Here is a 57,671-nt window from a genome sequence, read left to right as displayed (position 1 = left end):
TGTCGAGCTGAAAACTGCTCAACTCGATGATGTAGTATTCGTGCGGGTCTTCGGCCACCTGCAAGGCCAGACTCTTGCCGATGTTGCCGGCCAGTCCGGCATCGTAGCCTGCGGCCTTGAAGATATGGTAGATGAGCGATGTCGTCGTCGTCTTTCCGTTGCTCCCCGTGATGCACACCATCTTGGAGTGGGTGTAACGGGCGGCAAATTCTATTTCGCTGATGATATGGGTTCCTTGTTTGATGAGTTTTTCCACCATTGGGGCCTCCTTTGGGATGCCCGGACTCTTGATGACTTCATCGGCGTTGAGAATCTTTTCTTCCGTGTGGTGCCCTTCTTCCCACTCAATGTGGTGATCGTCCAACAGCTTCTTGTATTTGTCCTTTATCAGCGACATGTCGCTTACAAACACGTCAAACCCTTCTTTCTTGGCCAGGACTGCTGCGCCCGCACCGCTCTCTCCGGCACCTAATACTACGATTCTACTCATATCTTTCCTGTTTCTTTAAGTCTGTTAAACACTTGTTTTCTGATACGTTCCCGTCTTTCCTTCATCGGATTTTCAGCGTGATGATGGTGATGGCCGCAAGAATGATGGTCGTAATCCAAAAGCGGATGGTTATCTTCGACTCGTGAAATTGCCGGTGCGGCCACCCTCTCAGCAGATATTTGCTGGTGGCATCGAGCTGCGAGTCCAATTTGCGGAAGTTGTCGTGTATGGGCGTTGCGCGGAACACCCGCACGCGTTCTCCTTTCCGCTTGCGGTATTTGAAGTAGGTGGACTGGATGATGACGCTCAGGCTCTCTACGAAGAAAATACCGCAAAGGATGGGCAGCATCAGTTCCTTGTGAATGATGATGGCGCACACCCCGATGATACCGCCAATGGTGAGCGACCCGGTGTCGCCCATGAATATCTGGGCGGGGTAGGCATTGTACCACAAAAAGCCTATCATGGCTCCCACAAAGGCACAGATGAACACCACCAGTTCCTGCGAACCGGGTATATACATAATATTCAGATAGGCCGAATATTCGATGTGACTCGACACGTAGGCGAAGATGCCGAGGGCCACGCCGATGATGGCCGAGTTGCCGGCGCACATGCCGTCCATGCCGTCGTTGAGGTTGGCACCGTTGGAGACGGCCGTTACCACAACGATAGTCATGATAACGAAGAGCATCCAACCTGCTGCCGTCTTGTATTTTCCGCAAAACGACATGAGCTCCGAGTAGTCCAGATTGTGGTTTTTGACAAACGGAATCGTTGTCTTCAGCGACTTCGTCGACTCCGATTTATGGGTCACTACCACTTCTTGCCCCTGCCGTTGTATCTCTACATTCTCGTTGATGGTGGCGTCGGGACTGCTCCAGAGTGTCAGACCCACGATGAGACCGATGCTCACTTGTCCCACGATTTTGTATTTTCCTTTCAGTCCCTCCTTGTTTTTCCTGAATATCTTGATGTAGTCATCGAGAAATCCGAGAAATCCGAGCCACACGGTGGTGACAATCATCAGGATGAGATAGATGTTTCTCATGCGCCCCAGCAGTATCACCGGCACGAGGATGGACACGATGATGATGATGCCACCCATCGTGGGCACGCCTTTCTTCTGTGTGCCGAAGGGGTCGATGGAAGCATCACGTTGGGTCTCCGAAATGTTCCGGCGTTTCATGAATTTGATGAAACGCTCGCCGAACCATGCCGAAATGATGAGCGAAAGAATCAGTGTGAGCAACGACCTGAACGAGATATACTGCCAGAGGTGTGACCCGGGTATGTCGAACTGATCTAAAAATCTGAACAGATAATATAACATATTCTATGATTGAATGATGAATGTTGATTGTAAGTGGCCTTTAGTCCGTCGGCGTGCAGACTATGCCTGCCCGTCGGCTGACTTGTCAGTTGGCGAAGATTTCGCGCACCACCTCTTTGTCGTCGAAGTGGTGCTTCACGCCTTTTATCTCCTGATAGTCTTCGTGGCCCTTGCCGGCGATGAGCACCACATCACCCTTTTGTGCCATCATGCAGGCCGTGCGTATGGCTTCCTTGCGGTCTACGATGCTCACCACCTTTTTCATCTGTTGGGCGTTGAGGCCGGCCAGCATGTCGTTGATGATGTCTTGCGGTTCTTCAAACCGCGGGTTGTCACTTGTGATAATCACCTTGTCGCTCTGCTTCACGGCTTCCACGGCCATCAGCGGACGCTTGCCCTTGTCCCGGTTGCCGCCGGCCCCGCACACGGTGATCACCCGTCCCTTGCCGTTGAGCACCTCGTGGATGGCACTGAGCACGTTTTCCAGTGCGTCAGGGGTGTGGGCATAGTCGATGATAGCTGTCACGCCTTCAGCCGAGCGGATGGGCTCAAGCCTTCCGCTCACGCTCTTCAGCGTACTCATCACCACCAGCACGTCTTCCGGTTTCTTGCCCAACATGATTGCTGCACCATACACGGCCAGCAGATTGCTCACGTTAAACTTGCCGATGAACTGCACTCCCACTTCGTGGCCGTCCACTTCCAGATACATGCCCTCGAAGTGGCATTCGATGATGCGTGCCCGGAAGTCGGCCATCGTGCGGGTGGAGTAGGTCTTGATGGTAGCCTTGCAGTTCTGCACCATCACCATCCCGTTTTTGTCGTCTGCATTGGTGATGGCGAAAGCGTCCTTCGACAGACCGTCAAAGAAGGCCTTTTTGGCATTGCGGTAGTTTTCGAAAGTCTTGTGATAGTCCAGATGATCACGGGTGAGATTGGTGAACAGTCCGCCCGTGAATTTCAGCCCACCGATGCGCTTCTGCGCAATGGCATGCGATGAGCATTCCATAAAGACATATTCACAGCCCGCCTTGACCATGCGGTCCAGCAGTTCGTTGAGCTCTATGGGGTCGGGAGTGGTGTGGTCGGCAGGTATGGCTTCGTCTTCGATGTAGTTGCACACAGTTGATAGCAACCCCACCTTGTGTCCCATTTTGCGGAACATATTATATAATAAGGTGGCGACAGTGGTCTTTCCGTTGGTTCCTGTCACCCCCACCAGTTTCAGCTTGCTCGACGGGTCGCCGTGAAAGAGCGTGGCCACGGGGCCTACGGCATCTTCCGTCGATGCCACCTGCACGTAGGTCACCCCCTCAACCGTATTCTCGGGCATGTCCTCGCAGAGCACCGCTTTGGCCCCCAGTTCGATGGCCTTGGAAATAAAGCGGTGGCCGTCTACCTGTGTCCCCTTCATGGCCACGAACAGTTGGCCCGGTCCTATTTTGCGCGAGTCGATGTTTATGCCGGTGATTTCCACTTCGGCATCGCCGACAATGGCCGTCGGCTTGATATTCTTCAGCAGTTTGCTCAGTTCCATATATTTCCTTTCTTTATTGTTCTTTTCTTGGCCGTCATCCCATTGTGAGGGTACACACTTCGCCTTTTTTGATCTGATGTCCCGGTTCCAGACTCTGTTTTACCACTTTTCCGCGGCCGGTGATTTTCACCCTCACGCCCCGGCTCTCGATGAGAAACACCGCGTCGCGCGCCCCCATGCCCGTCACGTCGGGCATCATGGAGTGGCCGTATGTCTTCTGCCGTATGAGTTCCATCTTGTGAGCGCCTTTCCGCTCGGCCCGTCCCCAAATGGGGTTGCCGTTGGCATAACTCCCGTTCCAGTCGGCAATGGTGTTGAAACCGAGTTGCGAGAGCACGTAGTCGGCTGCAAGGATGTTGCCATTCTTCACGTCGGGGAGGAATACCGAACTCGCGTCGCGTGCATCCTTGACATCCAACTTCAGATTTTGTGCCATGATGCCCTCGGCTATGTGGTGGAACACCACGCCACTCATGCCGCCGCCCGATGCCGGAAGCCCCGATTTCTGTATGCAGACGATGCAGCTGTAGCGCGGGTCGTCGGCAGGGAAGAAGCCCGCGAAGCTCAGCAGATAGTTGGTGACCCCTATTTTATAACCGCCCACACCCTGCGAAATCTGTGCCGTTCCCGTCTTTCCGGCCACCTTAAAGGAGGTCGAACCGGCCTTCTTGCCCAGTCCCTGGCTCACGACATGTTCCAGGATGGTCTGCATGGTCTTGATGGTCGACTCTTTGGCAATCTGTTCCCGCATCACTTCCGGTGGAAACTCCATGATGGTCTCCCCGTTTTTGACCACCCTCTGCACGAAGCGAGGGCGCATCATCTTGCCGTTGTTGGCGATGGTGTTATAGAAAGTCAGTGTCGAGATGGGCGGTATCTGCGTCTCGTAGCCTATGCTCATCCACGGCAGGGCCGTGTGGCTCCAGTTGTCGTATTGGCCATGTGAGTTCTTGTGCGGCATTCTGATCCGTGCCGGCGTGGCCCCCACGAGCGGTATGCGCAGATTGTCGGCCAATCCGGTGCGGTAGATGCCGCGCACGTATTTCTCCGGATTGTTGCGGTAGTGGTCGTCGATGATGCGGCTCACGCCGATGTTGGAGCTCACCTCCAGCGAACGTGGCAGCGAGATGCGTCCGTAGCCGCCGCGCCTCCAGTTATGGTCTTTCATGTCGCGGCCATACATCGGCCACACACCGCCGGCCGTCTCCACCATGTAGGTGGTGTCCACCACACCGTCGTCGAGGGCCACCAGTATGCTGGCTGTCTTGAATACGGAACCCGGTTCGAGCAGGTCGCTGACGGCATGGTTGTGGATTTCGCGGTATTCGCCGTCGAAACACTTCTCCATGTTCACGATGGCCTTGATGTCGCCCGTCTTCACCTCCATGACGATGGCCACACCCACGTTGCCGTTGATTTCCTTCAACTCGTCTATCACGGCCCGTTCGGCCAAGTCTTGCATACCCACGTCGATGGTCGTCACGATGTCGGCACCGTCGATGGGGGGCGTGTCGGTGATGTCAAGAAACTTGTTGCGCACCTTGCGCCGATGCACGATGCCGTTCTTTCCGCGCAGGATGGAGTCGTAGGAGAGTTCGAGACCGAAGCGGGCCGTGTCTTTGGCTCCGAACATGGCCCCGATGGTGCGGCCCGCGAGCGACCCGTACGACCGCTTGCGGGCATTGTTCTCCTCCCAGTGGAATCCGCTCTGGTAGGCCGTGAGGTTGAACACGGGCAACTGCTTCACCTCCGTGAACGTGTTGTAGTCGATGCGCCGGCTCCAGATGGCCCAGTGCCGGCTCTGCTTCTTGCGTCCCTCTTCCAGTTGCTGCTTGAAGTCTTTGGCTGTTTTTTCGGGGAATATCTGGCTCAGTCCGTGGCATATCGAGTCTTCCTTGGCGTCCCAGAGCGAGTCGTTTCCAGCCTCTCTGAGAGCCTTGAAGTCCATGTAAATTCTGAATTCCGGCAGTGAACTGGCCATGAGTTGGCCGTCGCAACTAAGGATGTTGCCCCGGTTGGGCTTCACGCTCACCGAGTCTTTCTTCACCCTGTCGGCCACTGCCATCCAGAAGCTGCGCTTGGCCGTCATGGTGTAGACCGTCTTTCCCAGGACAGCCAGGGCTATCAGCACCATCACGAGAGAGATGGCGATGTAGCGGGGCATCACTTTGTTGGTGTCAAATTTGCTCATGTCCTGTTATTCTTCCGGCACGTTAATAATGTAAGGTGGCTGGTCGGCGATGTGTATCACACTGTCTTTGTTGTTTTTCAACAGTTCCAGCACCCGGCTCTCCCGGCTTTTTTCCGTTATTTGACTGCTGCTCGAGAGTGCCTTGTATTTGGCATCCTGCAATTCGTCTTGCAGGTGGTCTATCTCTATCAGGTCTTTCTGTATGTTGTATCTGTTGGAGATGTAGGCGATGATAAAGGCCACGACGAGCAGCACCAGCCATATCTGTCTTCTGATGACCTGTGCCGAGAGAATGTCACCACCGAGGATTTTCCTCAGTGTGAACGTCTTCGATAGCGGTGCCTCGTCTTCGGTGGCCTGCTTGGCTATGACCTGTTTCAGCGTTTCGTCGGCCGCTTGTTCCGGCATCTCGTCTTCTTTCATTTCTTTTCTGCAATTCTTAGTTTGGCGCTCCTGCTTCTCGGGTTGCGCTGTTGTTCGTCGTCTTCGGGCACAATCACTTTGTTGTTGACCGGTCTGAATGGTGTCTCTATTCGTCCGAAGAAGTCTTGTGCCACTTTTCCTTCTGGGTTGCCGGCCTTCATCACGTTCTTCACGATGCGGTCTTCGAGCGAATGATAGGTTATCACCGACAGCCGTCCTCCCGGTTTGAGCAGTTCCGTGGCCGCCAGCAGCATTTCTTTGAGTGCCGTCATTTCGTTGTTCACCTCTATGCGCAAGGCCTGAAACAACTTGGCCATGTCTTTCTTCTCCCGTTCGCGGCGGAAGAGCGGTTCCACGGCCTGCACAAAGTCTTGGGTTGTCTCTATGCGTCCCTGTGCTCTGGCTTTGACAAGTGCTGCGGCTATGCGGCGTGAGTTTTTTAGTTCGCCGTAGAGGTAGAACACATCGGCCAATCTGTTTTCGTCATATTCGTTCACGATGTCGGCAGCTGTCCGTCCTCCCCGTTTGTTCATGCGCATGTCGAGCGGAGCGTCGAAGCGGAACGAAAATCCCCTTGTCTCGTCATCGAAATGGTGGCTTGAGACCCCCAGGTCGGCCAATAGTCCGTCAATGTGGTCTACTCCGTAGTAGCGCATCCAGTTTTTCAAATAACGGAAGTTGCTGCGGACGAAGGTGAAGGGCTGGGGTGATAGGTGTTGGGTGTTAGGTGTTAATGAAATGTCGTGTTGTTCTTCCTCGTCTCCTTCTTCTGGCGATAGATGATAGGTGTTGGGACCTGATGAAATGTCGTGTTGTTCTTCCTCGTCTCCTTCTTCTGGCGATAGATGATAGGTGTTGGGACCTGATGAAGTGCCGGGTCGTTCTTCCTTTTCTCCTTTAGGCTTTTCATTATCACCTAACACCCACCACCTATCACCTATCACATTCCCCTCCGCATCAGCATCTTGGTCGAAACTGTAGAGGTGTGCCCCGCCCGTCAGGCGTGACAGAATCTCACGGGAATGCCCGCCACCCCCGAAAGTGACATCCACGTAGATGCCTCCGGGGCGGATGTTCAGTCCGTCCACACTCTCTTTGAGGAGAACGGGCACATGATATGTTTCTGCGGTCTTAATCACGTTCTGCCTGTTGATAGTCGTTGTTCATGATTTCTTCCAGAGCACTGCTGAACTCCTCCGGCTCCATGAAAGGTTCCGAACGGTCGTTGCTCCAAATCTCGATGGTGTTGTCTACACCCACAAACTTGATGTTCTGGTCGATGTTCGCCATTTTCATGTAGCGTTTGGGGATGAGAAAGCGCCCGTTGCCGTCGAGGGAGAGGATTTCCACATCCGACACAAACATGCGGAATATCTGCTGTTCGCGCTTGTTCCAGCGCGACAGCTTGTTGCGCAACTCGTCCATCTGCACGTTCCACACCGATTCCGGATAGAGCACCAGACAGGTCTGAAACACGTCTTTTCTCATCACAAGCCGCTCCTCGCCCGATGCTTGCAGCACCTTGCGGAACACGGCCGGCAAAAAGGCGCGCCCTTTGGCATCGGTCTTGGCTTCGATGTTTCCCAGAAATCTCATACGTACATCTTATATAGAGAATTTGGGGTCAAAGTTACATAAAATTCCCCATAATCCTCCACTTTCCCCCACAAATTTTATAAAACTTCCGTAAAAAGGCATCCTTTTGCCTCATTCGTCTTGGTTGGGGGGCGTGGGCCGTTGTGCGAAGTTGTCGGTTTTGTCGCGTCAATGGTATGTTTTTTATGCCGGTAAATCTATCAAAAGTATGTTTTTTTTGAAGTTTTTACGGAAAAAGGTAACGTATTTAAAAACTTTGCGTTATTTTTGCATGGTGTTAGCTTTGGGACAACATGAATGGGGACTTAGAGAAAACGATTGACATTGACCGGATTCTGAAGGGGAAAATGGGTGACAAAGCCCGTTTTGTCCCGGGATTTCTTGTGTCATGGCTCAAGCATATTGTGCATGAAGATGAGGTGAATCGCTTTCTATGGGAGAGTCGCCACACAGTGGGTACGGAATGGCTCGAAGCGTGTGTCCGCTATCTTGACATGACGTTGGACATCGTGGGCGAGGAAAACCTGCCTGCTAAGGACGATGGCAAGCTCTATACCTTTGTCTCCAACCATCCGCTCGGTGGGGCCGACGGCGTGGCACTCGGGGCTCTCATCGGCCGTCACTACGACGGGAAGTTCCGCTATCTGGTCAACGACTTGTTGCTCAACCTCCCGGGATTGAAGCCCGTAAGCATCGGCATCAACAAGACCGGGGCCCATACGCGCAACTTTCCGGCGATGGTCGAGGCCGGTTTCCAAAGTGACAACCACATGCTGATGTTCCCCGCAGGGCTTTGCTCGCGCAAGATTGGTGGACAGATACACGATGTGGACTGGAAAAAGACCTTCATCACCAAGAGTGTGGAGTGTCACCGCGATGTCGTTCCCATCCATTTCGGCGGCCGCAACAGCGACTTCTTCTATCTGCTGGCCAATGTTTGCAAGGCACTCCACATCAAGTTCAACATCGCCATGCTCTTTCTGGTCGACGAGATGTACAAGAATGTCCATAAGACCTTTCGTGTGGCTATTGGCAAACCCATTCCGTGGCAGACGTTCGACAAGAGCAAAAGCGCGGTGGAATGGGCTAAATTTGTGGAAGACAGGGTTTATGACCTGTAGTCCGGCAGCAGTGTCCCGGGAAGGGAAGGCAGCAACAGAGAATCAACAATAAAAGAAATAGAGGATGAGGTGCAACCTGTAGGGGCAGACCCTTGCAGTGCTTCTGTCTCACCAGTATAGAAATGTAAATGGAACAAGAGATCATCCGGCCGGTCAGTAAGGAACTGCTGAAAAGCGAGTTGACACCCGACAAACAGCTTCGTTTGACCAACAAGAGCCACAACGAAATCTACATCATCACGGGCAACGACTCGCCGAATGTCATGATGGAGATCGGGCGACTGCGCGAGATAGCTTTCCGGACGGCCGGTGGCGGCACGGGAAAGCCCGTAGATATTGATGAATTTGATGCCGGCGAGGGATGCTACAAGCAGCTCATTGTATGGAATCCCGAGGCCGACGAGATCATCGGTGGCTATCGCTATCTCTCGGGCAAGGATTGGAAGATGGGGGGCAATGGCCAACCACTGCTCGCTACCAGTCACATGTTCCATTTCTCCGAGAAGTTCTTGACCGACTACATGCCCTACACCGTGGAGTTGGGACGCTCTTTCGTGTCGCTGGAGTATCAGAACGTGCGGGTCAACAGCAAGAGCATTTTCGCCCTCGACAACCTTTGGGACGGTCTGGGAGCCCTTACGGTCATCAATCCCGACTTGAAATACTTCTTCGGTAAGATGACCATGTATCCTTCTTACATCCGCCGCGGGCGTGACATGATACTCTATTTCCTCAAGAAACATTTCGATGACAAGGAGAATCTCGTCATTCCGATGAAACCGCTTGTCATAGAGACTCCGGAGACGGAACTGGAACGGCTTTTCACGGCGACAGACTTCAAGGAGGACTATCGCATCCTCAATCGTGAGATACGCAAGCTGGGATACAACATTCCGCCGCTCGTCAATGCCTACATGAACCTCAGTCCCACGATGAAACTCTTCGGGACGGCCATCAACTATGGTTTCGGCGAGGTGGAGGAGACGGGCATTCTGATAGCCGTCGACGAGATATTGGAGGAAAAGCGCGTGCGGCACATCAACAGTTTCATTGAGGAGCATCCCGAGGCACTGAAGCTGACAAGCGGTGCCAACAACATAATTTATAAAGAGAAGAAATGAATAGGACATTACGTTTTGCCGTTATGGCATTGGCCATGCTGCCGGTGGCAGCATTCGCCCAGTCCACCTACGAGCCCATCGGGGGCACAGGCAGTCAGGCGGAGCAGAAGGCCGGCATCAGTGTAGACGAACTGTTGGCGGCCGGCAAGGAGACTGCCGAGGAGAAGGCCTACCGAGAGAACTTTGTCGCCGACCTGCAGGCCACGGCCCGGAAAATCAACGCCAACTCCGACCAGTGGGCACGTGAGACCGCCAAGCGAGGCTATCCGAAAAAGAAGACGGCCCGCGAAAAGGCCAAACTGGTGGAGCACTATGTCTTCTTGCTCAACACCCAGCTCAGCGATTCGCGCCTGAACAGATTTGTTGACAAGCAGAAGGTGCAGGAGAAAATCACTTATTGGCAGAACTATCTCACCAAACTGCAAAACTCCAAATTGATATAAACTGATGGAAAGCCGCCCGGAGTGCGGCATCTCCATTCTGCACTTGATGCTTTATACGGTAAAACGGCCGCTTGGAATCTGGACCAAGCGGCCGTTTTCAGTATTTCTTTTTGCTGATTATTCGTCTTTAAGGCCATCGGCAATCTCCTGTGCTTCGGGATTGAGGTTGATGTTGCGGGTGGTCTTGGCCTGTATGGAGCCGGCCTTCATGATGTCGGCCATGTCCACACCCGTGGCCGATTTGAGCACGTCAAAGGCCTGCTTGATGGCCACAGGCACGTTGCCGCTCATCGCACTGATGCCCTGACCGTCGCCGCTGTAGATGTTGACATCCTTGATGGCACTGATAGGCTTGGCTACGTTTTCGACGATTTGCGGCAGCACCTCTATCATCATTTGCGCCACGGCCGCGTTGTTATACTTCTTGTAGGCTTCAGCCTTTTTGTCCATTGCCTGTGCTTCGGCTTCCCCTCGCTTCAAGATGGCGTAGGCCTCAGCCTCTCCTTTGGCCTTGATACCCTGTGCCTCTTGCTCCAACTGGTAGCGGGTGGCATCGGATGCCGCATTTTGTGCCTGTGCCTTCTGCTCGGCCTCGTAGCGCTGGGCCTCGGCTATGCGCTTGCGCTGTTCGAGATCGGCTTCAGCGTTCTTCTGCACCTGATATTTGTCGGCATCGGCTTTCTTCTCCACCTCGGCTGCCAACTCGTTTTGCTTGATGATGATTTGCTCCTGCGAGAGGATCTGCTGCCGTTTGGTCTTTTCAATTTCAGCCTCGACGGTCTTGATGTTGATGGTCTTCTGCTGCTCCTGCTGCTGGATGGCGTAGGCGGCATCGGCATCGGCTTGCGCCGTGTCGGCCTGCTTCTTGAGGTCGGCGCGTTTCAAGGCCAGGTCGTTGTTCTTCATGGCGATGGCCGTGTCGGCATCCACCCGGGCGTCGTTGGCATCCTTGTCGGCGTGAGCCACCTGTATCTTCACGTCGCGTTCAGCGTTGGCCCGGTTGATGGAAGCGTCTTTCTTGATTTTGGCCGTATTGTCGGCACCGAGGTCGTGGATGAGCCCTTCCTTGTCGGTCACGTTCTGAATGTTACACGAGATGATCTCGATGCCCAGTTTGGCCATGTCGTGCTGCGCCTTCTGCATCACCTGATCCGAGAAACCGTCGCGGTCGGTGTTGAGCGAACGGAGGTCGAGCGTACCGATGATTTCACGCATGTTGCCCTGCAACGAATCCTGCAACTGTTCGGCAATCATGACAGGGGTCATGTTGAGGAAGTTCTTGGCGGCCAACCGGGTGCCTTCGGCGTTCGGAGTGACGCGTATCTTGGCCACGGCATCCACATCAACATTGATGAAGTCGTTGGTGGGGACGCTCTCCTCGGTTTTGATGTCTACCGTGATTTGTCCTAAGTAAACGCGGTCGAGACGCTCCAGAAACGGGATGCGGAAACCGCCGGAACCGATGAGTACGCGCGGTTCGCGGCTGAGACCGGAGATGATGAACGCGTAGGAAGGTGGTGCCTTGACATAGGATGTGAACACGAAGAAAAGCAGCAGCACGGCGGCTGCGGCAATGATGGCATAAAGCGTAAACGGATTAGCAAACATAGTATCTGTTTTTTAAGTTTGTAATAAAAATGTGTTGCAAATATAATAATATTTCTTTAAAATAATGGTGCCGTTTCTATTTTTTTATCATTTTTGTCCATCGGTGGGGCGGGGGGTGGGTGTTAGGTGGCAGGTGTTAGGTGTTACCAATGAGAAATCGGTGAACACTGTCTCCATGCTATGCCGGAACGCAGTGAATAATATTAACAAAAGTGCTTCCGCAAAAACTCTCCGGCCAGAATGGAAAGCCGGCCTTAGACCACCGGAAAAGCCCGCCGATTTTCCCATTCGGCCACTCCAGACCTGCGAAAGAGCCACAGTTGAAAGTTGAAAGGGCCACAGTTGCGCTGCAACTGTGGCCCTTTTACAAGCCCGGTTGGGCCTTTTTAGGCCCCTTTTTAGACCTAAATTCATGTCAGTAAAATTCAAACAGCTGATTGTCAACGGTTTGGAAGTGTTGCCAAAATTCGCTTATTTGCGCCCAAGTGGTTGTCGGTTGCAAATATCGCAAGCAGAGAGGCTGAAAACGAATAATTAGTTTGACAAATTATTCTATCCCGGTGGTCTCCCTGTCAAGCATCGGCCGGGCTGTAAATAGGCAAAGGGAAGCAGGGATATCTTAATATTTGACCTTTTGTATCTTTAAATTTTTGAATGTTGCATACGCCCTCCGGGCGTGCGGGCAGGCATAAAACACTGCCCCTACTGTAGGATACGGAAAGCGATCTACCATATCACAGCCGGCACGAAGTGTGGGATGCCGACTTTTACTTTTCCACCTCTTTACCCTTTTACCTTTTATTCCACGATTTGTCCGTCGAAGAGGCGGATGGTGCGGTGGGCGATGGAGGCGTCATGCTCGCTGTGGGTCACCATGACGATGGTGGTGCCCTCTTGGTTGAGTTCGGTGAGCAGGTGCATCACTTCGGCACCGTTCTTGGAGTCGAGATTACCGGTGGGCTCGTCGGCCAAAATCATTTTGGGACCGAACACCACCGCACGGGCGATGGCCACGCGCTGCTGCTGACCGCCCGAGAGCTGGTGGGGGAAGTGCTTGGCGCGGTGGCTGATGGCCATGCGCCGCATGATGGCCTGCACCTTTTGCCGGCGTTCGGCCTTGGGGATGGTGAGATAGGTGAGGGGCAATTCGATGTTTTCCTCGACGTTGAGTTCGTCGATGAGGTTGAAACTTTGGAAGACAAAGCCGATTTCGCCCTTGCGCACGTCGGTGCGGTCTTTCTCTTGCAGCCCCGACACCTCACGACCGTCCAAGAAGTATTGTCCGCCCGTGGGATTGTCAAGCAGTCCGAGGATGTTGAGTAGTGTGGACTTGCCGCAACCTGAGGGGCCCATGATGGCCACAAATTCACCGTCGGCCACTTCAAATGATACGTTGTTGAGTGCTATCGTCTCGACTTCTTCCGTGCGAAACGACTTGCTGAGTTTTTCTACTTTAATCATTGTATTTTTGTTTTAAGAATTATCGGGAATTAAAGATGTTGATGGAGAATGGGCAACTGAAAGGACCAAGGAAGGCCGGGGAGGGGACTCTCCGACCTCTCAGGCTCCGGTCATTGATTCTCGTTGATATGTTTCACGGGGTTTTCGTTGCCGGCCACATAGCTCTGCACGGCCACGGCAGCAAAGGAGATGAGCAGCACGATGACACCCGCAGCGAGCAGCCAGGGCCACCAGACGATGCGGTAGGCGTATTGCGAGATCCACCCAGCCATGAAATACCACACGATGGGCACGGCCACGACGAAGGCCACGAGCACGTAGAGCAGGAAGGTGCGGACGAGGCGCAGGCGCATCTGGTTGCTCGTGGAGCCGAACACCTTGCGCACGGCTATCTCCTTGCGGCGCTGCTGAATGAAGTAGGTGGACATGGCCACGAGCCCTAGCAGAGAGATGATGATGGCAATGAAGGCAAACATGGAGACGATATGCGAGGTGCGCAGTTCGTGTTCGAAGGCTGCTTCTATCTGTTGGTTCACGTAAGGGCGGCCTTGGTCATAGAGGTCGCGGTGGAACACTTCCTTGAACACTCGCTGCACTTCGCGGAAGTTTTCGGCCGGACTGCCTCCGGAACAGCCTATGGTGACGCTCCACGGTTCCTCCACCTTGTCTTGTATGAGCAGCAGCATGGGGTGGCTGTTGTCTTCCAGAATGTTGCGGATGTGGAAGTCGTTCATCACACCGCCGAAAGCAGCATCTTTCGGAAACCCGTAAAATCCCGTCTTCTTGTAGTATTCGCTCATGTGTGTGTCGGTGGGCTTCATCCCGAGGTCGTGCAGAGCCTGCGTGTTGAGGTAGATTACGGGGCGGGCAGCTACGTGGTGGTCGTCCTTGAGCGTGATGCCGTAGAGCTTCATCCACTCGGGCGTGGCGATGAACATCTGAAAACTCTTCGACATTTTTTCATCGATGACAGTATTGTTGTTGCCGCCGTCGGCGGGTGTTCCCATGGCGGGGGCCACACCGGTGACGAAAGGCAGCTGCCGCAGGCGGTTGACGAATGTGGGGAAGTCTTTGTTGTCGAAAGCTCCACCCCCGTAAATGCACATCAGGTTGTCGGTATGGAAACCGAGCGGTGCCTTGACCAGGTGTTGCATCTGGGCCGACATGATGAGCGCGCAGGAGAGCATGACGATGGTGATGACATTCTGCAAGGTGATGAACACGCGCGAGAAGACCATCTTGGTTTGCTGTCGGAATGCGCCCCGTACCACCTCAATGGGCCGCACCCTCGACATGACTGCCGCCGGAAAAGCACCGGCCACGACACCCAGCAGCACGGCCGAACCGAACATCGCTGCCAAGACGGCAAGGTGGAGCATGGTGCCGAAATCGATACGGGCATTGAGCAGTTCGGCAAACCGGGGCGTGAGTGCCCATGCAAAGGCTATGGCTATCACTAAGGAGAGCAGACAGAGCACGACGCTCTCCAGCACCAAGCGCAGCCCCACTTCGCGCTTCTGTGCACCGAAAAGGCGGCGCGTGGCCAGTTCGCGGGCCCGGTAGCCCGACTGGGCCACGGTGAGGTTGATGTAGTTCATCACCGAGAAGAGCAGTATCACCAGCCCCACCACGAGCAGGATGGTCACCAGCCGGCTGTTGCCGTGGCGCAGGATATCGTAGTCAGAATTGTATTTAGTGAGATAGAGTCGGTCGAGGGGTGTGAGCGTGGCCCTGCATTTGAAGGCACCGTTATTGAAGCTGGGCCAGAACGACGTGAAGAATGCCGTGAGCCCTTTCTCCCGCGCCATGAAGTCGGTGCCCTCGCGGGCCATCACCAGCACGCACGAGCCGGTGAAATTCACCATGCCCGGGAAGGTCTCATCAATGCTTGCCCGATTGAAATACTTCTCGTAGTAGAAGTCGACGAGCATGTCCACGTCTTGGTTGATGATGGTGTTGTCGAAATCGGCCACCACTCCTGTCACCCGGAAGCGTATGCTGTCGTTCCACACGATGGTGCGCCCGAGCGCATTGTCGGTGCCGAAGAGCTTGCGGGCAAACCGCTGCGTAATCACCGTTCCTTGTCTGTCTTTCAGGCAAGTCTGCCGGTCTCCTTGTAGGAGGGGGAAGTCGAAGAAGTCGAAAAAGGTGGAGTCGGTCATCAGCGCTTGGGCTGTGACGAACTCATCGTCGTGGGCTATGTCTATCCTGTTCAAGGTGAAACCGCACGTGCGCTCTATCTCGGGATAGTGCTTGCGCAGATGTCTGGCCACGGCGTGGTGTGTGCCGTCGGTGCCATCAGACCCTTGGGCGTCAAAATTTGTGCCCACCAAGTAGATGCGGTGGGCCTTGGAGTGCTGTCGGTCGACGTTGGTCTCCTGCCACACGTAGAGCCCGATGAGCATGACAAACATCAAAGCCACCGACAGCCCGAACACGTTGATGGCCGTGTAGATCTTGTTCCGTGAGAGGAACGTGAAGTAAGATTTCAGGTTGAATAATTCTTTCATGTCTTTATTGGAATTAACGAATTGTCTGACAGTTGACAAGTGGGTGAGTTGACGAGTTGCTTGCCTTTTAAGTTGGCGAACCATTTCACTCGTCTTTCAGATAGTCTACAGGGTTGCCTTGTGCCACTTTGAGGCTGTTGAAGACGACTACCGAAATGATGGTTGCCCAAATGAGGGCGATGCACCACACGAACAGCAGCGGATTGAGCGTGACGCGCTCGCTGAACTGCTCTATCCAGCCGGCCGAAACGATGTAGGCGCCTATGCCGCCGACAACAAGCGACGGGACGGCTACCCACGAAATGTTGCCCACGAAGAGTCGGAGGATGTCTTGCAAGCGGGCGCCATTGACTTTGCGCACGGCTATCTCCTTGCGCCGGCGGTTCACCTCGTCGGTGGTATAACCGATGAGTCCGAGCAGTGCGATGATGAGTGTCACCATTCCACCCACCAGTACGGCTGTGCGGAAAGACTGCTGTGCATGATAGAGGTTGGCGAGCATGGAAGCATAGCTGTGCAGCGACACCTTGTTATCGGGAAACATCATGGTGGCTTTGTTCATGATGTCGGTCATGTCAGCCTCCTTCATGTCGTTCAACTTGATGAGGAGATGGGCCGCCGGCCGGCGGTTGTAGAACATCACGCTTGGCCGCTCGTCGGGATTGCTGAACGAATGAAGCCGCACGTCGGCATACACGCCGCAGATGGTGAAAGGTACATTGGCGTCGCCACTGTGCCCTGAGATGCACACGCGCTTGCCTACCACATTGTCATTCCAATGAGCTGTTTTCTTCATGGCTTCCACAAAACTGCGGCTCACCATCACTTCCCGCAGGCTGTCTGTCTGCTCCGTGAACTTGCGTCCTTGCACGACTTTCAGTCCCATGAGATCGGTAAAGCCGTCGGACACGTTGTTGAGGTCGGCTGCGTTGAAGAGCTCCCGGTCGTCGGTCGGAAGCGTCACATTGTTGCCCGGTTGCCCGTTGATGAACAGTGCGTCGGCCGAGGAGATGGCAGCCACGTAGGCTTTCTTCCGCAGGTCGGCGATGCACTTCTCCTTTTGTTGGACAGTGGCCCCGTCGATAGTGAGCACTGCTAAGTTATCATAGTCATAGCCCGGATTGAATCCCACCATGAAAGCATACTGCCGGGCGATGGTGAGGAGTAGGCAAAGGAGCAAAGAGGCTGCTGCAAACTGGAAGGCGAGCAAGGCAAGTTTCCACTTTCGGCGGCTCTCGGCATAGCCGTGAAAGGCCGTTGCCACAGGGACGGCCGAGTAGAGAAAGCCGGGCAACACGCCGCCGAGGAGCAACATGGCAGCCAACACCAAGAGAAGGAACAGACCGCCCCGGTTGAGGAGGAGCGCGCATGCCGGCGTGGCGGTGAGCTGTTCAATGGTGCCCTTGCACACAAAGATGAGCAATCCCGCCAGCACCACGGCACACGCGATGTGCACCACAGCCTCGCAGAACACGATGCTGCCGATGTCTGTGCGGTCGGCACCGAAGCATTTGCGCACCGCCATCTCCCGTGTGCGGCCCACCATGTTGCCTATCACGATGAGCAGATAGTTCATTACCGACGAGAACAGCAGCACAAAGGCCAGCAGCAGGAGTATCCGGCTCATGGTTTTGACATACGGATCGCCCGTGTAGATGTCGTTGAGGAGCTTCAAGTCATAGTCCATCGTGACACCCGCTTTCTTCAACTCTTTTTGCGGAATCTTCTCCCGCAGCATCTTTTCTATGTTGGAACGGAGGTCTGCCGGTGTCTTGCCCTGCGCCAACCTCACGTAGGAGCGGTAGCGGTCATTGCCCACCCATCGCTCGGATCCGTCGTACATCATCTTTCCGATGCTGCCCAAGGCTATCACGAGGTCGGTGCCGTGGAGGGAGGAGTTGTAGGGAAAGTCGTCGAAGACACCGCCGATGGTGAACGTGAGTCCCGGGTATTCCTTGCAAGTGAGATGCCGGCCTACGACATTGCCGCCGATGCGGCCGGCCACTTCGTGGCTGACAAGGCAGTAGAATGGGCGCGACAGGGTTTCCTTGGCTTTCCCCTGTCCTATCTTTTGCGGGAAAACATCGAAGAAACAACTGTCGGCCAGATAGGCGTTGAGCGAGATTTTCCGGTCGTTGTCCACTGCAAACAACGCATCACCCAGCAACTGAGTGGAGCGTGTGGCGGCTTCCACCTGCGGACAGTAGCTCTTCACGCCCTGCGCCACACCGCCACTGGTCTTCTCTCCCTCATCGTGTTCGCCGTCGATGGTGTACTCTTCATATATTTGATAGGTGCGGTCCGCCTCGGGAAAGAAGGTGTCGTAGCTTTCCTGAAAATACACTTGTGCAATGAGGACGGCACCGATGGCAAGGCCGAACCCCAGACAAAGTATTTTGGCAACGTTGTGCCGGCCTCTGCGGGGGAGGTTGAGAATGGCTGATTTCAGATTCTTGATCATGACTTTTCTTCTTTGTTGTCTTTCCGCATCCGACATGGGCGAACGGGAGGAAGATTGGTTGATGGTGCCTTGATGGGCACGTTTCCTTTACGTTTTTCGAACAATAGCCATGCCAAAACAGGCAAAGTGTTGGTGGTTAGCATGTTAGGTGAAAACCATTAAAGGTGTGTGTGTCTAAATGTTGGACACCGCTGCCTAATAATTGGACAGGGGATGGAGGGGGAAGAGGGATACTCTAAATAGTGTTTGGATTTGTGGAACATTATTAAATGTGTGGGCAATTAGTTGGCTTGTCCGTTTTTAATTTGTATATTCGCAATGGAAAACAAAACCTAATAGTATATGACCAATACGGATAATAACTTTTGTGTGATACTGGCCGGCGGCAAAGGCAGGAGATTATGGCCATGCAGCCGTGAACAATATCCCAAGCAGTTTGTTGATTTTTTCGGAACCGGGCGCACGCAGTTGCAGAATACCTACGACAGGATGGCGAAAATTATTCCACCGGGTCATATTTTCATCAATACCAATATGCAGTATGCCGACCTTGTGCGCAGCCAGTTGCCTGAGCTGCCGGCCGACAATTTGCTGGTGGAACCCATTCATCGCAACACTGCCCCAAGCATAGCCTGGGCCACTTACCGCATAGCGCGTCTCAATCCGGAGGCCTGCATCATCACGATTCCTTCCGACCAGACGGTGTTCAACGAGGAGGCTTTCAGCCAGAATGTGCAAGAGGGACTCGAGTTTGTAGCTTCCCGCGATTGTTTCCTTGCCTTGGGTATCAAGCCCACGCGGCCCGAACCGGGCTATGGCTACATTCAGTTGGGGGAGCAGGAGGGGCACGACCTCTATCGGGTGAAGGCGTTCACGGAGAAGCCCGACCGCGAATTTGCCCGCATGTTTGTAGACAGTGGGGAGTTTTACTGGAACACCGGCATCTACATTTCCAATGTGGCCAACCTTCAGGAATGCTTCTCAAGGGTGTTGCCTCCGGTGCTCCGTTTGTTCAATGGGGAAGACCGAGCAGTCTCACCGGCTGATGAAGATGCTTACATGAAGGAGAACTTCCCCTCCTATCCCAATCTCTCGATAGACTTTGCGATACTCGAGAAGTCGGAAAACGTGTATGTGATGAAATGTGATTTCGGCTGGGCCGACCTCGGAACGTGGCACACCATCTATGAGGCCATGAGCAAGGGGGAAGGAGACAACGTGGTGGTGGACAGCGATGTGCTGCTTGAAGACTGCCGCAACAACGTGATCAAACTCTCACACGGACGGCTGGGGGTCATCAATGGGCTCGACGGTTACATCGTCGCCGAGAAGGACAATGTGCTTCTCATTTGCAAGAAGGAAGACTCTTCGTCGTTGATACGCAAGTATGTCAACGAGGTGCGGATGAAGAAAGGGGAGGAGTTTGTCTGAACGGACCGGTCGCTGTCCGGCTGGGAAACTGCCGGATGACGATTGTTAAATTATTTGTTCGTTTTCGGCCTCTCTGCTTGCGATATTCTCGACAAACGCCCTGCCCGACGCAAATGCGCAAATTTGGCGACGTTTTTAAAACACTGATAATCAGTCGTTTGAATTTTGTGAACACAAAATTTGACCCGAAAACGGGGCTGAAAGGGCCAAAACGGGCTTGCAAAAGGGCCACAGTTGCAGCGGAACTGTGGCCCTTTCAGCTTTCAAGTGTGGCTCTTTTGCAAATTCGAAGAGCCCAAATGGGAATATGGATCGGCTTTTCGGGTGTTCTAAAGCCGGCTTTCGGTTCTGGATGGATCGTTTTGGCGGAAGTGTTTTTGTTAATATTATTCGCCATCGCGCGGCATTTTGCGGAGACACCTTTCACCAAATCATGATGTGTGTGTGACCAATGCGTGTACTCATCTCATCCTTTACCCTTTTACTTCTTCGCCTTTTTTCTTTTTACCCCTGCCTTTGGACAGAGTCAGGCAGGCTGTCAGAGTTTCTTGAATTCGGCGTAAATCTTCTCTGAGATTTCCTTGAATTCGGCTTCCGAGAGTTTGAGATGCTCCTTGCGGAAATCCACATCAGCCTCACTGTTGATCGGAATGAGGTGGATATGGGCATGGGGCACTTCGAGTCCGAGCACCACCTGTGCCACCTTCTTGCAAGGGAAAGCCGCCCTGAGTGCCGTAGCCACCTTTTTGGCGAACACCTGAAAGTCGGCCAGTTCGCCGTCTTCCATGTCGAAGATGTAGTCCGTCTCCCGGCGTGGAATCACAAGCGTGTGCCCTTTGGCCAGTGGACTGATGTCGAGAAATGCGTAGAACTTATCGTTCTCGGCGCATTTGTAGCTCGGGATTTCCCCCGCAGCTATCTTTGAGAAGATGCTCATGTTGCCCCTTTCTTATTCGATGGTGATTTTGTCAATGCGCAGTTTGATGGTTCCGCTGGGAATTTTGATCTCAGCCACATCGCCCACCTTCTTGTTCAGCAGGCCTTGGGCGATAGGGGTCTTGATGGATATTTTGCCCTCTTTCAAGTTGGCTTCGCTCTCGCTCACGATGGTATAGGTCATCTTGGCCTTGTTGCCCATGTTGGTCATTTCCACTGTTGAGAGTATCTGCACGGCATCGGCACTCAGGCGCGAGGTGTCCACAATCTTTGCTTCGGCAATGGTTGTTTTCATGCGATTGATCTTATCTTCAAGGTGAGCCTGTGCTTCCTTGGCCGCATCATATTCCGAATTTTCACTCAAGTCGCCCTTGTCGCGGGCCTCTGCGATTGCTGCTGAAGCCTTCGGGCGTTCGATAGACTCCAAGCGCTTCAGTTCGGCTACGAGCTTGTCGTAGCCCTCTTGTGACATGTAAGCCATAATTCAATATTTTTATTAGTTAATAATAGCTTTTCCCGGAGACAATAAAATAAAGAATTCCGACATCAGTTCATGTCGGAATCCATATCCTCGATTATCTCAGTATTTCCTTGTTCTACTTTTGCAAAGATAGGTATTCTTTTTTATATAGCCAAATATTTTGTACCAATAAGTGCCTTTTGATTGATTTAAATCAAGAAATAAGTGCTGTATGTGTGATTTTTTGCAATATTCATTGCGGTTTAAGAGAAAACGCTTATCTTTGCATTGTGTTTTTCATAGTATTAGATTTAAGGTTAACAAAAGGTTGGGACTCGGCGGAGCCCCATTTTTTATGCCCATAATTTTCACCTTAGTATAGATGCACGCCGGCAACAGCGGCATCAACAAAGAAAACCGCCGCTTGAACGATTTCATTCAAGCGGCGGTTTTGTATTTCTCTTCCGGTGTAGGCTCCGGCACGGAGCCACGCCAGATTAGAAGTTGTAGTAGAAACCGAAGGTCACGTTGTTGCCATCGAGATCCACGCCCCAAGCATTGCTGCTCTTGGCACCATCGTAGTCGGGCTTGCTGGTTTTCCAACCGAGGAAGCCTACATGGGCAACGAAGCTGAACTTGCTGCTGAGGTTAACGGCCACACCGGGCTTCAAACCTACGTTCCATACGTCAACAGAAGTAGAGAGGGGGTCGCCTGCGTGGTTGTAGTGTGTGTAACCGAAACCACCGTCCATAAACACGTTGACGAACTTGGAGTGAACGAAAGTGTAGCGGGCATAGGGAGCCACGGTGAGATAGTTGGAGCTTTCGCCTTCAATCTCGACGGGAGTGCCCTTACCGAAACCTACGGTTGTGCCAAGCGCCCAATCCTTGTTGAGGTTGTAGCCAATCTCGGGGAGAACGGCATAGGTGGTAACACTTTCGCCACCTTTAACCTTAGAACTTGCAACACCGAAGTTGCCACCTACATAAACTTGTGCGTTAGCACTTACAGCAACTAAAGCAGTTGCAACTACAGTCATCAAAAACTTTTTCATAAATTCCTTTTTAAAATAGTTCTTAATTATTCAGTCCTTTTACGGACTGATATTCCTGAATCCGCTGCAAAGTTATGTTGTTTTTTTGTTTTGGGGAAATAATTTAACAGTTATTTTTAGTCTCTTTTGTTCTTTTTCATGTCCGGAAAGCCTCCTTTTTCTCTGCAAAAGTTTATTAACTGTCTGAAAACCAAGTTGTTGTGGAGTACGTTCGGATTGCCTGTCATCACCATTTGCCTGCGTGCCCGGGTGATGGCCACATTGAGTTTGCGGTCGATGATGTGCCCGTTTTCCACGAAACTGCTGGCTGTGAGGAACTCCATTTGCCAGCGATTCTGTATGGTGAACGAGTAGATGATGACATCGCGCTGGCTTCCCTGATAGCGCTCCACGGTGTCGATGCTCACGCGTTCCAGTCCCGGTAGGCCGAGTCGCTCCATGCGTTTGCGTATCATGGCTATCTGGTTGCGATAGGGCACGATGACACCCACCGTCTTGTCCGGGTCGAACCGGTCGCCGTAGTAGGCATAGACACGCTGCAGCACTTCGCACACGGTGTCGGCCTCGCGTATATTCACCTTTTCCGACACGTTGGGTTGCCTGCAAAATTCTGAAGGGATGAACACCATGCGGTGGGAAAGCAGCAGGTCGTCAAGGTCCGAGCGGCCGGCATAGCGGGCGACGACAGCAGGCGGATAGAGGGCCGTCTCTTTCTGATGGGGGCAGGGTACGGGCTCCAGATGCTCGTCGTGATAGAACATGCGGTTGGGAAATTCGGCCACGTCCGGGTGCATGCGTCCCTGTCGGCGCAAGATGCCGACGAATGCTTCGCGCCCCTCGTGGCGTTCCCAGCGCAGCAGACGCTCAAAAAGCGAGTTGCGGCAGTTGTCCAAACAGATGTCTCGGAGCGACTGTTCGGCTACGGCCGACTCTTTCTCCGACTGTTGCACCACGGCCGGCAGCTGCTTGTGGTCGCCTATGAGGATGAATTTCGGGCGGCGAAGTCGGCTGCCGTCTGTCGCCTGTCCGCCATCTTCCGCCGGTCTGTCGGCCAACATGGCCAGCAGACCAATGATGTTGGGTTCCAATATCTGGCCTGCTTCGTCGATGATGGCAAGGTCGAAGCGTTTCAAGTCGAAGATGTAGGGCCGCGAGGCTATCATTGATGTGGTGCCCACGATGACGTTGGTGGCAGTCAGCCGGTGACGCATGTCGTCGAGCCGCGGGTGCTCGGCTATGGCTTTGCCGATGAGATGAGGGCGGAAACGGGTGTCGCACGAGAACTCATTGCCTATGCGCAGGAAGTCGATGCCGGCCCCGATGAGCATGTCGCAAATCTCGTCAACGGCGCGGTTGGTGTACGACAAGAGTAGCAGCGAGGTGTTGCTTGTCCCGTCGCCGGCCCGATGGGAGGCCAGTGCCTCCTCCACCATGAAGCGCAGCGCACGGCTGGTCTTGCCTGTCCCCGGCGGGCCCACGAGCAGAAAGTAGTCGCTTGCCTGTTTGGCACGCAGCAAAATGTCGTCGAGTGTGGCGTCGTAAGGGCGTGTGAGTTGCCGGCTCGGGTCGCTCTCCGGTGCGCGCCGGCCCAGTAGCAGGTCTTTGAATGCCTCACCTGCGGCTGCAAATCGGTGTAGGGCTTTGATTTGTGAAGCCGCTCCGATGTCGCTGGTGCCATGCTCTATAGCGAAGAGCGGAGCTCCCGTGTGCTCCGCCGGCAGTCCCGGCAGTGCGTCGATGGCTTCCTCGCGTTGCTGTCCGTCGTTCAGGTGTACTACGATCCGGTCGGTGCGTATCTCCTCCAACACACCTTTATATAATATGGCGTGCCTCACGTCCGGTTCCCGTTCCGGCTGCCGGGGGTGGTCCGCTGACTCACCAGGAGCGTAGGCATAGAGGTAGACCATGTCTCCCACGCGGAAGTTGGGCAGGAAGTCTTCCTCCTGTTCGGGCACGCTCAGGGTTACGGTGTCATACCCGTTGTAGTCGCTGCTGCGCTCTTTGCGCATGATGCGCAGGCCGGTGTAGATGTTTCCCGTGTCCCGCTTTTCGGCCAAGGGCATTCCCCACAAGTCGCTGCTGCTCGTGTTGGTGCCCTCTTGGCTGCCCACCTTGCCTATTAGTTGTTCGCGCACCACAAAGGTCATCATGCGGTTGAAGTAGTCGCGTTGTAGTGGCGTGAGCCGGTGGAGTGGTGCCGTCAGCTCTTCGAGCGGCGGGCGCAGGTAGGTGTTGTAGAAGAAGTCGGTCGCCCCATTCACGTTGAGCGTCTCGGGAGTCAGTTCTCCGACATATCTTCCGAAGCCCTTGCGGGCTATGTCGAAGTGCATGGCCACCAGCCGGTTGCGGTAGGCGATGGCTTCAAGGAAGAGCCGGTGGTAGTAGGCCACCACCATCAGCCCGTCTTTAGGCGGATATTTGGAGTAGAGCAAGCGTATGTCCACCGTGTTTGTGCCGAGTCGGAAGTTGTAGCGCAGCACCCCGTAGTAGAGTAGCAACTGCACGTAGTGCGGTTCGAGTTGGTAGCTGTGATAGGCGATGTTGGGCCGCCCCCGCTCGATGTTCATGTTGCGGCCCGACTTCTGTTCCGCCAGCAGGCGCATGTCAGTCGTCATCAAGTCCACCCGCCCCTGTATGCCCAAGGCCTCACACACGAACGAAGGTTCGAGCAGGGCCATGCCCCGTTCCTCCCCGGTGGGGGCAAGATTGTCCGTGCTCCCGTTGCCGTGGCCGAAGAGTATGTCCACCACCCGTTGCAGATTGCCCGCTTGCACAAGGGCATCGGCGTAGAACTTTTGGGCGTTGAAGTCGCGGCAGGTGGTAAATTCGAGGGCCTTCTCGCGGAAGTTGCTCCGCACGGTGTCGTTCATGTTGTAGTCTCCACGGCTGTTCACGATGTCGTCGAGGGCCGCTCCGGCAAAGTTTCCGAGCAGTGTAGCCTGCGTGTTGACCCGCGGTTTCATCTGGTTGAGCAGGTAGAGCATCGGGTGGTGACCATACTCGGCGAAGCAGGCCGCTATGCTGCTGATGTCGATGAGGAAGTCGGGTTCCACCACGATGATGCGTGCCGTGAGCATTCGTTGCCCCCGGCCTTCCCCGGAAGCCCGCCCCCCGCTGTCGGCCCTTGTCTCTGTCTCGATATGGCAGTCGAGCAGATTGAGCTGTGTGCCCTTGCGGATGATGCCGGTGAGGTAGCTGTGGTCAGTGCCGTCGGTCTCGTTGCGCAGTCTTACGGCATATTGTTCACCGCCCGTCTCCCCATCCGGGGTGGCGTAGAGGCAGTTGTCGTCCCAACCGTCCACCACGCAGCGCACCTGCCGGCTGTTGATTTCCTGCCCCGTTTGGTGCGGGCGATGAGTGTGAGGGATGATTTCGGTAAGCCCCGAGGGAATGTCCTTGCCCATCACGGCACTCACGAAGATGCTCAGTGCGCGCCCGTCGTAGAGCAGTTCTTCGCGCGCCAAGGGCTCGCTGCCGTTGCTATGGCGGCGCATGGTTTGTATGTCGGCCTTGTCACTTACCCCCACACGGTGTCGTTTGCAAAGAAAGTCCACCTGCGAAAAGAGGTTTCCGAACGACTGCTCTGTGTCTCTCACGCCCTCGTGACAGCACAGCACCAGCACCTCGTGCATCATGCTGTTGCGCGTGGCCGGCTGTAGGTCTGTGGCGGTCAGCAGTTCCCTGATGCGCCCGAATAGTTCGTCTGCAGTGATATTCTGTGCCATAACGTTGCAAAGTTACGAAAAAAATCCATGCCGCAAAACTAACGACCGTTGCGAAAAGAAAGAAGCTTATCGTTCAGCGGCAAACTGCGTTTATCTCTGAATGAGTTGTTGGACAGATAAATTCGCCTAATCCTCATCATTCGCTGACAAAGATAAAAATGTGTCGGCGAATTTAACGAATTGAGCGAATGAAGGATATGGGCGGATAAATTCGTTTGATCCGCATCATTCGCCGACTAAAAAACATATAACCCGAAGACTGCTAAGATGGAGGAAAGGCCTTATATTTCTCATTCTTTGCTTTGAAGTGGTGTGGGGAGACAGGGGCGTATAAACCATGAGCGGTGTCCTAAATTCCTGTACTTCTTATCCTCACTCCTCACTTTCAACGCCTTTTTGCATAGAATCTCAATATTTTTTCTTACCTTTGTGCGCTTTCACCTTCCGGGAGGGAGGTCTTTCGGGCGTTATATGGTCTGCGCTTTCAGTCGCGGAGTATGTGGCGTGTCCATCGGTTGCGATGGAAAAAGAGTGACTAATAATTATAATAAGGTATCATGGACAAAAAAGAACTCATGCGCAGGGCCATCGTCCTGAGCGAAGAAAGTGTGAAACACGGGGGCGGCCCGTTTGGTGCCGTCATTGCAAGAAACGGCGAAATTGTCGCCGAGGCATCCAACAGCGTGACCATCGACCACGACCCCACGGCCCATGCCGAGGTCAACGCCATACGCAAGGCTACTTCCAAATTGCAGAACTTCGACCTTGAAGGGTGCGAAATCTACACCTCCTGCGAACCGTGCCCGATGTGTCTCGGAGCCATTTATTGGGCACATCTCGACAAAATCTATTATGCCAACGACCGTAAGGATGCTGCCAAAATCGGTTTCGACGACGACTTTATCTATCAGGAGATAGGTCTCAAGCCCGCCGACAGGCACAAGCCGATGGAGATCCTTTTGCGCGACGAGGCACTCAAGGCCTTCCGGATGTGGGACGAGAGCACCGAGAAGACGGAGTATTAAGCATTTTATGTACGAGAAAAACAGTTGTGATAGCAGGGCCCCGAAAGCCCTGCTATTTATGTTTGCGGAAGGGGGATTCCGGGGCATGGTGATGCCGGATAGCAAAAAAGCAGGAATGATGATAAATTATTCGGAAGAAATTCGTAATTTTGTAGCCGACTTTATAGGTAGAACAAAAAGATGGATAGACTGCCCAAAGACCCGATGATTCTTTTCAGCACGGTGAATATGCTGCTCCGTGATGACTATCGCTCGCTCGACGATCTCTGCGACGATATGAATGTAGATCGCAATGCACTGGAAACGAAGCTGGCGGCCGTCGGTTTCGAATACAGCGAAAAGAACAATAAATTCTGGTAAGACCAACCCGAAAGAGCGTCCCGCCATGCCATCGGCGAGACGCTCTTTCTCTATTTTCGGCCCCCGGCCTCAGGAAATGGCGGGGGAGACCATCTTTAAGTATCGGAAACGTTATAACAAGTAAAAGTGTAGACAATGGCGAATTTAAGATTTGAGGTTGTGGCCGAAGCGTTCAGAAAACGCCCGTTGGAGGTGGAAGTCCCCAAGGAGCGTCCTTCAGAGTTTTTCGGGAAATATGTGTTCAACCGCTCCAAGATGTACAAGTATCTGCCTGCCGACGTGTATGAGAAGCTGGTAGACGTGATGGACAATGGCACCCGCCTCGACCGTTCGATAGCCGATGCCGTGGCGGCCGGCATGAAGCAATGGGCCGAGGAAAACGGCGTGACCCACTACACCCACTGGTTTCAACCATTGACCGAGGGCACGGCCGAGAAGCACGATGCCTTTGTGGAGCACGACGGCAAGGGAGGAATGATCGAAGACTTCTCCGGCAAACTGCTTGTGCAACAGGAGCCCGATGCCAGTTCGTTTCCCAACGGCGGCATACGCAACACTTTCGAGGCGCGGGGCTACTCGGCCTGGGATCCGACATCGCCCGTGTTCATCATCGACGACACACTCTGCATCCCCACCATCTTCATCTCCTATACCGGTGAGGCACTCGACTACAAGGCTCCGCTGCTGCGCTCGCTCCACGCCGTGAACGTGGCCGCCACCGAGGTGTGTCACTATTTCGACAAGAATGTGAAGAAGGTGCAGACCAACTTGGGGTGGGAACAGGAATATTTCCTCGTTGACGAGAGCCTCTATTCGGCTCGCCCCGACCTCATGCTCACCGGCCGCACGCTCATGGGGCACGACTCAGCCAAGAACCAACAGATGGACGACCACTACTTTGGCACCATTCCCGAGCGTGTGCAGGCGTTCATGAAAGATCTCGAAATACAAGCCCTCGAACTGGGTATCCCTTGTAAGACGCGCCACAACGAGGTGGCCCCCAACCAGTTTGAACTGGCCCCGATCTACGAGGAGTGCAATCTGGCCGTCGACCACAACATGTTGCTCATGAGTCTGATGAAGAAAGTGGCCCACCGGCACAGCTTCCGCGTGTTGCTGCACGAGAAGCCGTTTGATGGTGTCAACGGGTCGGGCAAGCACAACAACTGGTCGCTGACCACTGACACGGGCGTGCTGCTCCATGCCGCAGGAAAGACCCCCGAGGCCAATCTGCGCTTCGTGGTGTTCATCGTGGAGACACTGATGGCCGTCTATCGCCACAACGGACTGCTCAAGGCCTCGGTGATGAGTGCCACCAACGACCATCGGCTCGGGGCCAACGAGGCTCCGCCGGCCATCATCTCCAGCTTCTTGGGCAAGCAGCTCACCGACCTGCTCAACCACATCGAGAAGGCTGACAAGGACGAACTCTTCACCGTGGCCGGAAAGAAAGGTATGGAACTCGACATTCCTGAGATTCCCGAACTGATGATTGACAACACCGACCGCAACCGCACGTCGCCTTTCGCCTTCACGGGCAACCGCTTCGAGTTTCGTGCCGTGGGCTCTGAGGCTAACTGTGCCAGTGCGCTCATCGTGCTCAACTCGGCTATGGCCGAAGCTCTCACCGACTTCAAGCGGCGCGTGGATGCGCTCATCGCCGGCGGTGAAGACCGGACGAGTGCCATCATCGACATCATCCGGGAAGACATCAAGACCTGTCGTCCCATCCGCTTCGACGGCAACGGCTACAGCGACGAGTGGAAGGCCGAAGCCCGTGAGCGGGGACTCGACTGCGAGGCCAGCTGTCCCGTGTGCTTCGATCGCTATCTCGATGCTGAGAGCATCCGCATGTTCGAGTCTACGGGCGTGATGAAAGAGAACGAACTCCGCGCCCGCAACGAGGTGAAATGGGAAACCTACACCAAGAAGATACAGATAGAGGCGCGCGTGATGGGCGACCTCACGATGAATCATGTCATTCCCGTGGCCACTCACTACCAGAGCAGATTGGCCAAGAATGTAGAGGGCATGTTCAACATCTTCGGCCGTGAGGAGGGTGCCCGGCTCACGGCACGCAACGTGAAAATCATTCGCGAGATAGCCGAGCGCACCGAGAAGATAGAGACGGGCGTGGAAGAACTCGTCAATGCCCGCAAAAAGGCCAACCGCATAGAGAGCGAGCGCGAAAAGGCAGTGGCCTACCACGACATCGTGGCCCCGAAGATGGAGGAGATTCGCTACCAGATAGACAAGCTCGAACTCATGGTGGCCGACGAACTCTGGACGCTCCCGAAATACCGCGAACTGCTGTTCATCAGGTGATAACAGTATATAACTTTTCCATTCTGTGCGGCTACATCGTTTACATTTATACACTTTTGTGAAAGCTGTTTGGCTCTTTGCCGGGCTGCTCTGTCTCTTTGTAGGGGGGCGGGATGAATCTCACACACAGGCGGTCTTGGCTCGTGCCGATAATCTCATAAAAAACTTATTCTGATTTTAGAGATTTAGTGGAAGATGTTGATGTCACGGATGATAAAACAGGCGAGATTAATGCTGATTTTAGAATGAGGGATAGCCGTGATTTAGCCGTTCAGAAGGCTATGTGTGAAGATGATTATATGATAGATGTTAGGGATTGCAGTTTCTACCCAATAGCAGGCACGGTCGTTGGCTTTTTTACAGGTGGGGGGACTATAGCTATGGGATATGCAGCTTATGGCTATTGTCTATATTCTGCAAGAAAATCATATAGCAGATGTATGAGAAGGATAAGATAATTTTTGTATAAAATAAACATTTAAGGCAAGAGTTCCATTAAAAAGTGATGGAACTCTTGCAATATGAAATAAAGTTATGATTTGATTTTATGCTTAATAAAATGATTTCTTTAAAGAAAAACTTACTGTTCCTCTCTTTGTTACAAGACAAGGTGTTGTTCACGATTATAAGTTTATTGACTTTTTTGGGGATAGGGCTTTGTGTCGGTCAGGCTATAAGATATAGCCAACATGGTGGACAATGGTGGTTTGAGACAATCACGTCCAACACCCAACTCTTTCTCGTTTTTTCTTTAATTACGGTGTGTCTTGCCGGACGCAGGATCTGCATACGAAAGGGTCGTGGATATGAATGTCAAGATGAAGGGAAGATACCTGCAAGGCATCTTATTCTTGACAAATTTTACTTCATCTTTGCTTATTGTACTCTCATTGCCATATTACTATTTCCTATCATGATGTACTATGGTTTTTCCCTGATTCAGCTGTTGGCAACCTATCTGTATTGTATAGGGGTTGTTAACGTCTGTACGTTTCCCATTGTGGTATGTCGGGAAAAAGAGCGTCTTAGTGACTTCGAAATGGTCAATTTTTCACTTTTCAAGCAAGTGATTTCTTATATTGTGCTGCTATTAGCCATCGGAGTATATTGGGTTGTTGATGAATGGTCTGGCAAATGGAATATTCATATTGCTGTAATAGTCCTTTCATGTTTGGGGGTAACCGCCCTCCTCCTGCACCGTTTTTTTGTTCAATTGGTAGTGAGGATGTATGCAAAAGATTAAGATTGTATTTATTCTTATTGGTATATTGAGTCTACTTTTATTTCTATTCTATTATATTATATTATGGTAAGGGTAAAGATACAGGTAATACTCCTCTTTATAGCATGATAAAAGATGAAAATTGGGAATGGAAATTTATATTTAAAGAAAAGAAGAAGATTCTTCTTCACCAATATAAAGATACCATAACTACATTTTTTGATTATTATAATTATACGGACAAAGTACAGCTAATAGATACAATAAAGACTAGTTGTGGGTGTACAAAAGTTAGATATCCACACAAGCCAATACGGGTAGGTGAAAAGGGAAAAATATTTATTTCTATTGATGTTACAAATGATAGCGGTTATTTTGGCAAAACAATAGCTGTATATTTCCATGAACAAAAACCGATTATGTTGAGAGTGTTAGGAAAAAAGGAATACAGAGAGACTCGCATTGACAATTAAGTACATATATTCTTACATGTGCAAATGCTTCCTACGTAATATCCACCTGCTTCACTTTCTTGCCTATCGGACGTTTCTTCGCAGGTGGTGACTAATATGTGTTTCTGTCCTTTCTTAAAAATTCTTTGAAATTTATAGGAAGAAGGAGCCTTGATAAAAAGACATTTTAAGTCAATCTGTAGTCTATCTTTATGAAGTGAGCCCCGATAAGCGGACAAGCGCCTATCGAGGCTCACTCTATGTTACTGCCTCCTTTTTGCGAGTTGGATAATGCTCTTTCGGGGAAGGCTACTTCAACTCGAATGCTTTTTTCAACCGCAAGTTGTCGGAAGAGTTGCCTATCAGGGCCTCGAACATTCCGGGCTCCGATTTCCATGCCCCCGTTGCCTCGTCGTAGAAACTCAGTGCGTCGTTGCCGATGGTGATGCTCACCTCCTTGCTTTCGCCCGGCTGACAGAACACTTTCTTGAATCCTTTCAGTTCTTTGTAGGGACGGTCTACCGAAGCCTTTACGTCGTGAATGTAGAGTTGGATGGTTTCGGCCCCGGCGCGCTTGCCCGTATTTTTCACATTGACGGTGAAGGTGATGCTGTCAGTTGCGGTCAAGGCGGCTTTGTCGGCACGCAGGTTGGACAGTTCAAACGAGGTGTAACTCAACCCGTGACCGAAGGCAAAGAGCGGACGTGTGTGTTCCTTGTCGGCCCAGCGATAGCCCACGTAGACGCCCTCTTTGTACTCCTCATCGATGATGTTGTGAGGGTCGGACGGCCCTTTGGCCGCATTCCGCCATGTGCCCGGATAGGTGTCAAGTGCGTGGGCACCCACTTCCTTGAGCGAGGAGGGCCAAGTGAACGGCATTTTCCCGCTCGGATTGGCGTCTCCCGTGAGGATGGCCGCAAGTGCTTCACCGGCTTCCGAACCGATGAACCAGCCTTGCACAATGGCCGGCACCTGCTCTTTCCACGGCATGGCCACGGCATTGCCCGAGATATTGACATAGACGAAGTTCTTGTTGGCCTTGGCCAACGCCTCGATGAGGCGGTCTTGTGCGTAGGGCAGTTCGTAAGCCTTGCGGTCGTGCCCCTCACAATCCTGATAGTCGCTTTTGTTCAATCCCCCGAACATCACCACATAGTCGGCTCCCCGGGCCTTCCTTACGGCCTCGGCTATCAGCTCGTCGGCCGACCGGTTGTCTTCGAGCTGTTGTCCGGTGCTCACACCATTGTAATCGCCGGTGACATCGCCCACATACCCACGGGCATAGTCTACCGCGATGCCGTCTCCCAACCGTGCCTTCAGACCCTCAAAGGGAGAAATCTCCCGCTGCACTTTCAGCGACGAACTGCCGCCCCCGACAGTCATCATCTTGATGGCATTCTCGCCCACCACAAGCACACGTTTGGCCTTTGCCGTGTTGATGGGCAACACCCCGCGCTTGTTTTGGAGCAGCACGATGCCTTCTTCCGCAATCTGCCGGGCAGCCTGATAATGGTCGTCGGAACAGAGGAAACCATGCGGACGGTTGGGATTCATCGTCGTGCGATAGTAGAGTCGGAGCACGCGCCGCACCTTGTCGTCAAGTTCTTTCGTGGTGTATTTGCCCTCTTTGATGCCTTTCAGATAGGGGTTGGCAAGGTAGTAGTTGTCGTAGGCATTGCTGGCCCCCATCGTCAGCCCATTGGTCCAAGACCCGAACTCCATGTCGAGTCCGTTCCTTACGGCCTGCTCCGTGTCGTGGGCTCCTCCCCAGTCGCTCACCACCACGCCGTCAAACTTCCAGTCACCTTTCAGTATCTTGTTGAGTGTCCATTGGTTATGGCAGTTGTGCTCGTCCTTGTAGAGGTTGTAGGCCCCCATGATGGCCCATGCCTTGCCTTGTTCCACAGCCGCCTTGAAGGCCGGAAGATAGATTTCATGCAGGGCACGGTCGCTGATGATGACATTCACCTGATGGCGGTATTCCTCGTCGTTGTTGAGACAGTAGTGCTTCACACAGGCCGCCACGCCCTTCGATTGCAGCCCTTGGATGTAGGGCACCACCATCGTGGAAGCCAAGTAAGGGTCTTCTCCCATATACTCGAAGTTGCGTCCGTTGAGTGGTGTGCGATAGATGTTGACACCCGGGCCGAGAATCATGTTCTTGTTTCGGTAGCGTGCCTCCTCGCCCAGACTCTCGCCATAGAGGCGACTCATCCGGGGATTCCACGATGCAGCAAGACAGGTGAGTGCCGGAAAGGCCACGCAGGAGTCGTTGGTCTGTCCTGCCTGTTCCCATTCGTCCCACAACACGTCGGGGCGCACACCGTGGGGGCCGTCGTCAGTCCAGAAGTCGGGGAAACCCAAGCGGGGAACGCCTGCCGCCGAAAACTTGCTCTGGGCATGGATGATGCGAATCTTCTCCTGAAGCGTCATTCTGCCGATGGCATCGTCAATGCGCTGCTCCATCGGTTTTGTCTCGTCCAGATAGAGCGGCAGCGACTGCTGCGCCTGTGCCGCCATCGTCGTGGATAGTGACAGCACACATGATAGTATCAAATGTTTCATCCTGTAGGTTTTATATCATTGAGTTATATAGATTGTCCTTTCAGGTTTAGGCAGGAATATTTCGTCTCTGCAAAATTACTAAAATATAGATATAAAAATGACTCTTTAGAGTGAAAATGTGGATAAAACAGGAAGAAGCATGTTTGTAAATGATTGATATATAAAGTCATGGATAGAAAATCTAGGGGAGAAAAAGTGGACGTGTTCATGTTCGTGGCATTAAACTTATTACCATTCTCATGCTTTTCCAATACTTTTTGTTTTCTATCGTCTTCCATTTTGAGATGAATGCCAAGGTGTTTACTTTTGCCATTTAATATATTATCTCACTAGTGTCCCATTAAAATTGAGACGAGTTAAATGTTAATCGAATAGCCCCGGGATGGAGGGAACTATCGAGTTCTTTGACATTGTTGAATTTAGTCTTATCAAACAGGTCAGTTAGGTGAGTTTTGTCCGTCAGTGATATGTTTAGGATTTGTAAGACTTCATAGGTCGCACGTTTTTCACAAGCCTCCTTCATCATGTAGAAAGCAAAATCCTCGAAGAGCCTATAGTTACGATTCTGATTGGCAGATGCAAATGTGTTTTTGGCAATAGGCTTACTTTCTATGTCAAGAAACTTACACTTTGAATGGTGAGCTTCCAATGCCACCACAATGTCTCTCAGACTTTCACGATTGGAGAGTTGTCCAAACATCATTGCAAGCTGTTGGTTCCAACCAAAAACACATCAAGACCATTGCCACAGATAATGGCCCTGGATTTGCGGCGCATAATCTGATTACTAAGTGTTTAGAAGTTGTCGTTTACTTTGCCGGCCCTTATGCCTCATGGCAGAAAGGAGCGATTGAAAACACAAACAAGCTCATTAGGCAGTATATCCCAAAGCAAGCAAACTTCGATGAATTCACAGACAAAAAGACAGCGATGATACAGAAGAAAATAAACAGGAGGCCAAGACAAAAACTCAATTTTCAAACACCAAAATGCGAGTTCTACAAAAGAATTTAATAATTTTGCATTTGCTGGTTGACTCTATGTCATATACAAGTAAGTTTATGTTGCAAATTTTAGGGCTTGTCTAAATGTTTTTACTAAAGAACGCCATGTGTGTATTTTGTCTGTTCTTGGCCATATTAGAAATCCGAGGGCAGGCAAGTCTCAATGTACGCCGATTTGGCGAATTTGATGGTCTGTCCCATCACCATTGTACGAGTATAGCACAAGACGGGGATGGGATGATTTGGATAGGTACATGGAATGGGTTAGATCGATTTGATGGATATGATTTTGTAACCTTCAAGTCTCATGCCGGCGATGGGAGCAGTTTAGGGTATGATAGAATAACCGATATTCATATCATAGGCAGTAGCATTCTTTGTAAAGTAGAGGATGAATGTTTTCTTTTCAACATCAAGACAGGTAAGTTCAGTGATACTAAGATGACATGGAATCAAACCTTGAGGAAATACCGCTTTTCTGAAGTTCCTGTCAAAAGTATTGTGGATAGGCATGGCATTAGGTGGACAGTGGATTCTAAGGGTGTAAAGCAAGAATATCAGAAATTGAGCTACTTTACTCGAATTCCCCAGAAAACAAATAGTCAGGTGAGATGTATATATAAGGATAAAAAGCGGCGAATATGGATTACCAATAGGGAAGACTCCACCATACGTATCTTTGATGAGCATTTGAATTTAAAAGGTTATTTGGGGAGAGATGGGAGTCTTCATCATAGATATACATGTTTTGGTGCTGCCATCTATTGTATCTATCAGGATGCCAAAGGAATCTTTTGGTTAGGAAGTAAACCCAGAGGTCTTTTTAGACTTCAAGAGAATCAGGGTGGTGACTTTGTAGTCGAACATATCGCTCAAGATGTCTATGGGCATAAAATGGCAGATGAAATCTACAGTATTTGTCAAGATCAATGGGGACGGCTTTGGCTGTCAACAATGGATAAAACACTTTGTTGCATTCTGAATCCTGACAATGAGAGACGAATTATCCTCAATCAATTCAGAGAATTCACCAATCTTCCCCAAATATGTAGATCGGTTCGATACACCTATATCACAGCTAAGGATATCATGTTTGTATGTACCACGAGAGGGCTTCTCGTGAGTAAACTGACAAAAACTTCTCCCTATCGTTTGAGGTTTAAGATCCATCAATGTGAGTCGGGACGATTTAGTAGTCTCAACAACTCTGCCACTATGTATATTACGGAAACCCCTTGTCATCACATGTTTGTATGTACAGAAGGTGGGGGGATTAACCGAATACTTACTAAGAATCTGTTAGCTAATCGGTTTGAGTTCTTGCATTATGATGAAAGCTACGTTTCTTCTGCCATTGATGCCCATGGGGTATTATGGTTAATCGGAACGAAAGGATTGACGGCCCTTGATATACATAAAAACACCTTCGTCACTTATAATAACGATGTGTGGGATGACAGGTTGTTATTCTCCGACGCCCCTCCTCTTTCACTTGGGAATGGCAGATATATAGTCGGGCTTATGGACGGAGCTGCTATTTTCAATACTAATTTGCTTCGCCAAAAGGGACATATTCCCAAAATAGTATTGACCAGCACCCTTATAGAAAACAAGGTTTTAAATTATGCAGTCAGCAAGAGTGACACCATTGTCTTGGATCAGTATCAAAGAAATATCAAACTCACATTTGTTGCACTGAATTATAAAAATTGTGAAAATCTGGAATATCGTTTCAGGTTAGGGGAAAAACAGCAATGGAATAGTTTGCATAGAGAGCGTTCTGTGACTTTACTCAACCTTTCTCCGGGAACTTATCGGCTCTATATAGAATCAAAATTGCTGAATGGAGAATGGGCTGGCAACATTCGCACGTTCACTCTAATTGTAATTCCCACAATTTGGCAGACAGAGGTTGCCAAGGCTATGTATATCTTACTTGCTCTTATTTTGATATTCTCTGCTTTTTACATTTATTTTTATATCCGCGAGATGCAGAGAAAGCAAAATGAGACCTTAAAAGCCTATTTAAGGCTGTTAGAAGAAAGAAATGTAGTTTCTAATGGTAATGAAAGTACATCCTTTCAGGGAATACATCTTTTAAATGATAGCCTTTCAAAAGAGGAAGAAGCCTTGATGAATCGTATTATGGATTATATAGACCAAAACTTGGCAGAATCAGACATCAATGTCACTGACTTGGCTACAGTTGTTGGAGTAAGTCGGTCGGGGCTAAATCGGAAGATGAAGAATATCATTGGTATTACTCCAAAGGAGTTTATCAATAGAGCTCGGATGCATAAAGCATGCAATCTGTTGGTTTCAACCCATTCTGCTGTAAAGGAAATAGCATATGCCTGTGGCTTTGCTGATCAAAATTATTTTGGCAAAAGTTTTCGTGCAACCTATGGAATGAGTCCATCTGAATATCGGCAAAAGTATAAAAAATAAGGTAAAATGGACTGTAAAGTCAGTATTTGGAACAAAAATACCGAAGATTTGGTTTGATTTTACCAATCATGATATCGGTTTTTAGCGACTTTTGTGGCAGATTTTATCTAATAGCTACTTTTTGCCATAATTGATGATATACCTAAAAATAACTAAGTTAAAGACCTTTATTATGAGAAATGGAAAAATGAACTACTTAAAAAGGTGCGTTTTAGGCACACTTGTATTCCTGCTATCTTCTACTTTATGTACGAAAGCGCAGAATCTTAGCGTTTCTGGTACGGTGACTGATGACACCGGACAACCTGTTATCGGTGCAAGTGTCAAGGTGCCAGGTTCCTCTGTTGGTACAATAACCGATATGGATGGGAACTTCACTATATCTGTTCCGAAAGATACTAAATTGGAGGTATCTTACGTGGGGTATAAGAATAGAATTGTGACAGCGTCGAGTAGTAATCTGGTAATATCTTTGATTGAAGATGCCAATTTGTTAAATGAAGTTGTTGCCATTGGATATGGTTCTGTGAAACGTAAAGACGTGACGGGTTCTGTGTCCTCTGTTGGTAATGCTGACCTCGTTGCAGTGCCGGTAGCATCACCCGTGGAAGCCATGCAGGGTAAGTTAGCCGGGGTACGTGTCACTTTGCCGGAAGGTAATCCTGATGCAGAAATTATAGTTCGTGTTCGTGGAGGTGGTTCCATTACCCGTGACAATACACCTCTTTATATTGTCGATGGTTTTCCTGTTAGTTCCATTTCGGACATTCCGGCTTCCGACATTGAGACTATCGATGTACTGAAAGATGCTTCTTCTACAGCAATTTATGGTAGTCGTGGATCTAACGGTATTATTCTTGTCACAACTAAAAGTGGAAAGGCTGGAAAAGTAGTGGTCAATTATAATGCTTACATAGGTTTTAAGAAGGCGGCTGATAAAGTTGATGTCTTAGATTTGGAGGATTACCTAAAATGGCAATACGAGTTGTCACTTCTTGCATCAGGGTCGAACCATGATAAGTATCAGAAAGTGTTTGGAGGATGGGATGATATATCTAAATTGTCCGGTACTTTAGAGAAAAAGGACTGGCAGCATGAAGTCTATGGGCGTACTGGGAATGTGTTTAGTCACAATCTCAATATCTCTGGCGGATCAGAAAAACTCCGCTTTACAGTTGGATACAACTACATAAATGAGAAAGAGATCCTGTTGACGTCTGATTATAACCGTAATAATCTGAGTCTTAAGCTGAATTATGAGCCAAACAAGAAGAATAAGTTGGAATTTTCTGCTCGATACTCTCGGACAAAGATCTATGGCGATGGACAAGGAGATTCTTCTGGCGATCAAAACTCTGTTTCTTCTAATTCGTTTGGCCGAATCCGTCATGCTATTGTCTCAATGCCATTTCATATTGATGCCGAACAACTCGGAGGTACAATCAGTGAAGATGATGTCGATGATGGATTGGAGGATCCGCTAACGGCCCTTGCCGATAACTTTAAGAGACGTGCCCGGCAGAACTTTAATATGAATGGGGCTTGGACATGGAATATTCTTCCCGAGTTGATACTTAAAACTGATGTTGGTTTAGACACCTATTCCAACGACCTGAAATATTTTTTTGGCACAACGACTTATGAATCACAAAACAATGCGCAGTCGGCCTATCAGACATTGCCATTGACCAATCGTACGCAAGTGAGTCGCCGCACTTTTCGTAATACGAATACTCTGCAATACGATTTCTCAAGAATTTTACCCAAGGAGCATTCATTAAATATGTTGTTGGGAGAGGAAAATATTATCGTTGATGAAACCTTGACAACAACGCGCATTGAAGGTTTTCCGAAATTCTATAATGCTGACATGGCATTTCGTTTTTCCTCACAAGGCAAACCGACTAAAGGGAATGAATATTTCTATCCCAAGAATAAGATGCTCTCTTTTTTTGGACGCGTGAACTACAGTTATTTGGAACGATACTTGTTGACAGTCTCTGTTCGGGCAGATGGTTCTAGTAAATTTACCAAAGGCAACAGGTGGGGGTATTTTCCTTCTGTAGCCGGAGGGTGGAGAGTTTCGGAAGAACCATGGCTGAAAGATACCAAAAACTGGTTGAGTAATCTCAAGCTTCGTCTAAGCTATGGTGTCAGTGGTAATAATAATATACCATCCGGTCAGACTATCCGCTCATATGCTATTACGCAACAGTCTTGGTTGAATTTAGCTAGTTCGTGGCTGACAGCTGGACTGACAATGAGCAATCCGGATTTGAAGTGGGAAACGACCCGTTCTGTTAATATGGGCGTCGATTTTGGCTTTTTTGACAATAAACTTAATGGTTCCTTCGAACTTTATCAAAATAATGTGAAAGACCTGTTAATGGAAATGCAGATTACCGGTAATGGATACAACACGCAATTTCAGAATGTGGGAGAGACCAATAATAAAGGATTTGAATTGACTCTAAACTACAATGCAGTAAATACCAAGAAATTCGGATTGGACTTCTCATTCACCATTGGACATAATGTTAATAAAGTTGTCAGTTTGGGAAAGATGGGTTTTTATACCAAGGCTTCCTATTGGGCCAGTACCGAATGTGGGGCTGACTATATAATCAAACCGGGCCTCCCCGTAGGAACCATTATTGGCTATGAATTGGAGGGAACCGGCCGTTATGGTATAGAAGATTTTGTTGGGTGTCAGAATGGTAGGTGGATACTTAAGGATGGTGTGGCAAATAGTGGTGGTGTCGTGGGTACTGTACGGCCGGGAGCCTTGAAACTGAAAGATATGGATGGTAATGGAACTATCAACGATGACGATAAGGTTCAGATAGGTGATGCCAATGCCTGGGCGACAGGTGGTTTTACAATTGGGACTCATTTTTGTGGTTTTGATCTCAATGCAGATTTTACATACAGTTTGGGCAATGACATCTATAATGCTGACAAGATAGATCAGACATCCACGCGTGGTGGACTTTGGCGTAATCTAAGCACAACTATGGCAGAAGGCAAACGTTGGACCAACATAGATGCTAATGGCAATCTTGTCAATGATCCGGTAATCTTGGCTTCTATGAATGCCAATACCGTCATGTGGTCGCCCTATACCAGTAAGGCTGTTTGTACCAATTGGGCGATTGAGGATGGTTCGTTCCTTCGTCTGTCGACTTTAACATTGGGATATACCTTGCCAAAGCATATTCTGAGTAAGGTGTTTATTCAGAATCTACGATTATATATAACAGCATCCAATTTGTTCTGTTTTACCAATTATAGTGGTATGGATCCGGAAGTGGATTGTTGTCGTAACTTTCTCATTTGTCCCGGAGTGGATTATTCTGCTTACCCGAAAAGCCGCCAATTTATTTTTGGTTTTAATCTAACCTTTTAATTAACACTACAATATCTTGACAATATGAAAGATAAATCTATTATTTTTGCCCTGTTGCTTGGCTTGATTGTAACCTCCTGTAATGATTATCTGGAAGTGCAAAGTCCATCCGAGTATGATGATAAAACTGTTTATTCGAATGTATCGCTTGCGGAAGATGCAGTCATCAACATATACAGTTATTTTGCACAGACAAATTCTCATCGTGCGCGTTATATGCCTTATTATGGTATGAATACTGATGCAGAGGTATATTACGATCTGGCCAGTCCAAATTCCGATGAAAAGGCTTCACTATGCTCTTATGGTGCTTTTCAAGCCAATGGTTGGATGGGGTCTGGTAGCAGTGTCAACTCGTACACCTGTTTCTTTAATGGTATAGAGGTGGCGAACTGTTGCATCGATGGTATCCGAAATTATGGTAATCCTGATAAGAACGCCGATATGGCCTATCTGTTGGGAGAAGCTTTAGCCTTACGTGCTCAATACTACTATGACTTGATTCGGGCATGGGGAGATGTTCCTGCACGCTTTGCGCCTGTCACCGGTAAGACCTTGTATCAGGCTAAGGCTGATCGTGATGTGATTTATAAGCAGATTATAGCCGATTTGAAAGAAGCTGCTAACTATCTCCCTTGGCCGGGCGCATCAAAAAGAACTTCAACGACTGAACGTGTGAACAAGGCTTACGCCCTTGGTTTACGGGCCCGTCTCATTCTCATGGCTGAAGGTTATGCAGAGCGTCCAAACTCTCTTGATGATCCGGTTGGTTACTGTGTCAGAAGGAGTAACGATACAGAATTGACAGGTCTACCACTGCTGCAGGAGGCTTATGATGATTTGAAGAATATCATCGATAATGCCAATTTGAAGCTGAATGCCACCTATGAATCAATTTGGAATGAACTCTGTCAAGATGTCATTACATCCAATCGGGAGTCTATCTTTGAAATTCCATTTGCTTCTGGTCGTGGGCGTTTCTTCTATCATTTTGGCGTATACCATAAGACAAAGAGCAGCCATCTGAGTGTTGCGAACAAAGGTGGACAGAATTGTCCGGTTCCCACGCTCTATTATGAATATGACCAAGGTGACGAGCGTCGTGATATCAATTGTGTGCCTTATAAATGGAATGGAGATGGTTACACTCTCGACAACTTGGGAACAGGCCAGGCGCATCCCGGATTCAATTTTGGGAAGTATGATTATGAGCGTATGAATCGTGTCGTGAATAGTAATGACGATGGTGTGAACTTGCCTGTTATCCGTTATGCAGATATTCTCTTGATGGCTGCAGAAATAGCCAATGAACTTGGCGACCTCGCTTTTGCCAAAAAATATCTTACGATGGTGCGTCAGCGGGCCTTTAGTCAGGCTGATTGTGCCGAGCATGTTACAGCTTATATCAATTCCATTAATGGTAAAGATGCCATGCTCCGGGCCATACAGAAAGAACGACTGTTGGAATTTCCCGGAGAAATGTTGCGTAAGCAAGACCTTATCCGGTGGAATATCCTTGGCAGGGAGGTAAAGGCAACAGCCATAAAAATGAAACAACTGAAAGCACGTACCGGTGCTTACAGTATGGTTCCTCATGATGTTTACTACCGTACTGTAGATGGTAAATTTGAATATTACGGTTTAGCTCGTGGAGAGAATGCTGTGCCAAAAGGAGAAGGTTGGAGAAAGCTTGACTATGACTTCATTACAGTTGCCGTGAAAGAGAACGATCTGAACAATTTTTATGTCAACGATCCGAATTCGAGGCAGTATTGGCCCATATTCCAAACGGATATTGATGCTTCTAATGGATCATTGATCAATAATTATGGATATAGATGACCTATGTGCCATATTTTAATTGTACCATACCATCTGTGGAGGTGTGCAGGTAGCAGAGCCTCCAATGTTAAAAAGATTTTATGGCATTAGATAGATGAACAGAACAAATTGTAAAAACAGCAAGAGACAAATGATAAACAAACAGACTATTCTACTATTGACAATGCTTGTAACCACAGTCACCGCCATAGGTTCTCCCTTGGTAACAGGCAACGATGTTATGTACTCATCGGGGAAGAGTGTCCTCCGGCTCTCTATATGCACGGACAATATGTTTCGTGTGACGAAAAGTACTGATGGCAGGATGCCGGAAAATGAGAAATGGATGGTTACGAAGTATGATTTTGGGCATATAGATTTCGTGGTCAATGAGTCGAATGTCACGACCCGAAGTCTGAAGATACACGTGGATAAAGATCCTTGGCGCATCACCGTAACTGACAATCGGGGAAGAATACTTTATAAGGAAGTCGACTCTTTTTGTAAGGACTCCGTTTGCAATGTGGTCACGATGAATGCCAACGAGCATTTTTTTGGCTTTGGAGAACGCATGGACAATCTTGACCAACGGGGCCAACGTATTCGCTTGAATGTGGAATTAGGTTCCGGCCCTAAACCGGCTGTGGGAGGTAAGGATATCCTACGTGCCAACTATTGTCCCATACCACTGATGTTGAGCAATCTGGGGTATGCCATTTTTTTTCATACAGCTATGCCCACCAACTGGGATATGGGATGGAGTCAATACGACTGTTATAGTTTCAGTGCATCTGGTGGTGACAATGACTATTTTTTTATCTTTGGGCCGAGTATGGAGAGCATGATACATAGTTATCAACAGTTGACGGGGGCAGCCCCACTGATGCCCCGCGAAGCTTATGGTCTGCATGTCGGCTCTTATAGTGGCGGAACTTGGAAACATGAGAAGGAGACCTCTGATACTTATGTGATCGAACTGATATCCCGGTTGCGCAGGGAAGGCGTACCTTTTGATCTGCTTTGGCTGGATTCTACGTGGCGAAATTTTATGAGTTTGGGTAATGGAGGATGTTCTTTCGAGTTCCGGGAGACATTCAAGAATCCTAAGAATATGATAGAATATGCGACCAAGAATCATGTGGCAATGTTAGGATTGCATGTTCGTTCGCTCCTAGATAATGGCAAACGCAATACTCTGCTCGATGATGCCCGAAAGTCCGGATATACAATTACTGATGGGAACACCAACGCCATTGTTGACTTTTTCTCTCCCGAAGCCGTTGATTGGTGGTGGAAGAATGCGGCCAAGAGAGTTACGGACTTGGGCGTCAAATTCCTTAAGACTGATGTGGGAAGCGCACTTCATTTCAAAAATGCGAGCTTACGACAACAACAGATGCACAATCTTTTTCCTATTGCCTATGCCAAAGCACCATACGAACTGTTTGCCCAACTCAACGGGCAGCGTGGATTCAACCATACACGTGAGGGGTATGCCGGCATACAGCGCTATCCTTTCATCTGGGCCGGAGACTGGGGCTCGGAATGGCAATGGTTCGAGCCAGTTATCCGTGGAGGCCTGAATATAGGCCTTTCGGGTGTCGGGTATTGGAGCCATTGCATGGGAGGTTTTGAACAATATTCTGCCTATGACACCGATCTATATCTGCGTTGGTGCCAGTTTGGGATGTTTTCACCGGTTTCCATTCTCTTCGGAATGGATCATCCTCGTTACCATGCCCCCTGGACTTATGGGGAAGAGGCGCAGAGAATATTTATTAAGTATGACTCCCTGCGCTATGCCTTACAGCCTTATCTTTACACAAGTGCGTGGGATATGTATCAAACCGGAAGGCCAATCATGGCTCCGTTGCTCTATGATTACACACAGGATGTTATCACGTACAATATTTCCAATCAGTTTATGTTTGGCCGTGATATGATGATTTGTCCGGTGACTGTCAAAAATGCCCTCTCACGCCCGGTTTATTTTCCTGGTGGAGACTGGGTGGATTTCTGGTCCGGCGAGCGGATTCTGGGGCGCCAGCATAAATCGTTTCTTACTCCTATTGATGTGATGCCTATTTTTATAAGGAGAGGTGCTATCATTCCACAGCAGGAAGCCATGCAGTATATCGGCGAGCGACCTGTTAAAGATATTACCCTTCTTGTCTATCCTTCTCAGTATTCTTCGTATAATCTTTATGAGGATGACGGTAAATCGATGGATTACCAAAAGGGTATCTATGCCTTGACTAAGATTGAAAGTTGTATGAAGAATAAAACTTGGCAACTTAAGATACATAAAACAGAAGGTAAATTTAAACCAACCTCCCATCAGTTCCATGTTATAGCCTACTTAGACGACAGACCTTCCTCTGTAGAGGTGGATGGGCATACCATCAGTGATTGGCAATATGATGACACGCTCAAACGGGTTAGTTTCTATACCGGTAAGAATAATCAGGAGGGTATTACAATAAGGGTAAAATAAGATGAAAAGGATAATGACTGCCATCATATTGACACTACTATCTGTTTGGGTGTCTGCTCAAGACTATCAAGCTTTGCGTTTCCGGTCGGCTGCATCGTTTTTCAATTATGAGATGATGGAGGTGCATCAACATAATCGGGCCAGAGCTGAGACATTCAATAGAGCCGTTGCAACAAAAGAAGAGATGGAGACTTATATCAGTGGGTTGCGAGCAAGATTCAGAAGACTTCTTGGTGCTTTGCCTGTGCGAGGCAAGATGAAAAGTAGCGTGGTGGACACCAAGAAAGGGCGTGGCTTCTATGTTGAGAAAATCATCTTCTGTAGTGCTCCCGGCAGATATGTCACGGCGCATCTTTATCTGCCGGAAGAACATCGTGGCAGAGTACCTGCTTGCATTGAAATGTGTGGGCACGGGCAAAATGGTAAAGGATGTGGATCAATGATTGCGGAGCGTATGGCTGCCAACGGTATTGCTGTGATGGTTGTAGACCCATTGGGGCAAGGAGAGCGCCAGCAGCTTATTGATGTATATGGCAAAAATCTAACGAGAGGCGTCACGACTGAACATACACTTCTTGCCCCCATGTATTTGCTTCTTGGCTCCAGTTTGGCTGCTCAGGAATATTTTGACAACAGCAGGGCTATCGATTATCTTCTTACCCGTAAGGATATTGATGGAAGCAAGATTGGTTGTTATGGATTTTCTGGAGGCGGGACACAGACAGCCTATCTCATTGGATTGGATAAGCGGATTCAAGTGGGATGTGTCGGACTCTTTTTTTCGTCACGTGAACGTACTTTGGAAAGTCAGGGGCCCAGCGATGGTTGTCAATGGATGCCGTGTGAGGGGAAGGAACATATAGAGATTGCAGACATGGGAATGATGATGGCTCCCAAACCTTTTCTCGTGATGGATGGTTTATATGATTTTGTCGATCATTGGGGGGCTCTACAGGGATTTGATGAGGTGAAACAGTGCTATACTGTTTTGGGCCATTCTGAAAAGGTCGAACAGTATTATTTTGAAGATGGCCATGCGGTGCCAACAGATGCCCAAGAAAAGATGGTGACATGGTTTCGTCGGTGGCTGCTGGATGATATGTCTCCACTGAAGCCATTGGAATATTGGCAAGATGACAATATGCTCTGCACTAAGAGTGGTCAGGTAAATTTGGAGTATCGCAATGCCCAAAGTTCTATGCAAGCATGTATGGATGAAATGAATTCTTTAGCTGATGCCAGGGAGGAATTCTGTCGGCAAGATTTGCAAACCATTCAGAGGAGGATGAAGATAATTCTTGGATTGCCGGACACATTCAATGACCGGATAGAGACGGTGCAAACGGGATGCAGAATGTTGCGTACTGCTACAGAATATCGTTATCAGGTAAATTGTAAGGGGGAATATCCGTTACCGGTCATTGTTAGAATTCCCTCTGATATAAGAGCAGATTCACCAATAGTTATCCATCTTACCGATCGTGGAAAAGCAGCTTGGTTGGCAGAAAACGACCGTATGGATGCTTGGTCCAATGGTAGCATTACAATAGCAGCAGACCTAAGAGGATTTGGTGAGACAGCAGATTTGTATCAGTATAATCTATCAAAATATTGGAATAGCCAGTATCGTACTGCGGTTGTTGCCTTACATGTCGGTAGGCCTCTTTTGGGACAACGGGTAATGGATATTCGCACCTTACTCAACTTTTGTGGTCAACAGCCGATTTTGTCAGGGCATCCTATCTGTATTGAGGCAGATGGAATTAGTGCCGTTGCCGTTATGCATGCTACAATTTTGGACGAGCGCATCCATGCAGCCATATTGACCAAGACACTGAAAACATGGAGAACATATATTGAGTATCCACTACAACAGAATATGATGTCTAATACTCTTGTGGGGGTACTGCGCTACTATGATATTCCGGATCTTGTTAAAATCAGTCGGAAGAGGATAAATATATGTGATTAGAGTGGGAGGGGGACTCTGTATACCCTACCGTAGTTTTTCTCCACCCTCATGAGAAAAGATGAAAAAGAGGCGGCAGCTTCAAAAGGTTTCACGCAACGGGTGAAGCTTTTGAAGCAGCCGCCTCAAATGATATTACGAATGGACTTATCTATTCGGAAGCAGGAATCCAGCGGGAATCGCCGGCACCGAGACGGCTATAAGCCGCCTTGAGCGTGAAGTCGCCCTTGGAGGGATTTGCAAACACATCGGTTGCAGCTGCATCAAGCGCAGAACTTCCTTTCAATTTGATGGCGAAGTCGTTGGTTGTGTAGGTGTTGGTGTACACAGGCAGAGCCCGGGCACGGATATTCTTCTTCGATTCTGCCATAGGAGTCTTCGCAAAGATAGAATTGCTGATGGTAAACGTGGCAGCTCCGAAGGTGTTCTTGCCAAAATCTATCAGGAAGTTGTCACCGCCGATAGAGTTGTACATCGTGATGTGGTCGAGTACGACAGATTCCATGTCGGTGTTCTTACTGTAAATGAACATCTTGCCCGTCTCGGCCACATTGTAGAGCGTGCAATCGGTCATCCTGACATTTTTCACCACGCCCTTGCCCGAACCGGCGTCCACATGGATGAACGAATAGCCTGCACACATATCGTGGAAAAGGCAGTTGGTGAGCGTCAGGTTGTTGATGGTGATGCCGTTGCTGCCTTGCAAACGGAAGAAGGCATTCTTGATGTTGGCCACTTCGCAATCGGTGAGCGCGAAATCGCCTACCGTGGCGCTGGCACTCTGGTTGACAAAATAGCTTGCGCCATTCTCTTTCAGCTTTAAGTTTTGGAATCTCACGTAGGCATGACTGCCGGCGAGATCGAAGTTTTTGGTGAGGCTGAGTGTGGGAACTTCACCTCCGGACAGTCCGAAGAAAGTCACCGACATACCATCAGGGATGGTCAGACTGGCGGGATTGCCGTCGTCACCGATGCCATGCACATCAAGTGTCACACCGGCCGGAATCGCGATAGTGGCACTGTAGTTGGTCGTGCTGCCTGCTTTCTCTTTGGCCTTGGCGGCAATCTCATCGATGAGTGTCTGCGAGAGTTCCTTCACATCGGGCGAGAGCGTCACCTTATAGTCGGCAGCAGGCATGGCTGCTGCGGTGGTGGCGGTGAGCGAACCGCGCTTGTTCTCGCCGTTCAAGATGTTGATGGTGTAGGTGGTGGTGGGCTTCAGACCGGTGACGGTGTAGGAAGCTGCAGCCTTCTGTTCGTCGGTCAAGGCGATATTCTGCTGCTCCTCACCATTCTGAAGCACAACGATGTTGGTCACCTTGGCACCCGACTTCCAACTCACACGGATGCTGTTCTCATCTACATCGGCGGCATCGAGTGTCTTGAATATCTGCTCCGACTTGGTCTTGAAACTGTAATCGTCGAGATATTTCCACGTAGAGGCCTTCCCGGTCTTGTTGCGGCTCATGATGCGGAGGAAATACTTGGTGGTGCCTTCAAGATTGTAAATGGTGTCGGGAGAAGACGTGAAGGAAGAATCTACCACGCTATGGGCTGTGCCGCCCATGGGAATTGCGTCATAGAGGGAATCGGTGCTGTATTCCACCACGTAGTAGTCGGTATCCGGCATCTTGGAGAAAGTGACGGTTGCACGGTCGTCCTGAGGAGTGACCGTGAGCGTGGTGGGGTGGAACAAACGGTCGTGACTTGCGTCTACTCCCCAGTCGTTCTTGTCGGTGCAAGAAGCTACAGAGACTGCACCCAGGAGCACAAAGGCTCCTGCGCAGACTGTTTGGTTGATATGCTTGAGAATCATTGCTTGCTGTTTTTATTTATTGTCAAAACCATAAGAGTTTTGCAGCGTTCCGGCTGCATCCGAGATGGTGGTGGAGTAGATGGGCAATAGGTAGCGGTTTTTCACCGTTGCGTTCAGTCCTCCGCTGATATAGGGCAGGAACGACTTGAGGTTCTGCTGCTTGCTGTCGGTGAGTTCCGCTCCCCAGAAGGTCACGGAGGTGTAGCCGTCGGTGTTGGCAGGCTCTTCATACCAGCACACGCTGCTCATGTCTATCTTCACTCCGTCGGCATCCTGATAGGTCTTGTAGTAGAGTTTGGCCGGATATTGATTCAACTGCGCCGTGTAGTCGGCCTTCATTTGGTCGATTTTATCGCTCAGCAGATTCCAGCGCTCAAGCTCATACTTGCGCACGCCCTCACCGGCAAACTCCCATGCGTTTTCGTCTACAAGGGCATTGAAGAACGCATCTTTGTCGGCAGAAATGCCATTCACATAGTTTTCGGCCACGCTCTTGTCTGCCGAAGCGTATGCCCGTCCATGGACGGCGGCCAGAGCCTCGCGGGCCGTCATGCCTGCACCGCCGGTGCTGTTGTCGGGACCGCCGTTGAGTTCGTTCAACACTTCTGCGTAGAGGAGGAGCACCTGCGAGTAGCGCAGCTTAACGGTGTTGATACCGGTCATCACTTTCGAACTGGCATCGGAGTTGACTGCCAGCTGCCGCCACTCTTCATTCATCTTGCGGAAATCCCACTTGGCGCAGTAGATGGCGAAAGGCTTGTTGCCGTCCATCTTCTCCGTCATCAGTCCGGTGCCGGCATCGGTGGAGATGGTGTAGGTGGCACAGGTCACATCGCGGCGCGTATCTTTGCCGCTCTGGTCGAACGACCAGAAGAGGGGAGCCGTCAACTGCACGTTGGCAGAAGAGTTGCCCTTGGGGCCAAACTTGGCCGTGGCTCCGCTCACGCGCACACCCACTGAGTAGCCCAACTCGCCCGATGAACCGAGCCCCATCGGAATCTCGAAGATGTTTTCGCGATACTGCGTGTCGAGCCGGCGTTGGTTGATGAGATACCATTCGTTGGCAAAGCTCGGGTTCAGCGCATGCACCCCGCTGCCGATGACGGCGTTGAGGTGTTCCAGTGCGAGCCGGTAGTATTTGGTACGCACATCGGCCGACGGACGCTGCGTGGGATAAACGGGGTCGCTGTTTTTGCTTGCCGTCTCGTAACCCGTCTTGGCCTGTTCGCGGATGGCCCAGCCTGCACGCTGCATGGCTATCTGGGCCAGAAGCGCATGGGCATAGCCCTTGGTGACATGCTCGGTGGTGTAGCCACTCTGGCCTGCCCAAGGCAGCAGATCAATGGCTTTGGTTAAATCCACGATGAGCGTGTCCATGATCACGTCGCGGTCGGTCTTGCCATGATTGATGTTGGAGAGGTCTTCGCGGGTGGGGTCCATCTTCAAAGGCACATCTCCCCAGTTACGCACGAGGTCGAAATAGAGCATGGCGCGCAACGTGAGTGCTTCCCCTTTGTAGTAAAGAAGTTCCTTGCTTGATTTGTCACTGACATTGGCTATGAGGTCGTTACAGTCTTCAATGGCCTCATACATCTTGTCCCAAGCACGCTGCACCTTGTCGAACGTACCGGCTTTGGAGGTATAATAGTTGTTCAGGCTGTGCCCTTTTGCGTCTTCCGTGGCTTTTGATTCGCCAAGGGCATTGACCAGTTCGCAGTCTGAATTCACCATAAACGAGAAGGCCAACACCTGCGAGTAGGTGGCATCTTCCACCAACAGACCGTAGACTTTGTTCAAGGCATTGCGGGTATAATAGGCGGAAGAATAGACATTTTCCTTCGACAGGTCAGACGGCGAAGTCTGATCAAGGAAGTCACTACAGGAAGCAAAGCCCAGGGCAGTGGCGCCAATGATGATTGTCTTGATAATATTTTTCATTTTCAAATACGCTTGATTCAGTTGATTAGAATGAGACATTAACACCGAATACATACAGACGGCTCTTCGGATAGGAAGCGTAGTCGATGCCGGGGCACATGGGATACTTCTTGCCGAAGCTGTCCACTTCAGGGTCGTTGCCGCTGTAACCGGTGATGGTGAGGAGATTGTAGCCCGTAAAATAGAAGCGGACATTGGTCAGGAACACTCTCTTAATCAAGCTGGTGGGGAGTGTATAACCTATCGTGAGGTTCTGCAAACGCAGGAAGGAAGAACTCTCCACTGCATAATCGGTCAAGAAAGTCTTGGTCATCACCGCCGGGTTGTAGATGGTGGCACCCTCGTTGATTTCCAACAGGCGTGCAACGACTTTGTCGCTGCCTCCATACTGATCGATAACGGTGGCAGTCGGTGAAGTCAGCTTGGCTCCGTTGACGGGATCGACACCTGTGTAGCGGGTGTAGAAATCGGCATTGAGGTTGCGCTGCTTGGTGGAGTTATTGAAGAAAGAAGACAGCATCTTCGTGCCGTTGATGAGCTTTCCGCCGAACTGATAGCTAAAGAACACGGAAGCGTCGAAGCCGTGGAAAGTGGCGTTGAGACCGAAACCACCGGCCCAAGGGGCAATCGTATTGCCCAAACGCTGCTTCACGGGATTGCCGTTTTCGTCGACCTCGAGCTTGGGCGAACCGGGCTTGAGTTGACCGATGGCCGTGTAGCTCTTGTCGTTGACCCCATCGCGCAGTTTCCAAGTGGTGCCATCGAGAATCAACTCGCCCGTCGGATTGAGCGTAGCGTCGTAGGGCGTGTAGTAGCCGTTCATGCGATAGCCCCAGATTTCGCCCAACCGGCCGCCTTCCACAATGCGGAAGTTCTCATAAGAGCTCAGATTGGTACCTGCCCACTTGTTGGCATCCCACTCCGAGCCGGTGTCCAACTTGTCTATCTTATTGCGGTTGTAGGAGATATTACCGGTGAAATCGAGCGTGGCATTCTTCTTCGACAGGATGGAAGCGTTCACGGCCAACTCTACACCTTTGTTGGATGTCTGGCCGAAATTGCGGTATTGATAGCTGTAACCGGAGCTGGTGGAGACAGCGGTCTTCATCAACAGGTCTTTCGTCGTGTTCCAATAGAAATCCAACGTACCGTTGATGCGTCCCTTGAAGAAACCGTAGTCGATACCGACATTACGGGTCACGGTGGTTTCCCACTTCAATTTGGAGTTTGAAAGCACATCACCTTTCTGCAACATCGTGGTGAGCGTCTCGTCAAAGTAGGGTGCCTTCACCTTGGAATAGTCGGTGGGGAAAGCATACGACGGGGAGATGCTGCCCGATGGAATGCGGTTGTTACCCGCTGTACCGTAGCTTAAACGCAGTTTCAGATTGGACAACCAAGAGGCCGTGGAGCGCATGAAACTCTCGTCGCTCAAACGCCATGCGAAGGCGGCGGCGGGGAAATAGCCCCAACGATGGCCATCGGCAAACTTCGAACTGCCGTCGGCACGAAGCGTCAGGGTCAACAGATACTTGTCAGCAAGCGAGTAGTTGACACGACCGAAGAACGACAAGAGATTGTCCTTTTGGCCGATATAGTTGGATTGCGGATTGGCCGTGCCGGCTCCCTGATGGGCAAGCACTTCGCCGATCGTGAAGTCTGAGGGGAAGTTGATGGTCGAAGAGTAGTAGTCTCTTTCCTGCGAACTTGACCATTCCTGGCCTACGAGCACATTCAGACGGTCGTCTTTGGCAAACGCATTCTTGGCATCGTAAGTCAGCGTGTTGGCATTGCGCCAGCCTCGGGTGTCTTCGCGGGTGAAACGCGACTGCGGGAAACCCTTACCCAAGTTGAAGTTGCGGGTGGCCTTGGCATCCCAAGCCTGTTCGGTGTTATCATACCTCCACGTGTAACCGAACTCGGAACGGAACGTAACGTGCTTGAAAGGCTTCCAGTTCACTCCGAAATTGTAGTCCTGACGGAAACGGCGCTGCTGCTTGTACGTACCCATGATACGCTCCAATGGCGAGATGTCCGACTTTGAAGTCTCGTCGGTATCGTCATCGTCATTCGTCGACAGTGGATCCACCGGACGGAAGATGATGGCAGAATTGATGATAGAGTTGGACGCATTGCCGTCGTTGGTATCTGCACCGCCACTCAAGCCGTTGACAGTCTGGTAGCTCAAGCGGGCATTGAAGTCGAGACTCAGCCACTTGCTGACTTCCGAGTTCAACTTCGCATTGATATTGTTCTTCTTAAAGTCGGAGCCCAGCATGATGCTCTTATCATCCGTACGGGAATAGCTGATGTTGTATTTCAATTCCTTGCTGCCGCCATTGACAGAGAGATTGTACATCTGCTGCAATCCCGTGCGTCCAAAAAGCTCGTCCTGCCAGTCGTTGCCGGCCTTGGATTTCCAAATATCCAAGTCGTTCCAGTCGCCATACTCGCTCGTGGTCTGGGTTTCATACTGATACTTCGCATAGTTATAGGAATCCAGCACCTTGATGTTTTTAGCCACCTTGCGTATGCCGAGAGAGGCACCGAAGTTGACGGCCACCTTCCCTTCCTTGCCGCTCTTGGTGGTCACGATGATGACACCATTGGCACCACGGGCACCATAGATGGCCGTGGAAGAGGCATCCTTCAGCACATCAATGCTCTCAATGTCGGACGGAGCGATGTCGCTGATGCTCGACACGGGGAAGCCATCGACAATATAAAGAGGTGAATTGTCCTGCGAGAGCGAACCGCCGCCACGCACACGAATCTTCACTTCGGCATCGGGCGAACCCTCGGTGGTGGTGATTTTCACACCGGCCAACTTACCGGTCATGGCCTCGCTCACACTCGACACGGGCACACCGGCAATGTCATCGCTGCTGATGGAGGCCACCGATCCTGTGAGATCTTTCTTGCGCACGGTGCCATAGCCGATCACGACCACATCGTTCAGCGTCGACGCTTCGTCTTCGAGCTTCACGTTTACACTGCTCTTGCCGTCCACATCCACGGTCACGGTTTTCATTCCGACATACGAAACGGTCACCTTCTTGCTGCTTCCTTTAAGAGTAAGGCTGAAATTACCGTCGATGTCAGTTACCGTACCGTTGGTGCCGGCTCCCTTCTCGAGGACAGTCGCACCGATGACAGGCTCACCGCTTTGGTCAACGATAGTTCCCTTCACTGTCTGTGCAGAAATATTGCCCGTTACGAATACAAGGGCACATACCAACACCAGACGGCATAATTTAAAAAATCCAGACATAGTTTGCTGTTTAATAGATTGGTAAATTCTAATATATTGTTATCAAGTTCTTTTTCTATCCTGTTCGTTTGTTTCTGGAGTTGCAAATATAGTCATTTTATGTTTGCGAACAAAAATAAATATGTTAAATCGCTATTTTTCGTAAAAAAACGAGGATTTTTCCTCCATTCGCCTGTCGTTCCGGTGCCATTTGTGGTGATTTGGGCATCAAAAAGCACCTTATTTGCGCCCACAATGGGAATTTTAACTATTCACACACCATCTGAAGCCTTATCCGCCTGCAGGAGCATTAATATCTTGAGAGAATACGAGGGTATGGCGAAAATTCATTATCTTTGCAACAGTCAGTTCCTGTCGGGAGCCATGCCGTTTCGGCATCATGGCCCGCTGCCGGCGGCGGGCTTGCAATATCATCAACAAAAACACTCATTCTATGAAACAAAAACGCTTACTGTTCCTTTCGCTCCTGACAGCGGCCACCATGGCGACTGCCCAGACCGGCCGGCCCGCTGCGGCCCCGACATGGACCGAATGGCACGATCTTGAGATCAACGAGGTCAACCGGCTGCCACTCCACACCGAGTTTTTCGCTTTCAACGGCACCGAGCAAAACCTTTCGGTTGACGACAAAAAGCAGTCGAAAAACTTCCTGAGCCTCGACGGTCTGTGGAAATTCAAGTGGGTGGAGCATGCCGGCCAGCGGCCCACCGACTTCTATCTGCCTTCGCTTGATGACTCTTCGTGGGCCACGATGCCTGTGCCGGGCAACTGGGAACTCAACGGCTATGGCGACCCGCTCTATGTGAACATCGGCTTCGCATGGCGCGGACACTTCAACGGAGTGCCGCCCGAGGTGCCTGTGCGCGACAACCACGTGGGGTCCTACCGCCGCACCATCATCGTGCCCGACGACTGGACGCGCGGCAAACAGGTGATTGCCCACTTCGGGAGCGTCACTTCCAACATCTACCTCTACGTCAACGGACGCTTTGCAGGCTATGCCGAAGACTCCAAGGTGGCGGCCGAGTTTGACATCACTCCCTATATAAAGAAAGGTGAAAACCTCATCGCCTTTCAAACCTTCCGCTGGTGCGACGGTTCGTGGGACGAAGATCAGGACTTCTGGAGGCTTTCGGGTGTGGCCCGGGAGAGCTATCTCTATGCCCGCGACCGCCAAACGCACGTCAACGACCTGCGCGTCACCCCCGACTTGGATGCCAACTACACCAATGGACGACTGACGGTCAAAACAACCTATCAGGGCAACGTGGCGGTGGAATATGCGCTCTCGGATGCCGATGACAAGATGGTGAAAAGCGTCACCTCGCTTCCCAAAGTGAGCGGCAACCCGCTCAAGGGGCCCAAGGGCAAGGGCCACTTCCATCCCATCAAGGAAGACACATACGTGTTCGACATTCCCAATGTGAACCAATGGACGGCTGAGACACCTTATTTATATACGCTGCGCGTAAGCCTCAAGGAGGGGGATAAAGTGATCGAAACCGTCACCCAGCGTGTGGGCTTCCGCAAAGTGGAAATCAAAGACGGCCAACTGCTTGTCAACGGCAAGCCCATCCTCATCAAAGGGGCCGACCGCCACGAGATGGATCCCGACGGAGGCTATGTCGTGTCCGAGGCTCGGATGATAGAGGATATCAAGCTCATGAAACGGCTGAACATCAATGCCGTGCGCACCTGCCACTACCCCGATGACCCGCGCTGGTATGACCTTTGCGACCGGTACGGGCTCTACGTGGTGGCCGAAGCCAATCAGGAGAGCCACGGACTGGACAAGACCGAGGTCATCAAGTCGCCGCTTTTCGGCCGCCAGATACTCGAGCGCAACCAACACAACGTGGCCGCCCACTTCAACCATCCGAGCATCATCGTCTGGAGCTTGGGCAACGAGACCGAGGACAGCCCCAACTTCACGGCTGCCTACGACTGGATCAAGCGGCAAGACACAAGCCGGCCGGTGCAGTTTGAGCGCGCCGGGACGGGTGGCAACACCGACATCTTCTGCCCGATGTACATGAGTCCGGAGGGTTGCGAGCGCTATGCCGCCACCCCGGCATCCACCAAACCGCTCATACAGTGTGAGTACAACCACACGATGGGTAACTCGGGCGGCAACCTTGCCGAATACTGGCAGCTCGTGCGCAAGTATCCGAAGTTTCAGGGCGGCTTCGACTGGGACTTCGCCGACCAGGCCCTGCGTGGCCGTGACGCCGAGGGGCGCACCATCTACAAGTACGGCGGCGACTACAACGACTACGACCCGAGCGACAACAACTTCAACTGCAACGGCATCGTGGGCCCCGACCGGCAACTCAATCCCCACGCCTACGAACTGGCCTACCAGTATCAGGATATCTGGGCCGAACCCGTCGACCTCGAAAAGGGTAAAATCAGCGTTCGCAACGAGTTCTTCTTCCGCGACCTGAGCAACGTGCGGCTCGAATGGGAGCTCACACAAGAGGGCAAGACCGTGAAGAGCGGCATCCTCGACCGGCTCGACATCGCTCCCGGCGGGACACACGAATACACTCTGCCCGTAGACGACAGTCTGCCGGGCGACTGCTTTCTCAACATCCGGTTCCGTCTCAAGGAGGCCGAACCACTCATGAAGGCAGGTCAAACCATCGCCTACCGGCAGCTTGCAATGCCCTATCACGGCTATGCCATCTCGCCTGCAGAACCTCGCCATGGGGCCATCAAGATTATCGACAAGAAAGGTAGGCCCGACATCGTGCTCACGGGAGCAGACGGCATGACCGTCCGTTTTGACCGGCAGACCGGACTTCTCGCCGAATACACAGTAGGCGGAAAGAGCCTCCTCGGGGAGGGCGGCACGCTGAAACCCAACTTCTGGCGCGCCGTGACCGACAACGACATGGGGGCAAATATGCACAAGAAATTCGCTGTCTGGCACCATCCGGAGATGAAGCTGACGGCTCTCACGGCCGTGCGCGACAAGGGCCGGAAAGACCTGGCACTCGTCACAGCCGTCTACGACTTGCCGCAGGTGAAGGCCGGGCTCACCCTGCGCTACGCCATCGGCTCCATGGGCAAGATGCTCGTCACCATGAACATGACGGCCGACACAACGGCCAAAGCACCCGACTTCTTCCGCTACGGGCTCGCCATGCAGCTGCCCTACGACATGGAGCACAGCCACTACTTCGGCCGAGGCCCCATCGAGAACTATTCCGACCGCAAGGAGTGCATGCCCGTAGGCATCTACAGTCAGACGGCCGACGAGCAGTTCTTCCCCTACATCCGTCCGCAGGAGACGGGCACCAAGAGCGACATGCGCTGGTGGCAACAGACCGACGCAAGTGGTTTCGGACTCCGCATAGAGGCTGATCAGCCATTCTATGCCTCGGCCTTGCACTACGACATCGACGAGCTTGACGAGGGGACGGAGAAGAAACAGCGGCATCCGGAGCAGTTGAAGAAGTCGAAGTTCACCAATCTCTTCATCGATGCGGAGCACTACGGCGTGGGCGGCATCAACTCGTGGGGTGCCTGGCCATTGGAGCCCTATCGCGTGCATCGCGGGGAGAAGGGGGTGAGTTTGAACCTCATCCCCACCCTCTCTCCGAGGGGAGAGGGGGAGTGATGCGCCCATCAACTGATTTTTCCACTTATTA

Annotated in this window: 37 protein-coding genes and 1 pseudogene (1 of these 38 cut by a window edge); 19 read left to right on the top strand and 19 right to left on the bottom strand. The window is 50.9% G+C overall.

All coding sequences use genetic code 11. The features are described from left to right. The 7 genes from murD to mraZ all read right to left on the bottom strand — a co-directional run. Positions 1–490: the start of a UDP-N-acetylmuramoyl-L-alanine--D-glutamate ligase gene (gene murD / locus HMPREF6485_RS01820; protein ID WP_004344268.1), read on the bottom strand. 842 nt of this gene lie to the left of the window's left edge; only the first 490 of its 1,332 coding nucleotides appear in the window; it begins with the start codon at positions 488–490; its stop codon lies off the left edge, out of view. A 61-nt stretch (positions 491–551) separates the two neighbouring features. After that, positions 552–1,823, bottom strand: coding sequence for a phospho-N-acetylmuramoyl-pentapeptide-transferase (gene mraY, locus HMPREF6485_RS01815; RefSeq protein ID WP_004341560.1), 1,272 nt, complete (start codon positions 1,821–1,823; stop codon positions 552–554). An 85-nt stretch (positions 1,824–1,908) separates the two neighbouring features. Next, positions 1,909–3,360 carry a UDP-N-acetylmuramoyl-L-alanyl-D-glutamate--2,6-diaminopimelate ligase gene (locus HMPREF6485_RS01810; protein ID WP_004344267.1) on the bottom strand — a complete coding sequence of 484 codons (1,452 nt, stop codon included), beginning with the start codon at positions 3,358–3,360 and terminating at the stop codon, positions 1,909–1,911. A 34-nt stretch (positions 3,361–3,394) separates the two neighbouring features. Then, a complete protein-coding gene (locus HMPREF6485_RS01805) occupies positions 3,395–5,551 on the bottom strand; it encodes a penicillin-binding protein (protein WP_004341556.1) in 2,157 nt (718 codons plus the stop codon). A gap of 6 nt (positions 5,552–5,557) precedes the next feature. Further along, on the bottom strand, positions 5,558–5,974 hold the full coding sequence (locus tag HMPREF6485_RS01800) for an FtsL-like putative cell division protein (RefSeq protein WP_004341554.1): 417 nt from the start codon (positions 5,972–5,974) through the stop codon (positions 5,558–5,560). Then, entirely contained in the window at positions 5,971–7,113 is a 1,143-nt protein-coding gene (gene rsmH, locus HMPREF6485_RS01795) for a 16S rRNA (cytosine(1402)-N(4))-methyltransferase RsmH (RefSeq protein WP_004344266.1), read from the bottom strand. The genes HMPREF6485_RS01800 and rsmH overlap by 4 nt, the downstream gene beginning before the upstream one ends. Next, positions 7,106–7,570: a division/cell wall cluster transcriptional repressor MraZ gene (mraZ, locus tag HMPREF6485_RS01790; protein ID WP_004341550.1), complete on the bottom strand. Its 465-nt coding sequence runs from the start codon at positions 7,568–7,570 to the stop codon at positions 7,106–7,108. Before mraZ ends, rsmH begins: the two co-directional genes overlap by 8 nt. Before the next feature lie 293 nt (positions 7,571–7,863). Between mraZ and HMPREF6485_RS01785 the strand changes: the two genes are divergently transcribed. From HMPREF6485_RS01785 to HMPREF6485_RS01775, 3 genes are all read left to right on the top strand, one after another. Further along, positions 7,864–8,691 (top strand): hypothetical protein, encoded by an 828-nt coding sequence (locus tag HMPREF6485_RS01785; RefSeq protein WP_004344263.1) that lies wholly within the window; start codon positions 7,864–7,866, stop codon positions 8,689–8,691. A gap of 128 nt (positions 8,692–8,819) precedes the next feature. Next, positions 8,820–9,812 carry a GNAT family N-acetyltransferase gene (locus HMPREF6485_RS01780; protein WP_004344259.1) on the top strand — a complete coding sequence of 331 codons (993 nt, stop codon included), beginning with the start codon at positions 8,820–8,822 and terminating at the stop codon, positions 9,810–9,812. Then, positions 9,809–10,255 carry a hypothetical protein gene (locus HMPREF6485_RS01775; protein WP_004344257.1) on the top strand — a complete coding sequence of 149 codons (447 nt, stop codon included), beginning with the start codon at positions 9,809–9,811 and terminating at the stop codon, positions 10,253–10,255. The genes HMPREF6485_RS01780 and HMPREF6485_RS01775 overlap by 4 nt, the downstream gene beginning before the upstream one ends. A 117-nt stretch (positions 10,256–10,372) precedes the next feature. Here the strand turns inward: HMPREF6485_RS01775 and HMPREF6485_RS01770 are convergent, their stop codons facing one another. The 4 genes from HMPREF6485_RS01770 to HMPREF6485_RS01755 all read right to left on the bottom strand — a co-directional run bounded on the left by HMPREF6485_RS01770 (position 10,373) and on the right by HMPREF6485_RS01755 (position 18,295). Continuing rightward, on the bottom strand, positions 10,373–11,863 hold the full coding sequence (locus HMPREF6485_RS01770; RefSeq protein ID WP_004341540.1) for a flotillin family protein: 1,491 nt from the start codon (positions 11,861–11,863) through the stop codon (positions 10,373–10,375). Between the two features lie 798 nt (positions 11,864–12,661). After that, positions 12,662–13,324, bottom strand: coding sequence for an ABC transporter ATP-binding protein (locus tag HMPREF6485_RS01765; RefSeq protein ID WP_004344255.1), 663 nt, complete (start codon positions 13,322–13,324; stop codon positions 12,662–12,664). Positions 13,325–13,434: 110 nt separating this feature from the next. Beyond that, a complete protein-coding gene (locus tag HMPREF6485_RS01760) occupies positions 13,435–15,834 on the bottom strand; it encodes an ABC transporter permease (protein ID WP_044125712.1) in 2,400 nt (799 codons plus the stop codon). A gap of 85 nt (positions 15,835–15,919) precedes the next feature. Next, positions 15,920–18,295 carry an ABC transporter permease gene (locus tag HMPREF6485_RS01755; protein ID WP_044125708.1) on the bottom strand — a complete coding sequence of 792 codons (2,376 nt, stop codon included), beginning with the start codon at positions 18,293–18,295 and terminating at the stop codon, positions 15,920–15,922. Positions 18,296–18,637: 342 nt separating this feature from the next. Between HMPREF6485_RS01755 and HMPREF6485_RS01750 the strand changes: the two genes are divergently transcribed. Continuing rightward, complete coding sequence (locus tag HMPREF6485_RS01750) at positions 18,638–19,726, top strand: mannose-1-phosphate guanylyltransferase (RefSeq protein WP_004344252.1); 1,089 nt, start codon at positions 18,638–18,640, stop codon at positions 19,724–19,726. A 113-nt stretch (positions 19,727–19,839) separates the two neighbouring features. After that, positions 19,840–20,163, top strand: coding sequence for a hypothetical protein (locus tag HMPREF6485_RS14215; protein ID WP_004344251.1), 324 nt, complete (start codon positions 19,840–19,842; stop codon positions 20,161–20,163). A gap of 101 nt (positions 20,164–20,264) precedes the next feature. Here HMPREF6485_RS14215 and HMPREF6485_RS01740 read toward each other — a convergent pair whose 3' ends face one another. The 4 genes from HMPREF6485_RS01740 to HMPREF6485_RS01725 all read right to left on the bottom strand — a co-directional run bounded on the left by HMPREF6485_RS01740 (position 20,265) and on the right by HMPREF6485_RS01725 (position 25,902). After that, entirely contained in the window at positions 20,265–20,663 is a 399-nt protein-coding gene (locus tag HMPREF6485_RS01740) for an HIT family protein (protein WP_004341531.1), read from the bottom strand. Positions 20,664–20,675: 12 nt separating this feature from the next. After that, complete coding sequence (gene greA, locus HMPREF6485_RS01735) at positions 20,676–21,143, bottom strand: transcription elongation factor GreA (protein ID WP_004341530.1); 468 nt, start codon at positions 21,141–21,143, stop codon at positions 20,676–20,678. A gap of 476 nt (positions 21,144–21,619) precedes the next feature. Beyond that, positions 21,620–22,177: an outer membrane beta-barrel protein gene (locus HMPREF6485_RS01730; protein ID WP_004344250.1), complete on the bottom strand. Its 558-nt coding sequence runs from the start codon at positions 22,175–22,177 to the stop codon at positions 21,620–21,622. 116 nt (positions 22,178–22,293) lie between these two features. Continuing rightward, positions 22,294–25,902: a DEAD/DEAH box helicase gene (locus tag HMPREF6485_RS01725; protein ID WP_004344249.1), complete on the bottom strand. Its 3,609-nt coding sequence runs from the start codon at positions 25,900–25,902 to the stop codon at positions 22,294–22,296. 557 nt (positions 25,903–26,459) lie between these two features. Between HMPREF6485_RS01725 and HMPREF6485_RS01720 the strand changes: the two genes are divergently transcribed. The 6 genes from HMPREF6485_RS01720 to HMPREF6485_RS01700 all read left to right on the top strand — a co-directional run bounded on the left by HMPREF6485_RS01720 (position 26,460) and on the right by HMPREF6485_RS01700 (position 31,307). Further along, positions 26,460–26,927, top strand: a complete 468-nt coding sequence (locus HMPREF6485_RS01720) for a nucleoside deaminase (protein WP_004341527.1) — start codon at positions 26,460–26,462, stop codon at positions 26,925–26,927. Positions 26,928–27,107: 180 nt separating this feature from the next. After that, entirely contained in the window at positions 27,108–27,287 is a 180-nt protein-coding gene (locus tag HMPREF6485_RS01715; protein WP_004344247.1) for a DUF4250 domain-containing protein, read from the top strand. A 135-nt stretch (positions 27,288–27,422) separates the two neighbouring features. After that, positions 27,423–29,612, top strand: coding sequence for a glutamine synthetase III family protein (locus tag HMPREF6485_RS01710; protein WP_004341525.1), 2,190 nt, complete (start codon positions 27,423–27,425; stop codon positions 29,610–29,612). Between the two features lie 188 nt (positions 29,613–29,800). After that, the gene (locus HMPREF6485_RS13920) at positions 29,801–30,070 is read left to right on the top strand and encodes a hypothetical protein (protein ID WP_155814377.1); all 270 of its coding nucleotides are present in this window, start codon (positions 29,801–29,803) and stop codon (positions 30,068–30,070) included. Positions 30,071–30,171: 101 nt separating this feature from the next. Further along, positions 30,172–30,855 (top strand): hypothetical protein, encoded by a 684-nt coding sequence (locus HMPREF6485_RS01705; RefSeq protein WP_155814376.1) that lies wholly within the window; start codon positions 30,172–30,174, stop codon positions 30,853–30,855. Between the two features lie 104 nt (positions 30,856–30,959). Beyond that, positions 30,960–31,307, top strand: a complete 348-nt coding sequence (locus HMPREF6485_RS01700; RefSeq protein ID WP_004344244.1) for a DUF1573 domain-containing protein — start codon at positions 30,960–30,962, stop codon at positions 31,305–31,307. Positions 31,308–31,595: 288 nt separating this feature from the next. Here the strand turns inward: HMPREF6485_RS01700 and HMPREF6485_RS01695 are convergent, their stop codons facing one another. Next, complete coding sequence (locus tag HMPREF6485_RS01695; protein ID WP_004344243.1) at positions 31,596–33,851, bottom strand: glycoside hydrolase family 3 C-terminal domain-containing protein; 2,256 nt, start codon at positions 33,849–33,851, stop codon at positions 31,596–31,598. Positions 33,852–34,530: 679 nt separating this feature from the next. Between HMPREF6485_RS01695 and HMPREF6485_RS01685 the strand changes: the two are divergent. From HMPREF6485_RS01685 to HMPREF6485_RS01660, 6 genes and pseudogenes are all read left to right on the top strand, one after another. Beyond that, positions 34,531–34,865, top strand: a pseudogene (locus HMPREF6485_RS01685) (IS30 family transposase); the annotation flags it as partial. 74 nt (positions 34,866–34,939) lie between these two features. Then, a complete protein-coding gene (locus HMPREF6485_RS01680) occupies positions 34,940–37,303 on the top strand; it encodes an AraC family transcriptional regulator (RefSeq protein WP_004344239.1) in 2,364 nt (787 codons plus the stop codon). Positions 37,304–37,475: 172 nt separating this feature from the next. Further along, the gene (locus tag HMPREF6485_RS01675) at positions 37,476–40,709 is read left to right on the top strand and encodes a SusC/RagA family TonB-linked outer membrane protein (protein WP_407636074.1); all 3,234 of its coding nucleotides are present in this window, start codon (positions 37,476–37,478) and stop codon (positions 40,707–40,709) included. 24 nt (positions 40,710–40,733) lie between these two features. After that, the gene (locus HMPREF6485_RS01670) at positions 40,734–42,551 is read left to right on the top strand and encodes a RagB/SusD family nutrient uptake outer membrane protein (RefSeq protein ID WP_004344237.1); all 1,818 of its coding nucleotides are present in this window, start codon (positions 40,734–40,736) and stop codon (positions 42,549–42,551) included. 130 nt (positions 42,552–42,681) lie between these two features. Further along, complete coding sequence (locus HMPREF6485_RS01665; protein WP_004344236.1) at positions 42,682–45,024, top strand: glycoside hydrolase family 31 protein; 2,343 nt, start codon at positions 42,682–42,684, stop codon at positions 45,022–45,024. Positions 45,025–45,037: 13 nt separating this feature from the next. Further along, the gene (locus HMPREF6485_RS01660) at positions 45,038–46,996 is read left to right on the top strand and encodes an alpha/beta hydrolase family protein (RefSeq protein ID WP_248622191.1); all 1,959 of its coding nucleotides are present in this window, start codon (positions 45,038–45,040) and stop codon (positions 46,994–46,996) included. A 148-nt stretch (positions 46,997–47,144) separates the two neighbouring features. On the opposite strand, the gene HMPREF6485_RS01655 is transcribed toward HMPREF6485_RS01660, so the two are convergent. From HMPREF6485_RS01655 to HMPREF6485_RS01645, 3 genes are read right to left on the bottom strand one after another with little or no spacing between them, the layout of a single operon-like run. Beyond that, a complete protein-coding gene (locus HMPREF6485_RS01655) occupies positions 47,145–48,809 on the bottom strand; it encodes a fibronectin type III domain-containing protein (protein WP_004344233.1) in 1,665 nt (554 codons plus the stop codon). A 12-nt stretch (positions 48,810–48,821) separates the two neighbouring features. Continuing rightward, the gene (locus tag HMPREF6485_RS01650; protein WP_036927039.1) at positions 48,822–50,747 is read right to left on the bottom strand and encodes a RagB/SusD family nutrient uptake outer membrane protein; all 1,926 of its coding nucleotides are present in this window, start codon (positions 50,745–50,747) and stop codon (positions 48,822–48,824) included. A 25-nt stretch (positions 50,748–50,772) separates the two neighbouring features. Further along, positions 50,773–54,018 carry a SusC/RagA family TonB-linked outer membrane protein gene (locus HMPREF6485_RS01645; protein ID WP_004344231.1) on the bottom strand — a complete coding sequence of 1,082 codons (3,246 nt, stop codon included), beginning with the start codon at positions 54,016–54,018 and terminating at the stop codon, positions 50,773–50,775. Between the two features lie 99 nt (positions 54,019–54,117). Here HMPREF6485_RS01645 and HMPREF6485_RS14285 point away from each other — a divergent pair, with 99 nt between their 5' ends. Both HMPREF6485_RS14285 and HMPREF6485_RS01640 read left to right on the top strand, forming a co-directional pair. Next, entirely contained in the window at positions 54,118–54,564 is a 447-nt protein-coding gene (locus tag HMPREF6485_RS14285) for a hypothetical protein (protein WP_248622189.1), read from the top strand. Then, positions 54,452–57,640 (top strand): glycoside hydrolase family 2 TIM barrel-domain containing protein, encoded by a 3,189-nt coding sequence (locus HMPREF6485_RS01640; protein ID WP_004344229.1) that lies wholly within the window; start codon positions 54,452–54,454, stop codon positions 57,638–57,640. The genes HMPREF6485_RS14285 and HMPREF6485_RS01640 overlap by 113 nt, the downstream gene beginning before the upstream one ends. Positions 57,641–57,671 lie beyond the last annotated feature (31 nt).

This window comes from Segatella buccae ATCC 33574 (genome assembly GCF_000184945.1).
Lineage (GTDB): Bacteria > Bacteroidota > Bacteroidia > Bacteroidales > Bacteroidaceae > Prevotella > Prevotella buccae.
Note: the sequence above shows the minus strand (reverse complement) of the source record. Positions and strands in the feature narration are given on the sequence as shown.

Excerpts from the sequence above, each read along its gene's own strand:
- mraY (WP_004341560.1), bottom strand. The coding sequence starts at position 1,823 with ATGTTATATTATCTGTTCAGATTTTTAGATCAGTTCGACATACCCGGG.
- HMPREF6485_RS01810 (WP_004344267.1), bottom strand. The coding sequence starts at position 3,360 with ATGGAACTGAGCAAACTGCTGAAGAATATCAAGCCGACGGCCATTGTC.
- HMPREF6485_RS01805 (WP_004341556.1), bottom strand. The coding sequence starts at position 5,551 with ATGAGCAAATTTGACACCAACAAAGTGATGCCCCGCTACATCGCCATC.
- HMPREF6485_RS01800 (WP_004341554.1), bottom strand. The coding sequence starts at position 5,974 with ATGAAAGAAGACGAGATGCCGGAACAAGCGGCCGACGAAACGCTGAAA.
- mraZ (WP_004341550.1), bottom strand. The coding sequence starts at position 7,570 with ATGAGATTTCTGGGAAACATCGAAGCCAAGACCGATGCCAAAGGGCGC.
- HMPREF6485_RS01785 (WP_004344263.1), top strand. The coding sequence starts at position 7,864 with ATGAATGGGGACTTAGAGAAAACGATTGACATTGACCGGATTCTGAAG.
- HMPREF6485_RS01780 (WP_004344259.1), top strand. The coding sequence starts at position 8,820 with ATGGAACAAGAGATCATCCGGCCGGTCAGTAAGGAACTGCTGAAAAGC.
- HMPREF6485_RS01775 (WP_004344257.1), top strand. The coding sequence starts at position 9,809 with ATGAATAGGACATTACGTTTTGCCGTTATGGCATTGGCCATGCTGCCG.
- HMPREF6485_RS01770 (WP_004341540.1), bottom strand. The coding sequence starts at position 11,863 with ATGTTTGCTAATCCGTTTACGCTTTATGCCATCATTGCCGCAGCCGCC.
- HMPREF6485_RS01765 (WP_004344255.1), bottom strand. The coding sequence starts at position 13,324 with ATGATTAAAGTAGAAAAACTCAGCAAGTCGTTTCGCACGGAAGAAGTC.
- HMPREF6485_RS01760 (WP_044125712.1), bottom strand. The coding sequence starts at position 15,834 with ATGAAAGAATTATTCAACCTGAAATCTTACTTCACGTTCCTCTCACGG.
- HMPREF6485_RS01755 (WP_044125708.1), bottom strand. The coding sequence starts at position 18,295 with ATGATCAAGAATCTGAAATCAGCCATTCTCAACCTCCCCCGCAGAGGC.
- HMPREF6485_RS01750 (WP_004344252.1), top strand. The coding sequence starts at position 18,638 with ATGACCAATACGGATAATAACTTTTGTGTGATACTGGCCGGCGGCAAA.
- HMPREF6485_RS14215 (WP_004344251.1), top strand. The coding sequence starts at position 19,840 with ATGCGCAAATTTGGCGACGTTTTTAAAACACTGATAATCAGTCGTTTG.
- HMPREF6485_RS01740 (WP_004341531.1), bottom strand. The coding sequence starts at position 20,663 with ATGAGCATCTTCTCAAAGATAGCTGCGGGGGAAATCCCGAGCTACAAA.
- greA (WP_004341530.1), bottom strand. The coding sequence starts at position 21,143 with ATGGCTTACATGTCACAAGAGGGCTACGACAAGCTCGTAGCCGAACTG.
- HMPREF6485_RS01730 (WP_004344250.1), bottom strand. The coding sequence starts at position 22,177 with ATGAAAAAGTTTTTGATGACTGTAGTTGCAACTGCTTTAGTTGCTGTA.
- HMPREF6485_RS01725 (WP_004344249.1), bottom strand. The coding sequence starts at position 25,902 with ATGGCACAGAATATCACTGCAGACGAACTATTCGGGCGCATCAGGGAA.
- HMPREF6485_RS01720 (WP_004341527.1), top strand. The coding sequence starts at position 26,460 with ATGGACAAAAAAGAACTCATGCGCAGGGCCATCGTCCTGAGCGAAGAA.
- HMPREF6485_RS01715 (WP_004344247.1), top strand. The coding sequence starts at position 27,108 with ATGGATAGACTGCCCAAAGACCCGATGATTCTTTTCAGCACGGTGAAT.
- HMPREF6485_RS01710 (WP_004341525.1), top strand. The coding sequence starts at position 27,423 with ATGGCGAATTTAAGATTTGAGGTTGTGGCCGAAGCGTTCAGAAAACGC.
- HMPREF6485_RS01705 (WP_155814376.1), top strand. The coding sequence starts at position 30,172 with ATGATTTCTTTAAAGAAAAACTTACTGTTCCTCTCTTTGTTACAAGAC.
- HMPREF6485_RS01700 (WP_004344244.1), top strand. The coding sequence starts at position 30,960 with ATGATAAAAGATGAAAATTGGGAATGGAAATTTATATTTAAAGAAAAG.
- HMPREF6485_RS01695 (WP_004344243.1), bottom strand. The coding sequence starts at position 33,851 with ATGAAACATTTGATACTATCATGTGTGCTGTCACTATCCACGACGATG.
- HMPREF6485_RS01680 (WP_004344239.1), top strand. The coding sequence starts at position 34,940 with ATGTTTTTACTAAAGAACGCCATGTGTGTATTTTGTCTGTTCTTGGCC.
- HMPREF6485_RS01675 (WP_407636074.1), top strand. The coding sequence starts at position 37,476 with ATGAGAAATGGAAAAATGAACTACTTAAAAAGGTGCGTTTTAGGCACA.
- HMPREF6485_RS01670 (WP_004344237.1), top strand. The coding sequence starts at position 40,734 with ATGAAAGATAAATCTATTATTTTTGCCCTGTTGCTTGGCTTGATTGTA.
- HMPREF6485_RS01665 (WP_004344236.1), top strand. The coding sequence starts at position 42,682 with ATGATAAACAAACAGACTATTCTACTATTGACAATGCTTGTAACCACA.
- HMPREF6485_RS01660 (WP_248622191.1), top strand. The coding sequence starts at position 45,038 with ATGACTGCCATCATATTGACACTACTATCTGTTTGGGTGTCTGCTCAA.
- HMPREF6485_RS01655 (WP_004344233.1), bottom strand. The coding sequence starts at position 48,809 with ATGATTCTCAAGCATATCAACCAAACAGTCTGCGCAGGAGCCTTTGTG.
- HMPREF6485_RS01650 (WP_036927039.1), bottom strand. The coding sequence starts at position 50,747 with ATGAAAAATATTATCAAGACAATCATCATTGGCGCCACTGCCCTGGGC.
- HMPREF6485_RS01645 (WP_004344231.1), bottom strand. The coding sequence starts at position 54,018 with ATGTCTGGATTTTTTAAATTATGCCGTCTGGTGTTGGTATGTGCCCTT.
- HMPREF6485_RS14285 (WP_248622189.1), top strand. The coding sequence starts at position 54,118 with ATGTTTGCGAACAAAAATAAATATGTTAAATCGCTATTTTTCGTAAAA.
- HMPREF6485_RS01640 (WP_004344229.1), top strand. The coding sequence starts at position 54,452 with ATGAAACAAAAACGCTTACTGTTCCTTTCGCTCCTGACAGCGGCCACC.